Source organism: Sapientia aquatica, assembly GCF_004358105.1.
Taxonomy (GTDB): domain Bacteria; phylum Pseudomonadota; class Gammaproteobacteria; order Burkholderiales; family Burkholderiaceae_D; genus Solimicrobium; species Solimicrobium aquaticum.
The window spans coordinates 173014-230684 of record NZ_SMYL01000005.1 but is presented as its reverse complement, the minus strand read 5'-3'; the positions used below and the strand labels follow the sequence as shown (position 1 = coordinate 230684).

49 protein-coding genes (1 of these 49 running past the window's edge) are annotated in these 57671 nt (G+C 48.4%); 18 read left to right on the top strand and 31 right to left on the bottom strand.

What is annotated here, in order from left to right:
• On the bottom strand, positions 1 to 50 hold the 5' portion of the coding sequence (locus E2I14_RS11980) for an acyl-CoA dehydrogenase family protein (protein ID WP_133328927.1). Its footprint begins 1108 nt before the window's first position; the window shows 50 of its 1158 coding nt (coding positions 1-50); the start codon lies at positions 48 to 50; its stop codon lies beyond the left edge, outside the window.
• 333 nt (positions 51 to 383) lie between these two features.
• On the opposite strand from E2I14_RS11980, the gene E2I14_RS11975 reads away from it, so the two are divergent.
• Complete coding sequence (locus tag E2I14_RS11975) at positions 384 to 1160, top strand: SDR family NAD(P)-dependent oxidoreductase (RefSeq protein ID WP_133328766.1); 777 nt, start codon at positions 384 to 386, stop codon at positions 1158 to 1160.
• 100 nt (positions 1161 to 1260) lie between these two features.
• Here the strand turns inward: E2I14_RS11975 and E2I14_RS11970 are convergent, their stop codons facing one another.
• From E2I14_RS11970 to fadB, 6 genes are all read right to left on the bottom strand, one after another.
• Entirely contained in the window at positions 1261 to 1956 is a 696-nt protein-coding gene (locus E2I14_RS11970; protein WP_133328764.1) for a histidine phosphatase family protein, read from the bottom strand.
• Positions 1957 to 1961: 5 nt separating this feature from the next.
• Complete coding sequence (locus E2I14_RS11965) at positions 1962 to 3125, bottom strand: acyl-CoA dehydrogenase family protein (RefSeq protein WP_133328762.1); 1164 nt, start codon at positions 3123 to 3125, stop codon at positions 1962 to 1964.
• Between the two features lie 120 nt (positions 3126 to 3245).
• Positions 3246 to 4316 carry a phosphotransferase family protein gene (locus E2I14_RS11960; protein WP_133328760.1) on the bottom strand — a complete coding sequence of 357 codons (1071 nt, stop codon included), beginning with the start codon at positions 4314 to 4316 and terminating at the stop codon, positions 3246 to 3248.
• An 89-nt stretch (positions 4317 to 4405) separates the two neighbouring features.
• Positions 4406 to 5206, bottom strand: a complete 801-nt coding sequence (locus E2I14_RS11955; RefSeq protein WP_227544716.1) for an enoyl-CoA hydratase-related protein — start codon at positions 5204 to 5206, stop codon at positions 4406 to 4408.
• A 53-nt stretch (positions 5207 to 5259) separates the two neighbouring features.
• Positions 5260 to 6435: an acetyl-CoA C-acetyltransferase gene (locus E2I14_RS11950; protein WP_133328758.1), complete on the bottom strand. Its 1176-nt coding sequence runs from the start codon at positions 6433 to 6435 to the stop codon at positions 5260 to 5262.
• 141 nt (positions 6436 to 6576) lie between these two features.
• Positions 6577 to 8727: a fatty acid oxidation complex subunit alpha FadB gene (fadB, locus tag E2I14_RS11945; RefSeq protein ID WP_133328756.1), complete on the bottom strand. Its 2151-nt coding sequence runs from the start codon at positions 8725 to 8727 to the stop codon at positions 6577 to 6579.
• A gap of 437 nt (positions 8728 to 9164) precedes the next feature.
• Between fadB and E2I14_RS11940 the strand changes: the two genes are divergently transcribed.
• The 5 genes from E2I14_RS11940 (at position 9165) to E2I14_RS11920 (ending at position 15858) form a co-directional block, all read left to right on the top strand.
• Complete coding sequence (locus E2I14_RS11940) at positions 9165 to 11891, top strand: LuxR C-terminal-related transcriptional regulator (protein WP_133328754.1); 2727 nt, start codon at positions 9165 to 9167, stop codon at positions 11889 to 11891.
• A gap of 242 nt (positions 11892 to 12133) precedes the next feature.
• Positions 12134 to 13318, top strand: coding sequence for a CaiB/BaiF CoA transferase family protein (locus tag E2I14_RS11935; RefSeq protein ID WP_133328752.1), 1185 nt, complete (start codon positions 12134 to 12136; stop codon positions 13316 to 13318).
• Positions 13319 to 13377: 59 nt separating this feature from the next.
• Positions 13378 to 13890: a GMC family oxidoreductase N-terminal domain-containing protein gene (locus tag E2I14_RS19980; protein WP_206105631.1), complete on the top strand. Its 513-nt coding sequence runs from the start codon at positions 13378 to 13380 to the stop codon at positions 13888 to 13890.
• A gap of 297 nt (positions 13891 to 14187) precedes the next feature.
• Positions 14188 to 14484: a hypothetical protein gene (locus E2I14_RS11925; protein WP_133328750.1), complete on the top strand. Its 297-nt coding sequence runs from the start codon at positions 14188 to 14190 to the stop codon at positions 14482 to 14484.
• 30 nt (positions 14485 to 14514) lie between these two features.
• Positions 14515 to 15858 carry an amidase family protein gene (locus E2I14_RS11920; RefSeq protein ID WP_133328747.1) on the top strand — a complete coding sequence of 448 codons (1344 nt, stop codon included), beginning with the start codon at positions 14515 to 14517 and terminating at the stop codon, positions 15856 to 15858.
• A 70-nt stretch (positions 15859 to 15928) separates the two neighbouring features.
• On the opposite strand, the gene E2I14_RS11915 is transcribed toward E2I14_RS11920, so the two are convergent.
• The 8 genes from E2I14_RS11915 to E2I14_RS11880 all read right to left on the bottom strand — a co-directional run bounded on the left by E2I14_RS11915 (position 15929) and on the right by E2I14_RS11880 (position 27800).
• On the bottom strand, positions 15929 to 16669 hold the full coding sequence (locus E2I14_RS11915; RefSeq protein WP_133328745.1) for an OmpW/AlkL family protein: 741 nt from the start codon (positions 16667 to 16669) through the stop codon (positions 15929 to 15931).
• A gap of 164 nt (positions 16670 to 16833) precedes the next feature.
• A complete protein-coding gene (locus E2I14_RS11910) occupies positions 16834 to 17805 on the bottom strand; it encodes an NAD(P)H-dependent flavin oxidoreductase (protein ID WP_133328743.1) in 972 nt (323 codons plus the stop codon).
• Positions 17806 to 17821: 16 nt separating this feature from the next.
• Positions 17822 to 19987, bottom strand: a complete 2166-nt coding sequence (locus E2I14_RS11905) for a 3-hydroxyacyl-CoA dehydrogenase NAD-binding domain-containing protein (RefSeq protein ID WP_133328742.1) — start codon at positions 19985 to 19987, stop codon at positions 17822 to 17824.
• A 47-nt stretch (positions 19988 to 20034) separates the two neighbouring features.
• Positions 20035 to 21240: an acetyl-CoA C-acetyltransferase gene (locus E2I14_RS11900; protein ID WP_133328740.1), complete on the bottom strand. Its 1206-nt coding sequence runs from the start codon at positions 21238 to 21240 to the stop codon at positions 20035 to 20037.
• A 179-nt stretch (positions 21241 to 21419) separates the two neighbouring features.
• Positions 21420 to 23210 (bottom strand): acyl-CoA dehydrogenase C-terminal domain-containing protein, encoded by a 1791-nt coding sequence (locus tag E2I14_RS11895; RefSeq protein ID WP_133328738.1) that lies wholly within the window; start codon positions 23208 to 23210, stop codon positions 21420 to 21422.
• Positions 23211 to 23227: 17 nt separating this feature from the next.
• Positions 23228 to 24034, bottom strand: a complete 807-nt coding sequence (locus tag E2I14_RS11890; RefSeq protein ID WP_133328736.1) for an enoyl-CoA hydratase-related protein — start codon at positions 24032 to 24034, stop codon at positions 23228 to 23230.
• A gap of 454 nt (positions 24035 to 24488) precedes the next feature.
• Entirely contained in the window at positions 24489 to 26030 is a 1542-nt protein-coding gene (locus E2I14_RS11885) for an acetyl-CoA acetyltransferase (protein ID WP_133328734.1), read from the bottom strand.
• 213 nt (positions 26031 to 26243) lie between these two features.
• Complete coding sequence (locus tag E2I14_RS11880) at positions 26244 to 27800, bottom strand: long-chain-fatty-acid--CoA ligase (protein ID WP_133328732.1); 1557 nt, start codon at positions 27798 to 27800, stop codon at positions 26244 to 26246.
• A 337-nt stretch (positions 27801 to 28137) separates the two neighbouring features.
• On the opposite strand from E2I14_RS11880, the gene E2I14_RS11875 reads away from it, so the two are divergent.
• The 3 genes from E2I14_RS11875 to E2I14_RS11865 are packed head-to-tail and all read left to right on the top strand — an operon-like array spanning position 28138 to position 31033.
• A complete protein-coding gene (locus tag E2I14_RS11875) occupies positions 28138 to 28356 on the top strand; it encodes a hypothetical protein (RefSeq protein WP_133328730.1) in 219 nt (72 codons plus the stop codon).
• Positions 28357 to 28360: 4 nt separating this feature from the next.
• Positions 28361 to 30199: a diguanylate cyclase gene (locus E2I14_RS11870; RefSeq protein WP_133328728.1), complete on the top strand. Its 1839-nt coding sequence runs from the start codon at positions 28361 to 28363 to the stop codon at positions 30197 to 30199.
• Between the two features lie 18 nt (positions 30200 to 30217).
• The gene (locus E2I14_RS11865; RefSeq protein ID WP_206105630.1) at positions 30218 to 31033 is read left to right on the top strand and encodes an SAM-dependent methyltransferase; all 816 of its coding nucleotides are present in this window, start codon (positions 30218 to 30220) and stop codon (positions 31031 to 31033) included.
• A 132-nt stretch (positions 31034 to 31165) separates the two neighbouring features.
• Here the strand turns inward: E2I14_RS11865 and E2I14_RS11860 are convergent, their stop codons facing one another.
• Positions 31166 to 31945 carry a substrate-binding periplasmic protein gene (locus E2I14_RS11860; RefSeq protein ID WP_133328727.1) on the bottom strand — a complete coding sequence of 260 codons (780 nt, stop codon included), beginning with the start codon at positions 31943 to 31945 and terminating at the stop codon, positions 31166 to 31168.
• A gap of 654 nt (positions 31946 to 32599) precedes the next feature.
• Between E2I14_RS11860 and E2I14_RS11855 the strand changes: the two genes are divergently transcribed.
• From E2I14_RS11855 to E2I14_RS11820, 8 genes are all read left to right on the top strand, one after another.
• Positions 32600 to 34825, top strand: a complete 2226-nt coding sequence (locus E2I14_RS11855; protein WP_133328725.1) for a TonB-dependent receptor — start codon at positions 32600 to 32602, stop codon at positions 34823 to 34825.
• Positions 34826 to 34832: 7 nt separating this feature from the next.
• Positions 34833 to 35519, top strand: coding sequence for a Fe2+-dependent dioxygenase (locus E2I14_RS11850; RefSeq protein ID WP_133328723.1), 687 nt, complete (start codon positions 34833 to 34835; stop codon positions 35517 to 35519).
• Between the two features lie 196 nt (positions 35520 to 35715).
• Positions 35716 to 36102 (top strand): response regulator, encoded by a 387-nt coding sequence (locus E2I14_RS11845; protein ID WP_133328721.1) that lies wholly within the window; start codon positions 35716 to 35718, stop codon positions 36100 to 36102.
• Positions 36103 to 36133: 31 nt separating this feature from the next.
• Entirely contained in the window at positions 36134 to 36988 is an 855-nt protein-coding gene (locus E2I14_RS11840) for a Crp/Fnr family transcriptional regulator (protein ID WP_319945931.1), read from the top strand.
• 24 nt (positions 36989 to 37012) lie between these two features.
• Positions 37013 to 37846: a universal stress protein gene (locus E2I14_RS11835; protein WP_133328719.1), complete on the top strand. Its 834-nt coding sequence runs from the start codon at positions 37013 to 37015 to the stop codon at positions 37844 to 37846.
• A 126-nt stretch (positions 37847 to 37972) separates the two neighbouring features.
• Positions 37973 to 39862 (top strand): MASE3 domain-containing protein, encoded by a 1890-nt coding sequence (locus E2I14_RS11830; protein WP_133328717.1) that lies wholly within the window; start codon positions 37973 to 37975, stop codon positions 39860 to 39862.
• A gap of 92 nt (positions 39863 to 39954) precedes the next feature.
• On the top strand, positions 39955 to 40173 hold the full coding sequence (locus E2I14_RS11825) for a hypothetical protein (RefSeq protein WP_133328715.1): 219 nt from the start codon (positions 39955 to 39957) through the stop codon (positions 40171 to 40173).
• A gap of 10 nt (positions 40174 to 40183) precedes the next feature.
• Complete coding sequence (locus E2I14_RS11820; protein ID WP_133328713.1) at positions 40184 to 40591, top strand: GtrA family protein; 408 nt, start codon at positions 40184 to 40186, stop codon at positions 40589 to 40591.
• 73 nt (positions 40592 to 40664) lie between these two features.
• On the opposite strand, the gene E2I14_RS11815 is transcribed toward E2I14_RS11820, so the two are convergent.
• Positions 40665 to 41060: an acyl-CoA thioesterase gene (locus E2I14_RS11815; protein WP_133328917.1), complete on the bottom strand. Its 396-nt coding sequence runs from the start codon at positions 41058 to 41060 to the stop codon at positions 40665 to 40667.
• Positions 41061 to 41101: 41 nt separating this feature from the next.
• Entirely contained in the window at positions 41102 to 41878 is a 777-nt protein-coding gene (locus tag E2I14_RS11810) for an SDR family oxidoreductase (RefSeq protein ID WP_133328711.1), read from the bottom strand.
• Positions 41879 to 42218: 340 nt separating this feature from the next.
• On the opposite strand from E2I14_RS11810, the gene E2I14_RS11805 reads away from it, so the two are divergent.
• The gene (locus tag E2I14_RS11805) at positions 42219 to 43847 is read left to right on the top strand and encodes an electron transfer flavoprotein-ubiquinone oxidoreductase (protein ID WP_206105637.1); all 1629 of its coding nucleotides are present in this window, start codon (positions 42219 to 42221) and stop codon (positions 43845 to 43847) included.
• 102 nt (positions 43848 to 43949) lie between these two features.
• Here E2I14_RS11805 and E2I14_RS11800 read toward each other — a convergent pair whose 3' ends face one another.
• The 13 genes from E2I14_RS11800 to nuoE all read right to left on the bottom strand — a co-directional run bounded on the left by E2I14_RS11800 (position 43950) and on the right by nuoE (position 57631).
• Positions 43950 to 44702, bottom strand: coding sequence for an OmpW/AlkL family protein (locus tag E2I14_RS11800; protein WP_133328707.1), 753 nt, complete (start codon positions 44700 to 44702; stop codon positions 43950 to 43952).
• Between the two features lie 216 nt (positions 44703 to 44918).
• A complete protein-coding gene (locus tag E2I14_RS11795) occupies positions 44919 to 45488 on the bottom strand; it encodes an NUDIX domain-containing protein (protein ID WP_206105636.1) in 570 nt (189 codons plus the stop codon).
• 5 nt (positions 45489 to 45493) lie between these two features.
• A complete protein-coding gene (locus E2I14_RS11790; RefSeq protein WP_406675709.1) occupies positions 45494 to 45799 on the bottom strand; it encodes a DUF2818 family protein in 306 nt (101 codons plus the stop codon).
• Positions 45799 to 47280 carry an NADH-quinone oxidoreductase subunit NuoN gene (nuoN, locus tag E2I14_RS11785; protein WP_133328913.1) on the bottom strand — a complete coding sequence of 494 codons (1482 nt, stop codon included), beginning with the start codon at positions 47278 to 47280 and terminating at the stop codon, positions 45799 to 45801. Before nuoN ends, E2I14_RS11790 begins: the two co-directional genes overlap by 1 nt.
• A 55-nt stretch (positions 47281 to 47335) precedes the next feature.
• Positions 47336 to 48829: an NADH-quinone oxidoreductase subunit M gene (locus E2I14_RS11780; protein WP_133328704.1), complete on the bottom strand. Its 1494-nt coding sequence runs from the start codon at positions 48827 to 48829 to the stop codon at positions 47336 to 47338.
• 21 nt (positions 48830 to 48850) lie between these two features.
• The gene (gene nuoL, locus E2I14_RS11775; protein WP_133328702.1) at positions 48851 to 50905 is read right to left on the bottom strand and encodes an NADH-quinone oxidoreductase subunit L; all 2055 of its coding nucleotides are present in this window, start codon (positions 50903 to 50905) and stop codon (positions 48851 to 48853) included.
• A gap of 6 nt (positions 50906 to 50911) precedes the next feature.
• On the bottom strand, positions 50912 to 51217 hold the full coding sequence (gene nuoK / locus E2I14_RS11770) for an NADH-quinone oxidoreductase subunit NuoK (protein WP_206105635.1): 306 nt from the start codon (positions 51215 to 51217) through the stop codon (positions 50912 to 50914).
• Complete coding sequence (locus tag E2I14_RS11765; protein ID WP_133328698.1) at positions 51217 to 51855, bottom strand: NADH-quinone oxidoreductase subunit J; 639 nt, start codon at positions 51853 to 51855, stop codon at positions 51217 to 51219. Before E2I14_RS11765 ends, nuoK begins: the two co-directional genes overlap by 1 nt.
• Before the next feature lie 18 nt (positions 51856 to 51873).
• Positions 51874 to 52362: an NADH-quinone oxidoreductase subunit NuoI gene (gene nuoI / locus E2I14_RS11760; protein WP_133328696.1), complete on the bottom strand. Its 489-nt coding sequence runs from the start codon at positions 52360 to 52362 to the stop codon at positions 51874 to 51876.
• A 39-nt stretch (positions 52363 to 52401) separates the two neighbouring features.
• Positions 52402 to 53472 (bottom strand): NADH-quinone oxidoreductase subunit NuoH, encoded by a 1071-nt coding sequence (nuoH, locus tag E2I14_RS11755; protein WP_406675708.1) that lies wholly within the window; start codon positions 53470 to 53472, stop codon positions 52402 to 52404.
• Positions 53472 to 55793, bottom strand: a complete 2322-nt coding sequence (gene nuoG, locus E2I14_RS11750) for an NADH-quinone oxidoreductase subunit NuoG (RefSeq protein ID WP_133328694.1) — start codon at positions 55791 to 55793, stop codon at positions 53472 to 53474. Before nuoG ends, nuoH begins: the two co-directional genes overlap by 1 nt.
• Positions 55794 to 55817: 24 nt before the next feature.
• The gene (gene nuoF, locus E2I14_RS11745) at positions 55818 to 57113 is read right to left on the bottom strand and encodes an NADH-quinone oxidoreductase subunit NuoF (protein WP_133328692.1); all 1296 of its coding nucleotides are present in this window, start codon (positions 57111 to 57113) and stop codon (positions 55818 to 55820) included.
• Positions 57113 to 57631, bottom strand: a complete 519-nt coding sequence (nuoE, locus tag E2I14_RS11740; protein ID WP_133328690.1) for an NADH-quinone oxidoreductase subunit NuoE — start codon at positions 57629 to 57631, stop codon at positions 57113 to 57115. The genes nuoF and nuoE overlap by 1 nt, the downstream gene beginning before the upstream one ends.
• Between the last annotated feature and the right edge of the window lie 40 nt (positions 57632 to 57671).

The following is a 57671-nucleotide window of genomic DNA, read 5'->3' as shown; positions in this document are numbered from 1 at the left end:
CGAGTGCGTTCCTGTAAATCGCGTAATTCGGGAGAAAGGCTAAAATTCATATTGACCAAGTGAGAGTTGAACAAAGTTGCTATGGCTTTGCGTTGCCCTGAACGGCAGATTGGGTAATCCAATCTCAATCCAAAGTCGGCGATGCATACACGCAGCTGCGGCGCCGCACTTAAATTGATGAGCATCTATGATAAGCACCGACTTGACACATCGCATCGTCGATTAGGACGAATTAGGCTTGCTAGTGCGCCAATTTAGTCGCTCCAGATCACTAAAAGTGTAGGTAATTGTCTAGAAAATCCCAACGTCATTTCTGTCTAAAACGACGATCTAATAAAAATCCAATTAGCATGTAATAAGGGCCAATCAATCGGAGGCCTTTTATGACAGATCTAAACGCACTATTTCAACTTGAAGGTAAAAAAGCACTCATCACTGGTGCATCAAGCGGCTTGGGTGAGCACTTTGCACAAGTAATGGCGCAGCATGGCGTCCATGTAGTGCTAGCGGCACGTAACGTTTTCAAGTTGCACCAACTGGTTGAACACATCCGCAGCAACGGTGGACGTGCTCATGCAATTTCACTCGACATTACCAGCAGCGCCAGCGTACTCGAGTGCTTTGATCAGATTGATCAACTCGTTGGCACTGTAGATGTGTTGGTCAATAATGCTGGCCTTTCCAACACCAAGCCTGCGGTGCAACAAACGGAAGACGAATGGGATGCGATATTGCAAACCAACTTAAAGGGCACCTGGCTAATGGCGACCGAAGCAGCAAGACGTATGATCGCTGCAAATCGTCCAGGCAGCATCGTCAATATTGCTTCAATTTTGGGCCAAAGGGTGAGTGGCCATGTCGCGCCCTACTCCATCTCCAAAGCGGGCGTATTACAAGCCACAAAAGCACTAGCGCTCGAATTGGCGCGCTATGGGATTCGAGTCAACGCGCTCATGCCGGGTTACGTCGCTACCAATCTCAATCAAGACTTCCTCAACAGCGACGCAGGAGAAAAGCTGCGCGCTCGCATTCCAAGCAAGCGGTTTGGCGCAGCTGGCGATCTCGATGGCCCACTATTACTGCTTGCCTCCGAAGCAGGACGTCATATAACCGGCGCTTGTCTAGCCGTCGATGGCGGGCATCTAGTTAGCGCCCTTTAAGCAAGCCAATTGCGATTAAAATTTTGGGCAAAAAAAAGCGACAGCAAAAATCCGGCTTCTTGCCATCGCCAAACTAGGAAATTTATCTGAACGACATTTTTTAAATTAAGCTCACCGATGATTCCGGCAAGTGAGATGTATTGTTAAAACTAAGTAAGCTGCGACGCGTCGGCGAGAACACGATTTCGGTCCTTGAGCAATTTCGAATTACCGCCATAACGTCGGCCAATTGATCGTCACGCAAATTCAAAATCTGGCATACGCACGCGGCAATTACGCCTGCGGAGGTGACTGCAAGAATACGCGTGTGCGAAGGTTGATTAACAATTACTGACAACATCCAACCAGAGACTACAGTCACAAACTCAGTATTAGAGGGCGTTCCTAGCAAAACCACTCTACCGCGCGCCCATAAGTTGATCACTGATTCATACTGACGCATGCGTTGTTTAGCGACCGTTTTAGCCGATGACTGAGACGCGATACGTCCCCCTGCCAATTGTGCTTGGCGAGAAAAAATTTCTGCAGCACCAAAAATCTGATACGGCTCTGCAAATTCATCCAGGGCAGACTCTATCTCTAGCCCACTACTTAGGCTCAAACGTGACGAGACAACAGCAGCCGTTTGTTGATGCCGACGACGTGGACCATGAAGAATTTGATCAAATACAAGCTCACGATCCGCAAAAAATTGCGCGCTCGCTTGGGCTTGCTTGATTCCTAGTGGCGATAATTGATCGTAGTCATCCGCATCAAACGAGGCTTGGCCGTGACGCAATAAAGTCAGGACACTCATTTTGATTACGCCAATTTACGCTCGCCTAAGCCAAGGCTGCGACCAATGATTTCTTTCATGATTTCGCTGGTTCCACCAAAAATTCGCGACACTCGCCCATCGGTGTACATGCGACTGATCTGGTATTCTTCCATAAAGCCGGCACCCCCATGCAATTGCACACATTTGTCGAGCACCACACCTTGTAATTCAGTCGCCACCAATTTAGCTTCAGCTGCCACATCGGCAGTGAGCTTAGCGTCATTACCCAACATCACGCATTGATCAATAAAACATTGAACGGCATCAATTTGGGAACGCATCTCGGCCAACTGAAAGCGCGTATTTTGTAGCGTTCCAATCGGCCTACCAAAGGCTGTACGTTGCTGAACGAATTCCAACGTTAGGTCGAATGCAATTTGAGCCTCTGCAATTGCAGCAATCGCAATCTGCAAACGTTCCAAACCAAGAAAATCCGTCAAATAAGAAAAGCCTTTGGTTGGATCACCTAGCACATTTTCCTTGGGAACTTTCAACTGATCAAAAAATAGTTCCGAGGTGTCTTGCGCGTGCAATCCCATTTTTTTGAGCTTGCGCCCTCGTTCAAAGCCCTGCATGCCAGCTTCGATGATGAATAAACCGATACCATAAGGTTGATCTGGAACGGTGCGCGCTGCGACGACCACCACATCGGATTGGATTCCGTTAGAAATATATGTCTTCGAACCATTCAATAACCAATGATCGCCGTTGTCTTCGGCACGCGTACGCATACCAGCCAGATCGCTGCCAGCACCGGGCTCGGTCATGGCGATTGCTAAAATAGATTCACCCGTTGCAGCCGGAATTAAGTATTTTTTACGCTGCTCGGCGCTGCCTAATTGATTAATGTAGGGCGCCACTACCATCGAGTGCAAATTGAGATACAAAGAACTATCGCCAAAACGCGCATTTTCTTCGATCAAAATCTGCTCATAACGCAGATCATGCAATTCCAATCCACCCAACTCTTCATCGGCCCACATGAGCAAATAGCCTTGCTTACCAGCTTTGCGATACGCGTCGCGGTCACAGTATCCTTGCTCGCGCCAACGTCGCGCATTTGGCCCGATTTCATGTTGAAAAAATTTACGTGCCGAATCGCGAAATAATTCGTGATCCGAATCAAATATTGTCCGTGGTAATGCCATCGTATTTCCCCTATTTATGGTCGACTAGAGCAAGCGTCTTTGAAATTTTCACCCAATCCGGTTACAGGACATTATGCTAATCAAACCGAACTATGCTTAATGCCGCTATGGCTGACTGTGTCATTTGGATTGGCGTTGAATCAGTTCAACTGCGCGCCGCGCAAAGGCTATACTCTGCGCGCCCACTTCAGCGGCATTGTCGGATGATGCGATGCCAGCGCGGGCTCGGGCGGCTATACCTTCCAATATGACCGCAAAACGGAACATGGAAAACACCAAGTGAAAAATAGCGATACCTTGCCGGCGTCCGCTATGCGCCAAGTAGTGATCTAAGTAGTCATCTAGCGTTGGGATTCCTAACTCGACTAAATTTAAACCACGAATTCCATCAAATTCATTTGGCCGCATATGCCATGCCAAGCAGCTATAGGCAACATCGGCCAAGGGATGCCCTAAGGTAGAAAGTTCCCAATCTAGCACCGCAATCACGCGCGGCTCGGTCGGGTGAAACATTAAATTCCCCAGCCGAAAATCACCGTGATTAATACTTGTCTCGTCGCCTTCCGGAATATGTTTTGGCAGCCAATCAATTAAGCGATTGATGTCTTCATTGTCGCTGGTGCGGGACATTTGCCACTGACGTGTCCAACGCGAAATTTGTCGTGAAAAATATTCTCCCGGACGGCCAAAGCCCGCCAAACCAACGCTTGCCCAATCAACCTGATGCAATTGCGCCATCGTTTCTGCCATCGCCAAATAGATGGCGCGACGTTCTTCTTTGGGCAGTTCCGATAAGGCATATTTAGGAAAAACGCGTCCATTGAGCCGTTCCATGAGATAAAACGGCGTACCGATAATGCTTGTATCCTCGCAGTACAACAGCGTCTTAGGGACCGGAACCGCGCTCTTAGCTAAGGCATTTATGATCCGATATTCACGATCAATGGCATGTGCTGATGGCAGCAAATTAGCGCCCCTCGGTTGCTTACGAAGAACCACCGAACGGTTGTCGTAACTGACAAAAAAAGTCGGATTAGATTGACCGCCACCAATGCGTTCTAGTTGCATATTGCCCTGCAAATCAAGCAGCGCCTGTTTTAAGAAGCGATCTAAATGCCCGACCTCAAAGCCAGGATCAACATCCTGCACCACCGGCTTAGCGGGCGTTGTAGGGACAGGCGCATTCGTCATAGGGTATTTTTTAAAAGTTGATGAATAATGAATTTGATCGGTGAACCTAAACTCCAAAACTTCAAGCGCCAACGGGGCGAAACCTTATACTAAGAAAACACCGGTACACGTTTTTCTATAAAGGCTTGCACCCCCTGCGCGAACGATGGTAAATCGATTAATTCGCGTTGCCGCCCGCGCTCGTAATCGAGTTGCTTTGCTAGATTATTTTTGTCCGCCGCATCAAAAGCTCGGCGCGCCTCGATAACCCCGTGAACTGGCAAGGCGCCCAACTGATGCGCAATCGAGCGCGCTTTAGTCATCAGATCAGCATCGTCCACACACAGCCAAACCATACCCCACTGCGCGGCCTGCTCTGCCGGCAGGCGATGGCCTAACAAGGTGATCGCGGTAGCTCGAGCACGCCCAATTAAACGCGACAAGAACCAAGTAGATCCAAGGTCGGGGACTATCCCTAACCGTGGAATCGACGATAAGTAAAAATACGATGATCGCGCGGCCACAACGATATCAGCAGCTAACGCCAAACCAACACCGCCGCCGACAGCCGCGCCATTTAGTGCGCATACCACTGGAATGGGAAACTCGTGCAGTTCAAGAATCAGTGGATCGGACGTCATCAACATTGAATCGGCAATTTGATTGCCTAGACTACGCCCTTGGGGATCATCAGCGGCTGACTTTGCACTCAGATTAAAACCCGAACAAAATGCTTTACCACTGCCAGTAAGTATGACCGCGCGCACGGATTTTTTATTACGAATATCGGCTAACGCAGCGCGTAACTGGCACAGCGTGTCGGACGACAACGGATTGAGCTTAGTCGGGTTGTTCAAGATAACGATGGCAATATCGTCTTCATACTCACATAATACATTCATGGTAGTCATTTCATTCTCCTCATTCGATATTGCGCAAGTGGGTTAATTGCAAAGACCGTACTTCAAAGCCGCTCAATAATCGTCACGTTGGCTAGACCACCGCCTTCACACATGGTCTGCAAGCCGTATCGCTTGTTACGTTGTTTGAGAGCATAAATTAATGTCGTCATTAATTTAGTACCCGATGCGCCCAATGGGTGGCCTAATGAAATTGCTCCACCATGCACATTTAAGCGTTCTGGATCAGCGCCGGTGGCTTGCAACCATGCAAGCGGAACCGAGGCGAAGGCTTCGTTGACTTCAAACAAATCGATATCATTAATCGTTAATCCAGTCTTTCTTAGGGCTTGCTTGGTCGCTGGAATTGGAGCTTCCAACATAATGACTGGATCGTGACCAATCACCGACATATGGTGAATACGCGCTAACGGTTCTATGCCGAGCGCCTTTAGGCCTCGTTCGTTGACCACCATCACACCGGACGCGCCATCGCACATTTGGCTCGCGTTAGCAGCGCTGATACAACCACCTTGTTGGATTAACTTAACGCCACGGATACCTTCTAAAGTTCCATCAAAGCGAATTCCTTCATCAACTAAATGCAGTTGACCAGTTGGCCCGTCAACGGTGCGCACTTCGACCGCAATCGTCTCTTGGTTGAAAAAGCCACTTTGGGCTGCGGCGCCGGCGCGTTGGTGACTCAGGAACGCAAACTCATCGAGCTGGTCTTTAGAGAGTCCATAATTTTTAGCAATCATTTCCGCGCCAGTGAATTGACTAAATTCCACACCCGGATAACGTTGTTGCAGACTTGGACTGACGTAATAGCCAAAGCCATTTTTGTACGGCAGTTGATTTGGCAAGCCCATGGGCACGCGAGTCATGCTTTCAACACCGGCGGCAATAACGACATCCATCGTGCCCGACATCACGGCCTGCGCCGCGAAATGCAGAGCTTGTTGGGACGAACCGCATTGACGATCGACTGAAGTTCCTGGAACGGACTCCGGTAATTTAGATGCAAGAATAGCATTGCGTGCGATGTTACTCGCTTGCTCACCAACCTGACTAACGCATCCCATGATCACATCGTCAATTGTGGCCGGATCAATCTTGGTACGATCAACCAAGGCGTTTAAAATCTGCGCTCCCAAATCAGCTGGATGCCAACCTGATAAACGTCCACCTTTGCGTCCACCGGCAGTGCGCGCTGCGGCGACAATGTATGCTCCAGCCATTTTATTTTCCTTTCAATTCTTTGGATTTATTCTATTTTTATCGAACTCGTATCCTATCGTGCTCGGAATTCAATACACCAGTTTTGGCCTAAAACACGCCACCAAATTCTAGTTTCATGTGGTCATTCAAAAAATAGCGACTTAACTTTGGTAATAGCTCTGCGATTTGATTACCATTTTGCGCATACCCGAGGGGGCCTGATACGACGGACCCAAATACGCATACTTATCGCACATAGCAACAACCCTAGCCAAGCCAAGCCAGCTTGCATATTTCAGCGGACCACCTAAATATTGCGGAAAGCCCACGCCCAATTGCATCGCCATATCTAACTCGGCTGGGGTAGCTACGACGCCATCCTCCAAAGCTTGTGCAGCTTCGATAATCATCGGTAGCATCATACGCTCAACGATTTCATTTTCGCTAAACTCGCGCAATCCATTCGGCTGAATTGTCGCTAGCAACACTGCGGTTTCGGGAGAGACCGATTTTTTTGGCTTACCATTAGGATCGAGTTCGTACTGATAGAAACCTTTGCCGGCCTTTTGTCCTAAGCGACCATGCTGCACCATCAACTTCACTGCATTATTGACCAATGGCGTCATACGTTGAGGATAACCAGCAGAGATCATGTCACTTACATGACTGCCCGTATCCATGCCCACCACGTCTTGCAAATAAGCAGGTCCCATCGGCCAACCAAACTGCTCCATCACGCGGTCAACTTGTAGAAAATCTGCGCCATCGGCCACCAGCTTTAAAAAGCCGTTCACATAGGGTGTTAGGATTCGGTTCACCAAAAAGCCTGGACAATCCTTCACCACAATCGGCGTCTTGCCCATTGCCAGTACATAGCCGACCGCAGTTGAAACCGTGCTATTGCTGGTTCGAGATCCTTTGATCACTTCAACCAAAGCCATAACCGGAACCGGATTAAAGAAATGCATCCCGACAAAATTTTCTGGGCGCTCCATTACGGCGGCCAGATCGTCGATACGCAGACTAGACGTATTGGACGCAATCACTACATCGTCACGCACTGCTTTCTCTACTTCGAGTAACACACTCCGTTTGACATGGATATTTTCAACGACCGCTTCTATCACCACATCGACAGTTCTGAAATTGGCATAGTCAAGTTGCGGCGTAATTGTTGATAGGATATGGTCCGATTTTTCTTGCGCAAGGCGACCAGCTTTAACCTGCTTTGTAAGTTGCTTGCGCGCTTCAGAAGCACCCAAATCCAGTTGAGATTGCACTACATCTTTCAGTAATACCGGCGTGCCGCGCAAGGCACTGGCGTAGGCAATTCCACCGCCCATAATTCCCGCGCCCAGCACCGCTCCATGCTGTAGAGCGCGCGCATCTCTCTGGTGCCGTTGAAACATTTTTTTTAACGCTTGCTCGTTATGGTAGGTCTGAATCATCGAGCCAGCAGCTTGGGTTTTGGCGATCCTAGCAAACGCATCGCATTCCAGCAATTGTGCACCCGCACGATCTCTAACCGAGGCCAGCTCCATCGTCTCGATGGCAGCTAGGGCCGCCGGTTGATGCTTGGCCGTATTGCCCGCAAGCTTGAGCTTGGCGGGCGCAAAAATCGTACTGATTTCATTTATCGGTAACGCCAGTGGCTTCAATTTACGCTGTTGACGTTCGCGCCAGTTAATCTGACCGCTTGCTGCTTGCTCAAGTAATGCCAAGGCCTTCTCGCGCAGCGCTTCAGGCGTGCAAATTTCATCGACTACACCAGCCGCCTTGGCCGCCTCTGCCTTATTTAGCTTACCACTCGCGATCCAATCAATCGCTACCGCTGGTCCAGCGACTCGTGGCATACGCACCGTTCCACCAAAGCCTGGGAAGAGTCCCAATTTAACTTCCGGCAACCCAATTTGTGCTGTGCTGGACATCACGCGCAACGATGCTGACAAAGCCATCTCTAGTCCACCACCTAATGCCAATCCATTAATCGCCACCACGGTCGGTACATGCAGATCTTCAAAAGCTATAAATACGTCATTGGAACGCTTAATCTTGGCAGATAAATTATGCACATTGAGCCTGAACATTTCGGCAAATTCATTAATATCCGCGCCCACGATAAATGTTTCTTTAGCACTCGTAACGATCACGCCGCGCGCATCTTGTGCTGTTGAAATGAAAGTGATTGCCTCACGAAGCTCGTCCACTGTGCGCCGATCTAACTTGTTGATGGCAACACCAATCCGATCAAAGCAAAGCTCAATAAAACCATTATCCAGCGCAAAGACCTGTATCGTTGTACCCTTGAACACCTATGTGCCTCCTTGGATTTTTAAATAATTTTTGGCAGCAAATTTCCCCGACGATCAATGCTGTGATAAGCAACGATCATTGTTTAAAGTTTAGCCCGAGTTACCGTAATACACATCGTCGCAATGGACGACTTGAGGGCAAAGATAGACCACTAGTTTGGATGCAGTGAGGATGGGATGGCGACGCTAACGAGCGAGTTATGCTTATGTAATTGATCACCATAATTAAGCAAACATACACGAACATTGCAGAGTGCTTACTATGATTATTTATATTAAATATTTTTCGATAATTCAAACTAAACAATGCAGCATCAAGCGGCAAAACTCATCGCCACTTGTCCGAATATTTATTGATAATAAAATTAACGCATAGTAATATCCAGCAACTATTTTTCGCTAATTTAGCCTGTAACCACGCCGCATCAGTCCAACGCATGAACGCATCCAATACACTTTCTCCGGCGCTACTTGCGGCTAAATTAAATCCGATTTCAAGCGGTTCGTCGGAAGTAATTCGTGCAAGCATTGACGCCCTAATTTCCAGCTCTCAAGCTTCCAAGCTCATCGTCTTTCGCGCACCGACTGGATTCGGAAAAACCACGACCATGGCACAAATCCGCGCCAAATTTCAAACAAATGGAATTGATACCGCGTGGCTAAACTTGGATTCCGGCGACAACGACCCGTATCGATTCTTAAGCTGTTTAGCAACAGCCATTAATGGTATGGACGATGAAGTATCTGAAGATAAAAAGAGCAGTGCTGTAACGATGGGTTTTGCGCTCGGTGACACGACACTCAACATCATTAGTCAATTGGCTGCGCATGACGCGCCATTCGCTATTTTTTTAGATGACTTTGAACAAATTCGAGAATGGGCCGTCTTGGGCTTAGTGCGGGAAATCATCGAACGACTCCCACGTCGCGGACAAGTAGTCATTGGCACACGCGGATTGCCAGAAATAGGATTAGGAAAATTGCGCGCACGCGGACAACTAGTAGAAATTGATTCCACCCGCTTACGCTTCAATCTGACTGAAGCGACTGAGTTTTTTACGGAAAATCGCCAGATTGCCATTTCTTCTGAACACATCCACCAGCTACACCACAAAACCGAAGGCTGGATTGCGGCCTTATGGTTAGCGTCTGGCGGGTTGGAGCCGATAGAAACGCGAACAAATTTTATCCAACGATTTTCTGGCTCTAACCAAGCGGTGGCCCAATATTTAGCAGAAGATGTGCTGTCCAAACAGACTCAAGCGATTCGACACTTTTTAATTCGCACCAGCATCCTAGGTGAATTAAACCCATCTCTGTGCGCTGCGCTAGTCCCCGGAATAAACGCGGCAACTACCTTAAGCCAACTTGATGCCGCTAACCTTTTTGTTATCCCGATTGAAGGCGAACAAAAATCGTACCGCTATCACCGCCTGTTCGCAGACTTTTTGCGCGAGCAACTAGTACGAACAGCGCCACACGAATTGCCACGACTACATAGCGCAGCGTCAAAGTGGTACCAAACGCAGCAGCAACCAACGCCCGCAATTGAACACGCGCTGGACGGCGGAGATTTTGAGCAAGCGTTAGATTTACTGTCTCAACATAAGGAAGCCTATTTGGCGCATGGCCGCATGCGCTTGCTAGCACGTTGGTTAAAGGCGATCCCAGAAAAACTATTGAGCAACTATCCCATGTTATCCATGATTCATGTTTGGTCGCGCTGCTTTACGACCGGCCCCTGGGAGGCGATGGAGTTACTGGAGCGATCTGGCTGCCTCAATAATAATGACCCCGATATACAAGCCCATGTTTTAGCGCTACGGCCCCTGCTACTGGCGATGATGGATCGTTACGATGAGGCCTACACTGAGGGTGTAAAGAATCTAGCGTCCTTACCAACCACACAACCATTTGCTGACAGCGTTTTGTCCAATGCCATGGCCTATGTCTTTGCCGTTGTAGGACACCATCGCGATTCGCAAAATATTCTAGAAACGGCACGTCGCAACCAACAGTTCGACGATGGATCGTTTAATAAGATGTACACCGAATCGGTAGAGGGCGTAATTGATTTAATCGAAGGCCGATTCCGGCAAGCGAGTGCACGGTTTCGTATGGCAGTAAGTTCCGCAACTCCTGCCCCTAAAAATTACACCAATGGCAATGCCTGGGCTGGTGTGCTCTATGCCAGCAGTGTCTATGAGGTCAATAATTTGGAACAGGCTGAGCATCTGCTCAATATTTATGTGCCGTTAGCCAAAGATGTGGTCATGCCGGACCACATCATCATCGGCTACATCATGTTATCGCGCAGCGCCTTTGTGCGCGGTGACATTGATCACGGGTTTCAACTGTTAAGTGAATTAGAACAACTTGGACACCGTCGCCAAATTCCTCGGATTACGACCAGCGCCAAGTTAGAACGTGCTCGCGTACTCCTGTTACAAAATCACGCCCAAGCAGCCAAGCAAGAATTAGAACGCGCTAATGGCAATCTATTGTGCGAGCGATTGCAACAGATGCGTCTTTATTCCCATGACATTGAGTATCCCGCATTGGCCGATCTACGCTGGGAAATCCACTTCGGCGATAGTAAAAAAGCTTTATCGCAATTGGGTGTTGAAATCAGCGCTGCGAATCAGGCAGGACGCCAGCGGCGTGTACTCAAACTGCGCATCTTAGAAACTCTGGCACTACAAAAGAATGGCGATCGGCGCGCTGCATTAAGTGCGCTCACTGAGGTCTTAAACATCACCTGTGCAGAGGGCTATATCCGATTAATCTTAGATGAAGGTGCGCTCATGGGTATTCTAGTGCGACAATTCCAAGCATCCAACGTCATCACCGTGCCGGAATTAAAAAATCCAATTTTTGCAGAATACCTGCAGCGCCTCGTTGATGCCTTCGGTCCACCACCTATTAACGAAAGCGTAGCCGCCCCCTCCAAAACAAGGCATCAATTAATTGAAGCGCTCACCCAAAAGGAAGTACGTGTCTTGCTATTGCTGGCAGAAGGCTATTCTAATAACGCGATGGCTGAAAAATTATTTATCTCGGACAGCACCGTGCGAACCCATCTGCGCAATATCAATGCCAAACTAAACGCCCAAAGCCGCACCCAAGCGGTAGCAATTGCACGTCATCTTGGATTGATTCAATAAACCGCTGCTCAACAGCGCGCCCTATTACTATCCTATCAATGCGCCCTTAATTGTTGACTCTGACTTAAGGATGCATGAAGTTCGTCGTAAGTCCACCTCAGCCAAAATCGTCTTAATAGACGATTGTCCAGCATCCCTGCTCGCCTTACTCTAACGCCAACAATGCTGACAAAACGCTTCTTTCAGAGGCCGATTGAAATCCACATTGCACGCCACGAGTGTGCTTCACATAACGAATAACAATGGACAAAAACAATAAAACTATGCTCGAAGGCATTCGTATTGCCGACATGAGCAACGTCATCTTTGGCCCTTACTGCACCCAAATATTGAGCGACCTCGGAGCAGAGGTTATTAAAGTAGAAGCATCCGAGGGTGACTCTGTTCGCCTCATCGGCACACCAGCAAAGACTCCATTTATGGGACCGGTGCACATGCGTGTTAATCGCGGCAAGCGATCGGTTGCGTGGAATTTAAAATCCGAGTTTGGGCAAACGGCGATCCGACGTTTGCTCGCCACTAGCGATGTCTTCATTCATAACACACGCAGTGAAGCAGCAAATCGACTCGGTTTAGACTACGAAACCGTGCGCGCGATTCGACCCGACATTATTTATGTGCACTGCACCGGATTTGACACCCGCGGCCCCTACGCTGGACTACAAGCCTATGACGACATTATTCAGTCAGCCTCTGGCATGGCGTCATTACTGCCACGTGTTGATGGCAACCCACAGCCACGCTTTTTCCCGATGGCTGTAGCGGACAAAGTTTCTGGATTACATGGCGTGTATGCCGTCCTAGCAGCCATCATCCACCGCTTACGCACTGGCGAAGGTCAACGAGTTGAAGTCCCGATGTTTGAAGTAATGGCCAGCTTTAATTTAACTGAGCATTTATGTGACTTAAGCTTTGTGCCTCCAACTGGTCCCTCCGGATACACCCGCCAATTAGATCCAGTGCGCCAACCGCTCAAAACAAAGGATGGTTATATCAGCATTGCACCCTACCTCGACGATCGTTGGGTCCGCTTTTTTGTGGTCGCAGGTCATCAAGAGGTTTTGCAGGACGAGCGTCTAATTGATGCGGCCGCAAGGCGAAAAAATACCGATTTAATGTACCAATTATTGGCGCAAATTGCACAAGAAAAAACGACTAAACAATGGCTGCAACTACTCAAAGTCGCCAACATTCCTGCGATGCACATCAACAGTTTAGAAGACTTATTAAAAGACCCGCAGCTCAAGGCGACGGGTTTATTTCAAGAGCGCGTTCATCCGACAGAAGGTAACTACATCGAAGTTAATTCACCGGTACGATTTTCCCGTCAAACAAAAACGGAATCACGTCACGCACCTACGATCGGTGAACACTCCGAAGAAGTCGAACTTGAATTAGGCTTAGCAAATCTAGCAACCGATAGCTAAATCGCCCAGCACGCGCAAATTAGGCGACCTCAATGTGACCAAACTAACCGGAGCGGCAAATGAAACTGCAACAGTTTGACTATGTAATCGTTGGTGGTGGCTCGACCGGATGTTTATTAGCCAGTCGCCTCAGTGAACCGCCCAGCGTCCGTGTTGGCCTGCTTGAAGCAAGCGAGCCAGACGATTCAAACTTTATTAAGTTGACTCAAAAAAAAGGCCAACACTGCCATGCTGAGCTTGCCTCGATCCGCGCCAATTTGCACCGTACCACTTTAACTGCGATTAGTCATACGCTAATTACTGCGATTGAATTTGCCAGTTTGGACATCGCCAGTATCACCGTCAAGCAGGACGGCCAATTACCTCAATTACGAGCAAAAAAGGAAGTCATCGTGTCCTCCGGCACGTATTTTTCGTTACAACTGAGTGCAATGTCCATCGGCAAAACGCTAAGTCAGCCAAACAATAATTCAAACGCTAACGCAGCACTAATATTGTCGCCGAGCCTAACAAGCTCCAAACCGGAGCATACCTCGACTGGACTCAACCAAGTTGATGCACTCAACTGTTAGCGGACTGAATCAAGTCCTTGAGGAGAAGCGAACAGTAAGATTAATTCGAATTGGATTTTGCGGCGCGGTTGAACTCGAGATGAATCCAATGACACGATTCCACTCAGCGCGTTGCTATTGAATTGCGGTGCGATCGTACTGCTAACCAGCAATCAAGTGACAAGGAAATACCAGTATCCATTTTTTTCGCAAGATCAATCTGCTTACACTCACGGCAGATTATTCAGTTGTACCTAGTGAGGAAATAAGTCCATCCACTGGACAAAATTAATAATCGAAAAATCGGAGAAACAAAACATGAAAAAAGTTGCACTAGTATTGGTTTTAGCCCTCAGTGGTAGTTTCACCCATGCACAAAGTAGCGCCGAACTAAAAGGTTGGTATTTATCCAGCGTCATTCCAGTGGGCTCATTGATCTATAGCATGGCCTACGGTCAACAAACCGTTAGCAATATTGTGGCCAGCGCCAAGACCGCAGTTGGTGTTTCATACTGGCTTTCAAAACTCACTAGCGTATATGCAAATTATGCCTATGACAGCAAAATAGCCAATATGAAAGATGCGTTTGAGATAGGCATCAGCCGCGCATTTTAATACTGACCAACTTTTTCAGCGAGATACAGAATGAAAGAAAACCTTCCTTTAAGCGCCACTGAAATGGTAGCCGCTCTCAATTCAGGCAAAGTCAGCGCGTTAGAACTGTGTGACGATGCTATTGCTCGAATCGACGATGACGTCGAATTGAATGCCGTAGTCGTCAAAGATTTTGATCGAGCGCGTGAGCAGGCAAAGTTAGCCGATCAGGCAATCCGGCGCAAGGAGCGCAAGCCATTATTAGGCGTTCCGATGACGGTTAAGGAGTCCTTTAACGTTGCTGGACTTCCGACCTCTTGGGGACTGACAACCTACGCCAACAATATTGCGCAAGAGGATGCCGTGGCGGTGACTCGGCTAAAAAGTGCTGGGGCAATTATTTTGGGTAAAACCAACGTCGCACAGGCGTTGGGCGACTTTGAGAGCAATAACCCAGTGTACGGACGCACTGTTAATCCAATCGATCGCAGCCGCACGCCGGGCGGTTCATCGGGCGGCTCGGCGGCAGCATTAGCCGCCGGTTTGGTCCCATTGGAACTCGGTTCCGACATAGGTGGTTCCATCCGCGCTCCAGCCCATTTTTGCGGCGTCATGGGACACAAATCAACTTATGGCTTAATCCCTATACGTGGACATGAACTATCCAATTTCGCCGTCGCGCCAGATCCGCTTGCCGTGATTGGGCCAATGGCGCGTAGCGCCGAAGATTTACAGCTCGCTTTGAACGTTTTGGCGGGTCCGGACGACTGGCAGCAATCAGCCTATCGCTTGGAATTACGCCCAGCGAAACTGTCAAACCCGCAGGGTTTGCGTGTGCTAGTGGTAAAAGATCATCCCATTATTCCAACCAGTGCTGAAGTAGCACATGCTGTCGATGTAGCGGCCGAACGCTTACGTCTGCAAGGTGCTTTAATCAGCGAAAATACCACCCTAGTGCCCGACCTCAAAGCCATCCATGGTAACTATGTCGCCATCCTGCGAACCATAATTAGCCGTGGTATGCCTGTAGCCGAAGCGCCGCTCACAGCACATCAGTGGATGACACTAATGGATCGGCGATTATATTGGCAGCAACAATGGAAAGTCCTGTTTGACAGCGTTGACGTGATCATCGCCCCAGCGTTTAGCCGCAGCGCATTTGCGCATCTATCGGCGCCCAATATGGCCTCAACCCAAATTGAGATAGATGGACAATTGAGTATGTATCGTGACCAATTAGCATGGTCAGGCTTAGCAACCTTGGTAGGGCTACCCGCTACGGTTGCGCCAGTCTGTAAAAATGAACAAGGTCTACCGCTTGGCGTGCAAGTAATCGGACCGCTGTTCGATGATGCCAGCACAATTAAAGTAGCTGGTTGGATTGCTAACTCGTAGACTTAATTTCCCTTAGCAGCACTTGATCGCGCTGCTAAGGGTTAATTTAATTCAGCCATTCTTAGGAAACTTAGAAGCAATAAGCAAGATTCAAATATGTACTGATTGGCCTGATCTTATCGTCCCCCGTCGTTACGATAACGACTTTGTTTGCAGTGGTAACGGTCGTCGTGGCCGTCTCTTTTAATGGGATATAGCTCAACGATAAGCCCAAAGACCAGTGAGAATCTAAGGCGTAGTTGAGTCCTGCAAGAAAGGCTGGATTCCAAGAACTAGAAACCGAGAGGGTTCCACTACTACCTGGTCCCCCCACACTTTCCACAAAGGCGTTATTAGTCAGCTTACTATGCACAAAGCGGGTGTAGTTGATCCCCATGCCAAGATAGGGGCGCAGTGACACCTTTGAATCCCAAAAATGATAACGCGCAAACAGGGTTGGTGCCATGGGAGTTGCTTGCCCAATAACGCCAAATGGCGCTAGTTTGCCCTCGCCTTTGGTTTTGAGCGGACTGGGAATACCTCCGACCGACTCAATCGAAAAGTTATCAGTAAAAAAATGGGCTAAATTGATTCCGCCCGTATCACCATTTTGCACAGCCGAGCCAGTTCCGGCTAGAACCATATTTTGCGGCTTGCCAGCGACGCTTTCTAATATCGACGGGGAAGATCGATTTTGCGGCATGATGTGTATCCAGCCCAAGCTGAGCACATTGTCGCCGGCGCTTTGAGCTTGCGCAACCCAACTTGCGCTGGACAAAACCAGTGCTGCTCCGACCCGGTTTGCTCGTTGTTTCATTGTTTGCATTTTCATGCTGTCTCCTTTTGGTACTACTTTGAAAAGCCACTCGTTGGTGGAAATTCTTCTTTGGTCTATGCCAATTCTATAAATAATGCGTTTGATAACATCGTGCAAACCAACTGCCAGTGGCAATTCTGGCGAGGCTTGCTAGGCTTTAAATTTAGATAAAAAAGTGATTAACTAAAGTATGTTGTTGCCTTCGCTAAATATTGTTTTGCGTCTGCGACAATCCGCTCAATCAGATCAGCACAGCTTGGAATATCGTCGATCAAACCAATCACTTGGCCCGCCGTGATCACACCATCCTGCACTGAGCCGCTGGCCAACGCAGCACGGCCGCGAACTCCAGCGACCAGAGAGCGAATCTCCTCAAACTGGCAACCACCGGGGCGACTTTCCATTTTCACGACCTCATCGGAGATGGCGTTTTTAAAGACCCGAGCGGTGTTGTGCATGGTCCTAAAAATCAATCGCGTATCGCGCTCGGTAGCCGCCACCAAAGCTTGCTTGATGTTTTGATGAATCGGTGCTTCTTGGGTGACGCAAAAGCGCGTTCCCATATTGATCCCTTCTGCCCCCAAGGCCAGCGCCGCCGCAAAGCCTCGACCATCGCCGATTCCGCCTGACGCAATCACTGGAATTTGCAATGCACGCACGGCCGCCGGAATTAGAATGAGACCCGGCACATCGTCTTCGCCGGGATGCCCGGCGCACTCAAATCCATCGATCGAAACCGCATCAACCCCATTGCGTTCGGCTGATAATGCATGACGCACGGTTGTGCATTTATGGATTATTTTGATGTCGTTTTGATGGAATAAGGTGATGAATTCCTTGGGGCTATTACCCGCGGTTTCGACCACGTTGACGTGGCCTTCAATGATCGCTGCCACGTATTCAGCGTATGGCGGTGGGTTGATAGTGGGCAGGATAGTCAAATTGACGCCGAATGGTTTATCGGTCATCGCGTGCATGCGAGCAATTTCTTGGCGCAAATCTTCCGGAGTTGGTTGAGTGAGCGCCGTCAACACGCCCAAGCCTCCGGCATTCGATACCGCCGATGCAAGTTCAGCTAGCCCTACCCACTGCATTCCACCTTGAATGATGGGATAGCGAATTCTTAATAATTCGGTGACACGGTTTTTCATTTCGTACTTTCTACTTTCATGGATGGACACTGGCTTTGGAATAAAACTGCTCGCCGTGTTCGGCTCGCGCTCTAAGCCACGCAGACGGGCGATAGCGCTCGCCATATTGATTAGCAAAGTGTTCGCAGCGCGCTACAAAAAGGCGAATTCCTACGCTGTCGATTAAGGACAACGTGCCGCCAGTCCACGCTGGATAGCCCAATCCAAGCACTGCGCCCAAATCGGCATCCGCGGCATCATTGATTACGCCCTCTTCCATGCAGCGCGCGGCTTCTAAGGCTTGCAGGTACAGCAAACGATGTTGTACTTCGCTGAGCTCGGGTTGTAATTGTTTGAGGGGATACAGCTCGGATAAGCCACTCCATAAGCGTTTTTTGCCGTCGACTGGAAAGTCATAAAAGCCGCCGCCTGTTTTACGACCTAAGCGTCCTAATTGGTAGAACCGATTAATCACCTCGTGCGCGTGACGACGTTGGAATTTCTCCGGTAGCTGGTCCGCTTGGGATTGATCCAAGATCCGCTTTTGCAAATCGATCGAAACTTCGTCCGTCACGGCTAACGGTCCAACCGCGAAACCAGCGCTTCGGGCGGCATTTTCGATTAAGGCAGGCTGAATGCCTTCGGCCAGCATTGCCATACCTTCGTCGATATAGCTACAAAAAATTCGGCTAGTGTAAAAGCTTGGGCTATCGTGGACGATAATTGGGGTCTTTTTGAGCTGAGCTACAAAATCCAAGGCGGCCGCAATCGTGGCTTGCGAAGTTTGCTGCCCAATGATCACTTCAACCAAAGGCATGCGCTCCACCGGCGAGAAGAAATGCAAGCCAATAAATTGTTGCGGTTGACTCCACTGCTGCGCTAAACCGGTGATAGGTAAGGTTGAGGTATTGCTGGCAAAAACCCCCTCTGAACTAAGGATGCCTGCCACTTTCTCCATAACGCTGGACTTAATTGCACGGTCCTCAAATACCGCCTCGACGATTAATTGGCTTTCGGCCAGTTGGGAAAAATCTGTTGTTGCAAGAATGCGAGCCAAAATCACTTCGGCCTGCTGCGCCGATATACGTCCTGCTAGGACCGATTTATCCAAGATTTTTTTCGAATACGACCAGCCTTTGTTAGCCTGCTCAATAGTGCTATCCAATAGCACTACATTGATCCCCGCAAGCGCGGCGACGTGCGCGATGCCGGCACCCATTAGGCCCGCACCTAGAACTCCGAGGCGCGTCACTTGGCGCTTTTCAACGTCTTGTGGACGGCGCACCAATTTATCTGCTGCGCCTTTATTGATAAACATCGTGCGCATCAAATTACGCGCCACCACGCCACAGGCCAAACTGCCGAAATATTTGGCTTCAATCTTGAGTGCCAAGTCAAAAGGTAGTTGCGTACCTTCATACACACAGGAAAGAATTGCTAAGGGCGCTGGATAATTATCTTGGCTAGCCTGACGCACGCTGGCTAATCCGGTGCCAAAACTAGTCACCGAATGATTGGCCATCGCTCCTGCACCGCCTGGGATACGGAAACCTGTTGAATCCCAAGGTTGGTGTGCGTCGGGGTGTGTCAAGACCCACTGGCGGGCGGTCTCGACGAGCTTGTCGGCTGGAGCTAAGGTATCGACTAGTTGGTAAGCCAAGGCTTCCCGCGCGCTAAGGTGCTGCCCCGACAAAAGTAAGGGCAAAGCGCGTTCAATTCCAATTAAGCGCGGCAAACGTTGCGTGCCGCCAGCGCTGGGCAACAAACCAAGCTGCACATCCGGCAAACCAATACGCACCGCATCGTCATCGACCAATACCCGATAATGGCAAGCCAAACAAAATTCATAACCACCGCCTAGCGCCAAACCATTAATTGCCGCGGCAACTGGTTTGCCACACAATTCGAGCTGACGAAACACCTGCGCCCCGGAGGCAGCTCGCTGGGCTGCTGCTTGCGCTGTCATCCCTTTATCGTGCCACTGAACGATGTCCGTTAAATCGGCACCGACAATAAAGCTGCCCACTTTACCGGACGTGATAACGGCTCCTTTGATGATTGAATCAGTGCTAATGCGATGCACCACAACCCGCAGTTGCTCCAACAATTCAGGCACAAATGCATTGAATTCACGTCCAAGTACATCAATGGTAATTAGAGCGACGCCATCGGCATCGACCTCAAGTATGATCGTCTCTGTCATAGTAAAACTTAGGAATTAGGATTTAAAACAAAGTAGGCGCTAGAACGCTATATCCGCTCGATAATGACCGCCGTAGCCTGACCAGTCGCTGCACATAAGGTAATTAAGGCGGTGCGTAGATCACGTCGCTCCAACTCGTCCAACACCGTGCCAAGCAGAATCACGCCAGTTGCACCCAGCGGATGGCCGAGCGCAATTGCACCGCCATTGACGTTAATTTTGTCGCGCGGAATATTAAAGTGGCGCATGTAGCGCATCGGGACGACAGCGAAAGCTTCGTTGACTTCAAATAAATCAATATCGCGAATGCTCATTTTCGCGTGGGCCAGCACTTTGTATGTAACTGGAATTGGCCCACCTAAACTTAGCAGCGGCTCTGTCGCACACGAAGCTACTGCAACGATACGAGCGCGAGGCAGTAAGTCATTGCTCTTGCCAAAACTCTCACTACCCAACAACACCGCACTTGCTCCGTCTACGATACCGCTTGAAGTTCCGTTGGTATGCACATGTTGCACACTTTCTAAATGCGGATAGCGCTGTAGTAGGATCGAATCAAAACCGGCTTCACCCAGCGCCGCAAAAGCAGGCTTTAGTTTGCTCAGATCGGCCATCGAAATACTTGGCCGCAGTGCTTCGTCTTGGTACAGCAATATGTCTCCCAAGACATCGCGCACCGGGACGAGCGACTGGTCGAAATAGCCCCTGATTTGGGCCACCGCAGCGCGCTGCTGACTTTCAAGCGCATAGGCATCGATTTGTTGACGAGTAAAACCATCCAAGGTCGCCATTAAATCAGCAGCCACGCCATTGGGAATATAGGGAAAGTGCCGGCCAACCTGTGGATCACTGTAACTGGCGCCACCGTCCGATCCTATCGTCACACGCGACATCGATTCCACCCCGCCACCTATCGCGGCCTGCACTTGACCAGACACAATCATGGCGTGGCACAGCTTTACAGTATCGAGTGCGGAAGTACAAAAGCGGTTGAGCTGAAAGCCCGTGACGCTATCGCCATAACCAGCACAAAGCAGAGCAGAACGGGTAATATCGGCGCCTTGCTCTGACACCGGCATCACCACTCCCAAGCCAACGTCTTCAATGGCGGTTGGGTCAAAATGATTGCGATCTTTTAATGCGGCTAGCACTTGGCTGACTAAGTGCACCGGAGTGATTTCGTGTATCGCCCCGTCGGAGCGACCTTTGCCGCGCGGTGTGCGGACGTGATCGTAAATATATGCTGCTTTCATTGATTCCCTTTTTGAGGCGTAGCCCTCCATTTACGCGGAGTCGCTTGCGAAAGAATTAGATCGACATTGCTTGATCGCGTTAGTAAGAAAAGCCTTGGTTGGGGACCACTGTAGCGGGCGACTCACCACACGACATCGTCGAAAACGACGTTTGCCCAGCGCACTGTTGTAATTTTGCGCTACAGAAACCAGCTCGTTTCTTCCAACTGATCTAGCACAGCGGTGCCAGCTTGCACGGACTGAAAGCGGTAAGCCACTTCGGGTAATAGCTTGGCAAAGTAAAAGCGCGTTGTAGCCAATTTGGCGCCATAAAACGGATCGTGAAATGCAATTTTAGCGCCCGCCACAGCAGCAGCTCGTGCGAACAAATAGGCGAAGACCACGTGACCAAGAATGCGCAAATAATCGTTGGCCGCGGCACCAATTTCATCAGGATTATTGTCCGCCGCCTGCGTCAACTGCTCCGTCAATTGCAGTAATTGTTGCGGCAAATTGATTAGCGGACTCAAAAACTCACGCATCGCTAAATTAGTCCAGTGATCAGCCACAAAATCACTAATAAGTTGCAGCAATGCGCCAAGTTTCTCTCCGCCATCGGCCAATACCTTACGTCCCAATAAGTCCTGTGCTTGGATACCATTGGTACCTTCATAAATTTGCTGAACCCGCGCATCCCGCACAAATTGCTCAACACCGCAGTCAACCATATAGCCGTGCCCACCATAAACTTGTACGGTCAAGTCGGCAACACTGGAGGCATTCTCGGAGCTAAAAGCTTTGGCAACTGGTGTCAGCAATGTCACCAAATCAGCTGCTTGACGGCGTGCAATTGGATCAGGGTGCGCCGCTTCAATATCTAACTGTAACGAAAGCCAATAGACCAACATCCGCGCACCCTCGGTCCACGCCTTTTGCGTCAATAACATGCGCCGCACGTCCGCATGGACCATGATCGGGTCAGCCGCTTGATCAGGAAATTTCGCCCCCCGCACTGAACGCATTTGCAAGCGTTCGCGCGCGTAGTCCACCGCGTTTTGATGGGCCTGCTGTGACACGCCAACCGCCTGAATTCCGACACCAAGACGTGCTTCGTTCATCATCAAGAACAGATTCATTACGCCGCGACCTTCTTCGCCCACGAGCCAGCCGGACGCCCCGTCAAAATTCATTGCGCAAGTAGCGCTGCCGCGCAAACCGGTTTTATGTTCGAGCGAAGTTGCAGTCACGTTATTAAGAGGTTTCAACGATCCGTCGGCATTGGGGACAAATTTAGGGACCAGAAATAATGAAATTCCTTTGCTACCAACGGGTGCACCGGGCAAGCGCGCCAACACCAAATGCACGATGTTTTGCGCTAAATCATGATCGCCACCCGAGATAAATATTTTGGAACCTGTGATTCGAAACGAGCCATCATTTTGTGGCACAGCTTGCGAACGAATTAATCCCAAATCAGAACCGCAGTGCGACTCCGTCAAACACATAGTGGCAGTCCACTGTCCATTGACGAGGTACGGTAAATAAATTGCCTTGAGTTCGGACGAGCCGTACCGATGTATACATTTGTACGCGCCATGAGCAATTCCCACAAACATGCACCAACTTAAATTAGCCGCCTGAAATAGTTCAAACAAGGCATTGGTCACAACGCTGGGAAAGTGCTGTCCACCGTATTGTTCCGAGGCGGATAAGGTCGGCCAACCGGCTTCGACAAAGCGTTGGTAAGCGGCTGGAAATCCATCCGGTGTTTTTACCTTGCCATCAATAATGCTGCAACCCTGCGCGTCGCCGATACCATTTAACGGCGCCAAAACTTCTTTAGCAAAACGGCCAGCGGCATCAATGGTTTGATTAATCGTCTCAACATCCACGTCAGTAAAGGCCGGCAGCTGTGCCAGAGTTTGTTTAATGTTGAGCAATTCGTATAGGACAAATTCCATGTCGCGTTGAGGAATAACGTAAGTAGGCATCGCAGCAGAATCCTTAATTAAGCGCCAGTCCAACTCGGAGCACGTTTTTCAAGGAAGGCGCGCGGGCCTTCGATAAAATCGTCGCTCGCAATTACTTTGTTCCAACTATTTGAGCTGAGCTGCTTAAGTTCAGACTCCGATAAATCATAGGTTTGACGCGCAATGCTTAAGCTCTCGCAGACTGCAATCGGTGCGTTATTCACAATCGCTTGTGCTAACGCCAGCGTTTCATATAACAAGAATTCTGCTCCCACCACGCGATTAACCAGCCCGAAGTGCTCCGCACGTTGGGCAGTTAATGGTGCACCTGTCGCGATCAATTCCAGCGCGATAGCCCGCGGCAATTGGCGCGGCAAACGCATCACGCCACCGGCAATCGCCACTAAACCGCGCGACACTTCAGGCAAACAAAAACTCGCTGAGTCCGACGCCACGACCAAATCGCAGGCCAAGGCAAGCTCAAATCCACCACCGATTGCCTTACCATTCACGGCGGCAATCCACGGTTTGGAACGCTTTGCGAACACAAAACCAGCAAAGCCGCCGTTCTCTGTACTTAAACTTGATCCCTTGCCCGATGCGAGCTCTTTCAAGTCAGCTCCTGCACAAAACACACCAGCGCCAGCGCCGGTGAGTATCACCGCTCTGATCTGTGGATCATTTTCTGTTGCCCGCACAATACTGTCCAAGGCCTGTGCGACCGCTCCATTAATGGCATTGCGTGCTTGGGCGCGGTTGAGTGTAACCAGTGCAATGTGGTTATCAATACGTTCAAATAAAACAGCAGCATCGAAGCTTGCGGCTGGGGTTGATTCTGCAATCATTGAATATCCTATCGGTGTCATTTATGTTCTCGCTAGTGCCGCTTCATGAACGTCTAATTAACAGCACAAATTGGTCGGATCGAATTGAATCGATATCTTTTCGAATCTAGCGCGTGCTGCCATAGGATTGGAGGGTGCGAAAGCGACAGAATAGATCCAGGTCAAGGCGCATACTGCGACGCATGGCTGCGCTGTTAGCAGCGCAGCCATGCGCCCATTAAGCCCCTTTCCCTGCGGATTCACACCAAAACACTTGCTGGGCAGCGTTGAACCACTTGTTGTGGCACCAACCCCAACAGCGCTCCGATGTAGCAGAAGTTTCTTGGTGCCTGCAGCACGCCTGCGCAACGAACTTAGCTTGCAAGGGAAGCTTTCTTAGCGACCAAAGTTTCTTTCGCCCTGCCAGCCCACGATTTGGATTGACCACACCTCCCAAATCCTATGTCAACACGCCCTAGTTCCTCACCCTCCAATGCAATAGTCCGTCGCCACCATCAACTACGTCGCCAGCGCTACCCACTGGCGCATTATTTAAATTAGTCAAATAGGCGATACTGGCTTCGTCACTAGCTGGAATCCGCGCCATCAACCGTTCTCCATTGGGTGTCAATCCAATTGCGGTGCCAAATTCTGGCTTACCGTCACGGCCATAAACGATGGTGAAAGTTTCTAAGGTTGCCACACCATGATATGAGTAAACTAACGGCGGCACCGGTCCGCAGAGCTCGTCGGCGATGTTTTGCACACTATATTGATTAGTCAGTAAATCAGTATCCGGCAAGCTTGAGGACAGCACTAAGGCGTGGTGTTTGGTCACGAATTCGCCCTGCCCGTACAACAACGCCAGATTATTGGCTTGATTATTGGCTTGATTATTGGCTTGAGCGCGCAGTGAACGCACCAAGCCAGCGGCCGCGTGCGTCATGTAGTTATTGAGTGGTGCACCAAAAAAGCTCAAACCACCGGTAGAAGTCATTTGCGCACTAACGGGCAAGCCTAAAGTGCGACGCGCCATTTTCGGCACGACTGGGAAGCAGCTATACAACTCCAACATGGAAAAATCCTGAACGTGTCCGCCAACCAATTCCAATGCTGCTCTCAATACTGCATCTTGAGCATGCGAATGACGGAATTGATCGCGCTTGAGATAATCACGTGGTTCTTTGGCAGCAGCGCCACCGACGATGTAGATCAATTTACTAGGAGCAATTCCTTGGGCAATTGCGTATCCCAAACTAGTCACCAACACGGCCGCTCCCATATTGACCATGGGATTTGCGACCATGTATTTGGTATAGGGCCAAGCAATTAAACGATTATTGGGCGCGACAGTGGCGATCTCACTGGGCGAGTACTCTTTGTTAATCCACGAATACGGATTGTTGGCCGCTACGCTGGAATAGCGCGACCATAATTCGGCTGATTCGCGTAATGCTTGTCCTTGCGTTTGTCCCCAGTCAGCTTGACTGGCGTTTTCATAAAACGGGTACACATTGACCGGGCTCACCATGCCATGTTTGACGGCTAATTCATCCACAATATCGGCGCCGCGCATCAATTTGGCTTGCGGATCACGCACGGACCAAGGCAAATCAATGCCCGCTTTAGCTGCTGTATTGACCGTGTAATTGGATTCAGCACCAACGATGGCGGCCACTTTGCTCTCGCCACGCGCAATGCGCAAGGCCGCCTCGTGAATAAAGCGCAGCGGACTCTCGCCGCCGGCGTCGCCATATAAGCGCCGCTGCGGATCAATACCAAGGCGCTCGCTAAGTAAAGATGGCACATCGTGATAAGGCCATGAATATTCGGACACCACATCCAACGAATCAACGCCAGCGAGTAGCTCTGCACCGGCGTCCGATTGAGCACGACGTAGGGCTTCGGCCATTAATTCGACCGGCTCCATCCCTTGACTAATTTCATGCAACCGATCGGTGATTTCACCAACACCAACGATGACCGGAATATTGAAAGGCTTAAGCACCGAATTCATCTCCTGACTCCTTTTTTATAAATGCATATTTAGCCGCGCTCGCGTTCAAGCACTCAGACAAGGAAGTGTAAATTTGGAAGCCTAGCAGTCGCATCGTCGGAACCGACGTTTCCGCTGCTTGAATAATGCTTTAGATAACGTGGTTGACACCGATGTATCTAGAGACTGGGGCGCCAATCCAGCGCAGCGCCCCAGATGAAGTGAATTCGTAGACTACCCAACCTTGCGGGATCGGCCTTGCCAGTGTGGATCGCGCAATTCGTATTTCAATATTTTTCCTGCTGCGGAGATTGGCAAGGCTGAACGGTATTCGATACTGCTCGGGCACTTGTAGCCGGCAATGATTTTTCTACAATGGGTAATAATCGCTTGATCGTTGATCGTTTGACCGTCGCGCAATACCACTACCGCGTGCACCCGCTCGCCCCATTTGTCGTCCGGCACACCGACGACTGCACACTGCGAAATTTGCGGTAATGTTAAAATCGCGTTTTCTACTTCAGCCGAATACACGTTCTCGCCACCGGTGACGATCATGTCTTTGAGCCGATCAACTACGTATAAAAAACCATCAGCGTCGATGTATCCTGCGTCGCCGGTGTGCATCCAGCCGTTACGCAACGCTTTGGCCGTTTGCTTTGGCTTGTTCCAATATCCCATCATCCGCATCGGGCCGCGGGCAATAATTTCGCCGAAGCTACCGCTTGCGACCTCCTCACCAACCTCATTCACGACTTTGATCTCTGCGTTGGGTATAGGACGTCCGGCTGCACCCAACTTGCCCTGCTTTTGTCCATCCACCGTGTGGTACCAAGAAGGCAACACCGCAACCACTGGCGAGAGCTCGGTCATACCGTACACCTGAGCAAAATCGGTACGAGGAAATTGTGTAATTGCACGATTTAATAAATTGCTGTCGATCGGTGCGGCACCATAAAAGATCTGAATCAAACTCGACGTGTCGTACTTAGCAAAATCAGAATCTTCTATTAGCATCTTGATCATCGTCGGAACTAGAAAGCACTCCGTCACCTCCTCTTTCTCAATCATGGCTAGTACCGCTTTGGATGAAAAAGATGGCAGAACAATCGCCGTCGACAATCGGGTTATTAGTTGAATCAATACCGCAATTCCACCAACATGAAATAGCGGAACCGTCAGTAAGCCAGTGACCATTTTGCCACTTTGGAATACCTCAATCGCACTCAACGCATCTGAGCATAAATTAGCGTGACTGAGCATCACACCCTTAGGCTGACCTGTTGTCCCGCCGGTATATAAAATAGCGGCTAAGTCTTGTTCATTTACATTAGCATCCGGCACAGCTGGCGCGTCCTGCATCAACGTAGTGAAACTGAGCATCCCTTCTGGGCAAGCGGCCTCACCGATATAAATCACGGTTTGTAACGAACTCGATAAAGTACGCAAGGGCTCAATCAAATGTTTAAAGGTGTCGTCAACGAGTAATACCGCCGTGGTGCAATCGTCGAGTGAATAAGCAATTTCGTTGACGGTCCAGCGAATATTGACCGGATTAATCACCGCCCCCGCCCAAAAGCAGCCATATAAATACTCAAGGTAATAATCCGAATTCAAACTCAAGATAGCGACCCGCGCCCCACGCTTAACAGCCACTCCTTGCAACAGCCCGGCAAAGCGTGCGACGCGCTCCACAAATTGAGTATAGGTTTGCCGACGTTTACGAAATACGGTCGCCGTTTGATGAGGTCGCTCCCGCAATCCATGATGCAGTGCTTGAGTAAGATTCATGCTATCTCCGCTTTTCATTGTTCTTATAGTCGTTGCTCTGGCTTGATTTCACAGGCACCAACCATGGACATCCATCGTACGAACAATTGCGCGGCCAGACCTCGTCCGAAAAGACGATTTAGCCAATGTTGGCCTCGACAAAATCAACCTAAATCCAAACCAATCGATTTACGAGCACCCAGAGCCTAAATACATTCACGACCAGCGATGAAAACGATGACAATTTAATGACTTGTTGCAAATTATCGCCAAACGGTAAAACAATTGGTTACAACTGTGTCGAAATGACATAATATACTTGCTCCCAATCAACTTTACCTTTTGGAATCTTTTAACAATGTCTAAATTACTCGACTACTTGAATCACCTTGATCAAAACGCCGATGGTATCGCTGCACATACTCAAGACCCGCATCAAGCGATGGACAATTTTGGTTTATCAGATGACGAGAAGCAAGCCATGCTCTCTGGTGATCACAAGCAAGTGGCCCAGGCCATTGGCATTAGCGCAGCAGAAATGCCAATGATCACAGTGCCGCAGTTCATCAATCACTAAGTCTGTGGCAACTAAGTCCTCACGAGATAGAGCACTTCTACAATTTTTTGTAGTCGTGGTGTTTCTATTTTTCGCTGGGGGCTTTCTGTCAATTGTGCGCGCATCGGAAAGTGACGAAGTCGAAAAATCACTCAAACACGTTCAGCAAATTTCGACCAGCAATCAGCAACTAGCAAGCAAGGAACTAGAGGAATTGCAGGCGCAGCAAGACAAGTTTACCCCCGCACAACTTCTGCACTTTCGCTTAATAAAAGCTTCACTGTTAGCTTTATTTGGTAAGCACCAAGAAAATATTTCATTTATTAATGGCTTTTTAAACTCCGAAGATGAAGCCAATACCAAGTCTAAATTTCTTTACCAACTGACTATTTCCTACCTCGCTCTGGGCGAATATGAGTCAGCACTGAATACCATGAATCAAGGCATAGCAATTTTGCCTAAGGTCACCGATGCTATTGCACAAATCGACACATTACAGAGCGCAATAGATCTGCACAACTCAATCCACGCCTACCAAGAATCCCTGGAATACGCTCAGCGAATGTTTGATATACAAGGATCAAAACTCGATATATCTGCTGCAAAATGTATCGCTAGTGCAGATCGGGCTGACATATATGTGATGCTTAAGCAGAGCTCCGTTGCTAACGATCATATTAAAACTGCGATAGAGGCTTGCGACGCCATTAACTGGCATTATATTTCTCTGATAGTTGAATCGATCGGCGCTATCGATTTAATCGAAAATCATCACTACCAAAATGGAATTGATGCCGGATTAACCGCGTTGAAAGCGTTTCCTGAGTCAATTCTAAATACCAAGGATGCCACAAGGTTGGAGGAGAGCCTCGCTACTGCATACCTCCATAGAGGAAAATTAGAGGAAGCTGAACACTTTGCGTTGATGGCATATAAAACTGCCGATTCTCAGAAACTAGCTCAGCAAACTGAAAAATCCTTAGAAACCCTTGCACTGATTAAACGCGCCCAGGGTCAGTATGCCAGCGCGCTTGACTATGCCGAAAAAGCGATCGAGAAAAAGAATGCGTTACTGGACGAGGAACTACAAAAAAATATTGCCTACCAACGGGTAAAATTTAACGTTCAAGATCAGTCGAATCAAGTCACCATGCTTGAACGTCAAAATAAAATCCTAGCAATTGAAAAGCAATTAGAGAAAAAGAATAGCGAAAATCTGACACTGATTATTGCATTGGCCTTCATCGTTTCCGCAGCACTTGGATTGTATGTGTGGAAAGTCACTCTGCAAAAAAATGTCTTCCGAATCAAGACGCAAATCGATGCCTTAACGCGCATCAGCACACGCGATCACTTCCTGTCGTGTACCGAGGAAATCGTTGAAGCGCACAACCAATTTGTCAGCTTAATCTTGTTCGACATGGATTTCTTTAAACGCATTAACGATAACCATGGTCACGCCGTTGGCGACTGGGTTTTGCTGGCGGTCTGCCAAACGGTCAGCACGCAATTGCGTAGCGGTGATTTATTTGGTCGTCTGGGTGGGGAAGAATTTGCGATTTGCTTGCCCGATACGGATGTCACTACCGCATGGCAAATCGCCCAGCGCTGCCGTGCCGCGATTGAAAAAATTAATACCGAGCCCTCGGGCGTGCAATTCCCACTTAGCGCAAGCTTTGGCATTGCCTACTTAGGTCTCAACGATGATCGTAACTTCCCCGCTTTATTAGAAGCAGCCGATAAAGCGCTCTACCAAGCAAAAGCCGAAGGCCGTAATTGTGTTGTCGTCTCTAAATCAATGGGCTTACCAGAGACCCCAACGCCTACAACCAAGGCAAACGAATCCAGTTCTATCGCAGCATAAATTTTAAAAGAAACCAAAATGACCGAGAAAAAAATAGGCAAATTAGTGTGCGTCGGCACGGGCTTGCGCATGGCAGGACAATTAACACCGTTATCTAAGAGCTATATTGAATCGTTTGATGTCGTATTTGCGGCGGTTCCGAATATGTTCACCCGTGAATGGCTTAAAGGCGTCGCCAAGAACTACGTGTGCATTCTCGATCATTACGACGACGCCCAACTCGACGGTAAAAATCGACGCGATACCTATCGCCGCATGGCTGACACGATTTTGGCAGAAGTCCGCGCTGGAAAAAAAGTCTGCGCTGCGTTTTATGGACACCCCGGCATCTTCGCCTGCATCTCGCACATGGCCATTAAAGATGCACGCGCTGAAGGATTTGAAGCGCACATGGAACCAGGCATCTCGGCATTGGATTGTTTGGTTGCTGATCTGGGCATTGATCCGGGCAACAACGGCATGATTTCGATGGAAGCCACACAGTTTATGATTTTTGAGCGCGTCATCGACCCGTCCGCCCTGTTTGTGGTGTGGCAAATCGGGATTGCTGGTGACTTGACCTTAAAACGTTACGACACCGAGCCAGCGCATTTACAGATCATCGTTAATAAATTAGCGCGCACCTATTCGCTCGACCATGAGGTGATTTTGTACGAAGCAGCGACCCACGCGCTAGAGCAAACACGAGCTGAAAAAATTCGTTTGGGTGATTTGCCCAGTGCCAGTTTGAAGCAGCACACCACGTTAGTTATTCCAGCGGCGCAAAGTATGCAATACGACGAAGACATCATGCACCAACTAAAAGAATTGGAACGCTTACGCGCTGCGGCGTGAAGTCCCTGCCCTGTTTTATGCGGAATAATTAACGCTGACTAAGGCGTGATTCGGAAATAGAAAACGGCGTACATTGAGTTGTACGCCGTTTTTTTTCGTGCCATGTTAAGGATAAATTCACCCGCGAGTAATTTAAGGCTTGTAGGGAATCGCACCAAGGCCAGTCTTCCAGATTTCGGCAGCTTTGCCGGATTTAATCAAGCCTTCTAGCGCGTGATTAATTTGTTCTAGCAGCTTGGCATTTTTGCCCTTGGCGGTAATCACATAGCGCGATGGAGCCACCGCCCACGGTGCGTTCGAGTGAGCAATTTCGGGTTCGCTCAAAATATCTTTACCAAACATTTTAAAACTGGCGATGATTTCCAGCTCCTCAACAAAATAATCACAACGCTTAGCGCGCAGTTTTCGAATCATGGAATCGTAACCCGCCCCTAAATCAAGTTGGGCTGCACTCAAACCATAGTGTTCATAACTAGAACCGTAATTACCGCAACCTTTATAGCGTTTGAGTTCATTCAAACTGGCTGCCGTTACTAGGTTGGAGCTCAAATAAAAAATTTGTGGTGTGAGCGTGTTGTAGTGGATTGAATAATCAAACGTCTTGGCGCGCTCTTGATCGTAATAAGCGCCCATCGCAAAATCGATATTGCCGTTTTGGACTTCGTTTAAGCAGCGCTTCCACGGCAAATCGGCAGTAACAATCACTTCTTTGCCCAGCACATTAAACACCGCTCGCATCATATCGACCGAGATACCGGTGACCGCAGACAACTCTGGATGTTGCGCTAGGGTGGCGGGCGTGATCCATTCACTTGGATTGGGATCGCCGCAAATTTTGGTAGGCGTGGCGGTTTGCGCGTGCAGGGCTTGCACCAGAAAGAACAACAAGCAGGGTAAAAATCGTTTGAGCATTTCAATAATTTCTTTGCATTTTGTTTCCAGCAAAACATATTAACGTTAATTTACAAAATTTGCTGGCGAACAATACTTTATGTTTCAAATTATTTGCCAAACTACATCGCGGTAATGATTTATGGCGGGAGTTCGACCTTATTTTTCTCGGGCTTTGTGTGCAGTTGATAGTTCGCAGAGATACTCGCCATTGGGCTCGGATTAAGAAGACTTTCCAATTTAAACGCGCGCTCACTGCACTAAACACGACGCACTTTGAACGGCACATCGCTACATTTGTCGCGCTTGCAATTCTCGTTGAGGCCGTTTGGTGGCGGTTTATCAATTTATTATTGGTTTAGCGCTGGCCGTAATTCAAGATTTATCTGAAATTAATTCACAATTAGATGACTTCGATGTCACTTCACATCCCTCGAAAAGTAACCAAACTCGCTTTTATTACGGCTTTATTCGCCTATCTTCCGACTATTACCGTAACTTCAAGCACGATACGCTGGGCTCAATAGTCGATTTAGTTGTCAAGACCAAACTATTATTCGGCACAAAAATTAAATAAATTCTCTAAAATTAAATAGGAATGATTCGCATTTAGATTATAATTCAGTTCGTTTTAGTAAGATTCAATCAATCATATTCACTCAGGAGAAATTAGTAATGATTCGCCGCACCCCGATCGCCGCCGCGCTGTTTGCGCTAACAACTAGCCCTGCAATAGTCCACGCTGACCCAGTACCTGCGCCCGCACCTGCTCCATTAGCGTCGCCCGCACCAGTTCATCAAGTCGATATTGACGGCACCAAGAATAACTTCGCACCCGGTAACATCAACGTAGGCAAATTACACGCTGAGTTGCGCGATATTCCCCAGTCAGTCACGGTGGTCAATAAAGAGCTGATGGAATCGCAAGGTGCTAATTCTCTGGCTGAGGCCTTGCGTAATGTGTCCGGCATCACCTTGGGCGCTGCCGAGGGTGGGCAGATCGGGAACAACATCAACTTAAACGGCTTTTCGGCGCGCACCGACATTTATTTAGATGGCTTTAGAGATCGCGGTCAGTATTACCGCGATACGTTTTCACTCGACGCGGTGGAAGTGCTAATGGGGCCTTCTTCGATGTTATTCGGACGCGGCTCAACCGGCGGCGTGATTAATCAAGTCAGCAAAAAGCCAGTCACTAAAGATTTCACCGAACTCCAAGGTTCGGTCAGCACCAACGGCCAAGTGCGCGGCACCTTCGATAAAAATACACCGCTGTCCGAAACGTCGGCTGTGCGCATTATGGGGATGGCGCAAGGCGGCGATGCCACCACACGTGATTTGAGCAATCAACGCGACGCAGGGATTGCCCCGTCAATCAAATGGGGCATGAACACACCAACCGAAATTACCCTATCCGCCCTGCTGCAAAAAAATCACGACGAACCCGATTGGGGCGTGCTACCGCTCAATGGCAAACCAGTGCAAGTTGATCGCAATGCGGCTTACGGCTTGGATAGCGACCGCACTATTTCCACCATCGCCAACCTCAATAACACCATCGAACACAAGTTGACACCAACGGTTACCCTGCGTAATCAGGTGCAATTCAATTCGGTAAAAACTGATGCAGTCGAAACCGCCCCATTATCAATTGGCACCGTCAGCGCAGCGGGCTTTACAGCGTTGCCTGCAAGCGGGGCTGGTAATCTACCGTTATCGAGTTTGAGTGTGCGACGTCAAAGTCGTGATCGTGAGATTAGCGATTATTCGATCTTCAATCAAAGCGAAATCATCGCCAAAGTAACTGCCGGACAATTCACTCATGACTTAATCGGCGGCATTGAAGTCGGTCACGATGGTTACGACAATCAAGGCCACTACCGCCAAGGCAATTGCAACGGCGTGCCACTCAATAAACCAGGATCAACGACCGGCGTAGTCGATTGCCTCTCGCTCACCGATCCAACTCACACCAGCACGGCGACAAGCGTTAAACGCTTTACCGGTAATCGCGCGGGCGGTTCCGCTAATACGGTAGCGGCTTATCTCAACGATACGTGGACCATTTCGCCTAACTTTAAATTAACCGGCGGCTTGCGCTATGACCGCTTTGTGGCCAGCATTAGTAACTCGATCAATAAAGTGAATACGCCGGGCAGCACTGCCTTAGCTGGTGCGGACCAAACCGTTGGCTTTACCAGTGTGCGTTTGGGCGGAATCTGGCAGCCTGATCGGGCGCAATCGTATTATGTGTCGTATGGCACTTCATTCAATCCGTCGCTGGAGCAATTAACCGGTACAGCCGGCCAACAAAATCTCGATCCGGAGAAAAATCACTCGTATGAACTCGGTGGTAAATGGGAATTAGCCGACAACAAACTCGATGCTTCCGCTGCGGTGTTTCAAATCACCAAAGAAAACGCCCGTAACCAAATTAGCCCCGGCGTGTATGATTTGGTCGGCAAAGTCCGCGTTGATGGTTTTAGAACGGGTCTGAGTGGGCGGGTGAACAAGCAATTGCAATTATCGGCCAACTACACCTACCTTGATGCTAGGGTGATTTCTGCAGTAGATGGAACCAACGGCTTACGCACCACAAACACTCCGCAAAACAGTTTCACCGGCTGGCTGACTTATGAGTTGACTCCACGGTGGGAAGTCGGCGGCGGACCGGTCTATATGTCGGAACGCTTTGCTAATTCTGCCAATACAGTGCGGGTCGGCGGATTTACTCGCTGGGATGCAACGGTGGCGTATAACAAGCAAAACTACACCGTGCGGTTAAATTTATTTAATTTAACCGACAAGATGTACTACGATAATTTAATCCCATCCGATGGCGGTCGCGCGGTTCCGGGCACCGGACGCTCCGCTATGTTGTCATTGACTTATCGCATGTAGGAAAACTATGCTCATTCACATCCCCAACGCGCTCAATTTGGAGCAACTAAACGCGGTACAAACGCTGTTAGCGCAACATCCTGAGGCGTGGGTGGATGGGCGTGCGACCGCGGGCTATCAAGGCGCGCCGGTGAAGTTTAATCAGCAATGCGATGAAAAGTCCGAGATCACGCATCAGTGTCAGCGCATCGTGTTATCGGCCTTGGAGCGCAATCCCTTATTCATCAGCGCAGCGCTGCCCAATGTCGTTTATCCGCCAATGTTTAATCGTTATAGCGAAGGTATGACTTTTGGCGCGCATGTGGATGGCAGCGTAAGAATTCATCCGCATACCGGACAAAAATTACGTACCGATATTTCCGCCACCTTATTCTTAGCCGAGCCAAGCGACTACGATGGCGGCGAATTACAAATCAACGACACCTATGGGATGCACAGCGCTAAGTTCAACGCGGGTGATATGGTGCTCTACCCATCCACGAGCTTGCATCAAGTCACGCCGGTAACCAGAGGCACGCGTGTGGCTTGTTTTTTTTGGATTCAAAGTTTGGTCAGAGACGATGCGCAACGCGCCATCTTGTTTGACATGGATAACGCGATTCAGCAGCTCAACCAAACTAATGCGGACGAAAACGCACGCCGCACTTTAGTCGGTTGTTATCACAACGTACTGCGCCAATGGGCTCAAACCTAAGGCGCGCTTAGCTCAAACTCCCTCGCAAGATCCCTTCCCAATCAGCGCAACCTGCTTGCGCTGGCGCAAGCTCGCCTGTAGGAAATCTCCTACACGGCTGTCCAATTTCCGACATTGTGAATCAGCCAACGCTGATTTCTTATCTGACGCAAATGCCAGATACTGCTCGCATGAAAACAGAACCGCAAGCAAGACTATGAATGTATGCATCGTTGAAGACTCCGTCCATATTCAAGAACGTTTAAAAAATATGATCGAGCAATTTCCTGAAATCCACGTCAGCAGTATTGCAGGCGACTTGGCAACGGCAACGCGGTTAATTTTAAAAAACAATGAATACGTGGAAGACACGGAAGAAGTACAAGCGGTGATTTTAGATACACAGCTACCAGACGGAAACAGCTTGGGATTATTAAAAACAATTAAAGCATCCATCCCAACAATCAAGGTAGTCGTATTTAGCAATCACGCCGATGAAGAATGCAGAAAATTAGCAATGCGCGCCGGAGCAGATAGTTTTTTAGACAAATCGACCGACAGCGATCAACTTATCCCTTTATTACAACTTTGGCTACATAACTAGTATGGCTCACAACCAAGAAAGAGAGATCCTCATGTTACAAGAATCTACCTTAGAACGCCCAGTCGCTCACATGATGCAAAAAGAGTCCGCTCCAATTTGCACCAACTGGACATCGCAAAATAAATTGTGGTCTAACCTAGCCGAAGTCGCCGAATTCTTACACGTGCCGATGCCACAAGCATTGCAGCGCGAAAACGTATTGTTCCAACATATGCACTTTAAAGCGGGCCAACGGATTCATACATTGGGTCAAAATTTTGATTCGCTGTACTTGGTTAATTCCGGCTTTATCAAAACGATTTTGTTTGATGAGTTCGGTACCGAACAAGTGCTCAGTTTCCCAATGAAGGGCGACGTTTTGGGCATGGATAGTATTCACTGCGCCCATCACAGTTCCGAGGCGATTGCTTTATCGGACTGCGACATTATTTTGCTCCCATACAAAACCATCGCGACCTTAAGCCACAGCTACGATCAACTCGGCCAAGCCATCTTTGGTTTGATGAGCAAGGAATTAGCCCGTCAACAAACACGTTTAAGCATTCATGGCTCGGCCAGCGCCGAAGCCCGCGTTGCGAAATTCTTGCTGTCTTTGTCGGAACGTTTCTTCTTATTAGGCTATTCCAAATCGACCTTCAATTTACGCATGACACGCAATGATATCGGGAGCTACCTCGGTTTAACCTTGGAAACCGTGAGCCGCACTCTGTCCGCGCTCAATGAATTAGGTTTAATATCGGTCAGCCAACGTCATATTTGCATCAATGACGCGGAAGCGTTAAGAAATTTGCGCAAGTTGCCATCCAACAAACTGAAAGCCAAAATCTCAGAATGCTTTCAAAGCTCGACCATCTCCGCATGGGGCATGGCACCGGCACTGAATTAAGTCGATTTGTCACAGGGAGTTACCATGTCCTATAAAACAATTTTGGTGCACATTGATGACACCTCGCGTTCGCCTTATCGCATCCAACTCGCCGCCGAACTGGCGATTAAGTTGGATGCCCATTTAGTCGGGATTGCCGATACTGGCGTGTCGCGCTTTATCTACCAAGACGGCAATATCAATGGCGTTGATCCCAGCCTATTAAGCCACCTCGAATATCTGCGCGAGCGAGCCAATCAAAATGTGACGGACTTTAAGAAACAGGTCGAGCAAATCGGTGTCGATTCCTTCGATGGCGCGGTGACCCAAGACGACGCCGTTGGCGGGATAGGTTTAAGAGCACGTTATTGTGATTTAGTGGTCGTTGGACAGACCAATCCAGAAGAATCATCTCCTGCGGTGATGGATGATTTTCCGGAATACATGATCTTAAATTCTGGCCGTCCAGTTTTGATTATTCCGTACGCAGGCGAATTTCATCATATCGGCAAACGCCCACTAATCGCTTGGGACGGCAGCCGCGCTGCCACCCGCGCTATAACGGACGCCATTCCTTTACTGAAAAAATCTGACTTGGTGCATGTCGCCATTATTAATCCCAAAAACGATGTGCACGGCGAACAACCCGGTGCTGACATTGCGGCCTACTTAGCGCGCCACGGCATCCGCTTAGAAGTCTCCGTACATCGCACCAAGCTCGACATTGGCAACGCCTTATTGTCGCTGTCGGCCGATTTGAATTCCGATTTAATTGTGATGGGTGGTTACGGACATTCCCGCTTTAAAGAAATGATTATGGGCGGCGCAACACGTACTATTTTAGAGAGCATGACTATTCCTGTGTTCATGTCGCACTAGCCTAACGGCTTTTCCCCCATCCAATCAACGAAGTGCGTGGTGCTTTAAACAGGGTGTTTTGACGAAAACATCCTGTTTTTTCTTGGAATCAACTAAAATTGATTCTTTTCCCACCAATTCAGCCAGATGAAGCTCCCACGAGAATTAGTCATCGCGCGCCGCAGCGTGTTTGCTCTATTTGCCTTCCTACTACTATCCCTAGTTTTTAATACGCATCTGCCCGCTTTGGGCGAACTCAAACCAGTGCCATTTCGGTTTTTAATCGAACTCGTTTGCGTGGTGTTATTTTTTTCCATTTTTATCGTGAGCTGGAACGCCTACAGTATTCACCGGCAATCGCGCTCGGTGGTGTTGGCGATTGGTTTTTTATGCGTGGCGATTTTCAGTTTCTTCAACATTACCAGCGCCATCCCCAGTTTTACGTCAAGCAGTTACCAACAAGCCACGCTGCTATTTAGCTTTTTATGGCGCATTACTGCTGCGATCATTTTGTTACTGGTCGCCATTGAGCGGCTCTCAAGCGATTTGTCTAAACGGCATTCACGCTGGGTGCTGGAAGCCTCGCTGTGCGGCGTTGCTCTAGTCAGTTTTTTAGTATTTGTCTATTTCGACAAAATCCCGCCGCTAGACCAAGTCAATACCTGGTCTTACGCCGTGAGGCAAGGATTGGAAGGTTTGCTGATCGCATTGTTCTTGGTCTCTGGGGCGATTTTCTATTACCAAACCAAGATCGCCCAAGCCCATGCAGATCGGGTCGAGAAATCGTTCTTGTTTGCAGCCTGCACAGTTTTGGCGATGTCGGAATTTTGCCTATCCAATTTTCACCAAACCAATGAGTTGCTCATCACGATCGGCCAACTGTATAAATTTATTGCAGCCTTAAGCCTGTATTTCAGCATCGTCACAGTAAGTATCCGCGTGCCGTTCAACCAACTTACGGTAGCACGCTTAGAAGTTCAAAAAAACCGCAGTCGCTTAACTGGCATCATCCAAACCGCCACCGATGGCATCATCACCATCGATTCACAACATCGAATCGTGCTGGTTAATGCCGCAGCCGAAGGTTTTTTTGGCTACGAGCCTGAGCAAATGATAGGGATGAATTTGAATCAATGTATTCCCATGCATCATCGCAAAGGCCATGCGCAACATGTCGATCAATTTGGTAAAACCGGCGTATCGATTCGCCAAATGGGGATAAAAAGTGCGGATTTTTCGGTTACTGGCTTGAAGAAAAATGGCCAAGAATTTCCGATTGAGGCATCGATTTCCAGCTTGGTCGAAGACGGGGAACGCTTTTACACGGTCATATTTAGAGACATTACTGATCGCAAGCTCGCCAAAGAAAAAATGGATCAGTATCACCAAGAGTTAAGCAATTTATCCCAATCGCTACAAACTGTGCGCGAAGAGGAACGCAAGCATATCGCGCGCGAATTGCACGATGATTTAGGCCAATTACTGGCGGCCCTGCGCATGGATTTAACCGTTTTAGAAAAGCGCATCCCCGACAATCCAGCCGCCCAGCCTATTTTCCAGAGCATGGATAAGTTGTTGTTGAATTCAATTTCTACGCTACGTCGAATAGCTACCGATTTACGACCACGCGCTTTGGACGAAGGTGGATTATTTTTTGCACTGCTTTCATTGCAAAAAGAGTTTAATCAACGCCACCAGATCGAATGCGAACTTAGCGCAGTTGAAGGTGAATTGATTCTGAATGATCAAATCAGCACCACGATTTATCGCGTCATTCAAGAGTCGCTCACCAACGTCGTGCGCCACGCACAAGCGACCAAGGTGCAAATCTGTTTGAGTCAAGCAGAAGGTCAAGTGCATTTTAAAATTCAAGATAACGGACGTGGAATTGCACAGGAAGATTTCCGCAAGCGCCAATCGTTTGGCTTGGTCGGCATGCGCGAGCGAGTGCGGGCTTTACAGGGCGAACTAACGATTACGGGCGATGAACATGGGACGAGTATTGAAGTATCGATACCGACTGAACCGACTAAATAAAGGTCCGATTTTTTAGCGCTTTTCGCATCAGGCAATCGTACTCAATTTGCAAGCAAATACCACGTAACCACAACCCATTTGGAGAACTTATCATGCGCCAAGTTTTACTGACTTCCACTTTATTACTCTTAGCATTCGGCTTAAGCGCCTGCGGCAAAACCGACAAAAAACAAGAGGAAGAAAAACCCGCGTTTGTTATCGCTGGGCCAGCACGTGATACGCTGCAAAAATCCAAAGAATTAGAAAAGCAAATGCAAATCGACGCGGAAAATCAGCGCAAAGTCATCGAAGCACAAACCAATCAAAAATAACATCAACCCTATGCAATTAAGTCCCAAATTAACCGCCCTATTCCACCAGTTTTTGCGTTTTGCCGCTGTCGGCTTATCCGGCACCTTGGTGCAATATGCCTGCCTATGGATAGGCGTGAACTACTTCCTAATGAACGCAGCAATCGCCTCGGCCATTGGGTATATTTTGGGTTCGGTAGTCAATTACGTGTTGAATTACTTCTTCACTTTTGGCAGCCAAAAATCGCACAAAGAAGCCGCCACCAAGTACTTTTCTCTGCTGGGTGTTGGTTGGTGTATTAACTTTGGCTTGATGATTTTATTCCACGATTATTGGAACTGGTATTTGTGGCTAGCTCAAATCGTCACCACCGGAATTGGCTTAATCTGGAATTTTTCAGGCAGTAAATGGTGGGCGTTTAAACATAAGGCGCACTAAATTTATCCCAATAAAAAACGCACTTGCCGCCATCAAGCGCCAAGTGCGTTTTTTACGAGCTGCTGATTTAAATCTACTTAAACTGCGCCAGAACCGACTCAGGAAGCGGGACGGATTTTTCTAAAATTGAATCCACCCAAACGACTTTTCCTTTGCCTTGGGCGCACAAGATTTTTTGCTCACCTAAGCGAAAAATCTCATAGTGCGTCTCGAAACTAGAACGGCCCGGCGTGGCAATATACATCGCGACTTCGATTTGATCGGGATATTTCAGCGAGCGCAAAAAGTCGCATTGCGCGTTCACCAAAACAGGAGCAACCGTGGCTGGCTGACTTAAGTCCATAAACGACGCCATCCACTCAATCCGCGCTTGCTCCATATAGCGAAAATAAACTGTGTTGTTGACATGACCAAACGCATCCATATCGCCCCAACGTACCGGCATTACGCTGGTGTGAACCAACTTCATTTCAGGCTGAGCAACTTCTTTATTGATTGAACTCGTTACACTCATTGCACGCTCAACCCGTCGTCGGCACTGACAATAGCACCATTCAAGAAGCGCGATTCTTCTGACGCCAGCAACAGTAACAAACCGTCTAAATCTTCCGGCGTTCCGACACGGTTGCGCGGCAATAAGCTCATTAGTTTTTTACCGGCTTCGCTATCGAAATAACTTTGATTAATTTCGGTAGAAATATAGCCCGGGCAAATCGCATTGGTATTGATTCCATATTTACCCCATTCAACGGCCATCGCTTTGGTCATTTGAATCACAGCGGCTTTACTGACGCAGTAAATTCCGATTTGCGGCAAAACGCGCATGCCTGCAACAGAGGCGATATTGACGATGCGATGTTGCTTCTTAGGATCGCCCTTAGCGCGCGCCACCATGCGTTTCGCTGTTTCTTGTGCGACGAAAAATGCACCGCGTTGATTAGTGTCCATTACGTAGGCGTAATCATCGGGCGTAACATCGAGCAAGCGCTGCGTGGTCGAAACGCCGGCATTATTAATCAAAATGTCGATCGGGCCGGCTTCGGTTTCCGCGTGGGCGATGGCCGATTTGATGCTGGCATAATCGGTCACATCCAGTTCCACCATGTGCGCTGCGCCGCCTTCGGCTTCGATCTCGGCGCGCAATTCTTTTAAACGGTCAATCCGGCGAGCAGCCAACACAACTTGTGCACCAGCTTGCGCTAATACTTTCGCAAAGCGCGCACCCAAACCGCTCGATGCGCCTGTAACCAATGCAATTTTTCCCTCAAAATTGACTTCTATTCCCATTACCGTCTCCAAAAATAATAAATATCAACCGACCGATGCGATTGCACGCTGCAAAAAATGAATATCAAAAAAAGATTATGCCGCATGATGCCATAACTGTTGCAATTTCAACCGAAGAACTTATGATGAAAACTGAACTAAACCAGTCATTTAATGCATATTGCGGGGCACTCTGAGATAATTTAACGCTTTCGAATAAGCCCTACCTTGCCCATTTTACCGCTTCCCTATATGATTCCGAAAAGAAATTAGCACGACCGTACTAAATTTATCCTAAATCACACCAGAGAACTCCTTTATGACTACCAACCTGCTTGAAGAATTTGGCCCGCGCGACACCATGGAATACGACGTTGTCGTCGTTGGCGGCGGCCCAGCTGGCTTATCCGCGGCAATTAAACTCAAACAATTAGCGCAAGCTCAAGGCAAAGAAGTTTCCGTGTGCGTTTTAGAAAAAGGCGGCGAATTAGGCGCGCACATTTTGTCCGGCGCAGTCATGGATCCAATTGCGATCACTGAACTCTTCCCCAACTGGAAAGAACTCGGCGCGCCGCTCAACACACCAGTAACGGAAGACCGTTTCTTAATGCTTACCGAGAGCAGCTCGTACCAAACGCCAAACTGGATGTTGGCCGATTGCTTCCAAAACCACGGCAATTACGTCATTTCGCTGGCTAATGTGGTGCGTTGGCTGGGGCAGCAAGCGGAAGTCTTGGGTGTGGAAATTTTCCCTGGTTTCCCAGCGGCAGAAATTCTGTATAACGACGATGGTTCCGTCAAAGGTGTTGCAACCGGCAATATGGGCGTCAGCCACGATGGCACGCCAAGCGCCGCGTTCCAGCTAGGGATGGAACTGCATGCCAAATACACGCTGTTTGCCGAAGGCGCACGCGGACATTTGGGTAAACAGTTGATGCAAAAATTCAATTTGAACGCCGAATGCGATCCGCAAACTTACGGTATCGGTATCAAAGAATTATGGGAAATCGATCCCGCTAAACATCAACCCGGTTTGGTTGTGCACACGGCGGGTTGGCCATTGGATTCCGACACCTACGGCGGCTCATTCTTATATCACTTAGAGAACAATCAAGTTGCGGTCGGCTTGGTAGTTGGTTTGAGCTACGCCAATCCGTATTTGTCTCCGTACGAAGAATTCCAGCGCTACAAAACCCATCCATCGATCAAGACCTTTTTTGAGGGCGGCAAACGTATCTCCTACGGCGCGCGCGCTATTACTGCGGGTGGATTGCAATCGTTGCCTAAGCTGACTTTCCCGGGCGGCGCATTAATTGGCTGTGATGCAGGTTTCTTAAACATGAGCCGCATCAAAGGCAGCCACGCCGCCATGAAGAGCGGCATGTTAGTCGCCGAGTCCATCTTCGCTGCGCTAGCTGAAAACCGCTCCGGCGACGAATTAACTAGCTACACCGCCGCATTCAAAGATTCTTGGCTGCATAAAGAATTGCATAAAGCACGCAACGTAAAACCGTGGTTAGCCAAAGGCTTATATTTGGGTGCGTTGATGGTTGGAGTGGACCAGATTGTTTTCAAAGGTAAAGCGCCGTGGACGTTGCGTCACCAGCATGCCGATCATGAATGCCTTCGCCCTGCTTCCGAATTTGAACCGATCGTTTATCCGAAGCCAGATGGCAAGCTGACCTTTGATCGCCTGTCGTCGGTATTTATTTCCAACACCAATCACGCTGAAGACCAGCCAATTCATCTGACCTTAAAAAATCCAGATGTGCCCGTTGGAATTAACCTGGCGCAATATGCCGGACCAGAAGCACGTTACTGCCCTGCTGGCGTGTATGAGTTTGTTAAAACGGATGAAGGTAAGGACAGATTGCAAATCAACGCGCAGAACTGCGTGCATTGCAAAACATGTGATATTAAAGACCCGACACAAAATATCGTATGGGTCACGCCTGAAGGCGGTGGTGGGCCGAATTACCCGAACATGTAACTCGGATTCATCTGAAATAGAAAAAAGCCGCTAATTTTTGATTAGCGGCTTTTTTTTCTTTTCGACGCCAAGCTAAATCAGCTTGGCGTTAAAACCTTCAGCTTAGAAGCGGTAGCCGACTGACAAGTAAGTCACGATAGGATTCAATGTCAATGTGGTTGTGCTTGTTACGTTGCCGATGTTTGAAGAAGTCGTCAAATCAGCAGTTGTTTTTAAACGAACGTAAGAAACGGAAAGACCAGCGTACCAATCTTTATTGATTGCATACGATGCGCCCACGTTAAATACTGAACCCCATGAGCTTTCCAAGTTTGCCGAAGTGCCACCAGCAACTACTTTACCACCACTGAGCAAGCCCAAAGTACCGGCAACAGTATTTTGGAAATTTGATGTCAACGACACGCCAGTGTAGCTAACACGAGTTACGCCCAAGCCAACATATGGACGGAAAGCAGTGTGAGCATCACCAAAGTAGTACTTACCCAACAAAGCTGGCGCTAATTGTTTAGCTTCGCCGATTTGACCAACTGACGACAACGATCCGGTGCCATACAATTTGTATGTTGGCGGAACACCCAAATCCAAGGATGCTACCCAGTTGTCGGTGATAAAACGTGACACAGCAAAACCTAATGTATTGGTTTTGTCGACACTAGCGCCAGTGCCAGTCAAAGTACGTGCCAATGGAGCAGGACCAGTAATCTGTAATGGTGTGCTTGAATCTTGTGGTGCAATGTTTGCCCAGCCTGCGCTAACGATAGTGTCGCCAGCAGATTGAGCAAATGCAGCTGAAGTTGAAGCAGCTAATACAGTCAAAGCAGCCAGTTTAGTGACGGATGAAATTGTGAATTGCATGGGGTTCTCCAAAAAATTGTTTTTATAGCGCTGTAACAGCAAAAGATTTTGCTCGGACTACTTACCGAATTAAAATCAACAAGAGTGTTAAATTTTTAGAACGGTAATTGAGCAAACGGGTTGCATTCTAACTGTTCTCAAAGTAACAAAGTTAGAATGTTTGTTCGATTCAGACAAAGTGTGGAAGTTGCACGAATAAAACTTGATTAGTTTGGATTAGTTTGATGGCGTTGCAGGACTCCAGAGTCCCGATTGGATTTTTTCTAACCAGAAAGCACCGATCACTGTTTTGACATCGGTGATTTTTCCAGTTCTAACCAACTCGCAGACATCGGTTAATGGCGCACGAAACACTTCTAAAAATTCGCCCTCGTCCAATTTCTGTTGCCCAGCGTGCAGACCGCGCGCCAAGTAGATTTCAAGGTGTTCGTCAGCATACGCAATCGCGTTATGAATGGTACAAACGAACTCCCACGAATCTGCAGAATAGCCAGTTTCTTCAAGTAACTCACGCTTTGCGCAAGCTAGTGGATCTTCATTGGGATCAATTTTACCGGCGGGGAATTCGATGAAAACTTGGTTTAATGGATACCGATACTGGCGTTCCAATAAAACCGTTCCATCGTCAAAGACAGGAAGAATAACAACCGCACCAGGGTGACGAATATACTCGCGCTGAGTCAAACTGCCATCAGGAAGAGTGACTTGATCGCGCTGCACTTTGAGGAAGTGGCCGTCAAAGACCAAGTCGCCGGAAACGAAAGTTTCGGTTAAATGTTTGTCGATATCATTCATTGGCGACGCAGATATTGATACACAAAACCGGGGAAAGCGAAAACAATAAACAAGCAAACTGTGATCGCGAAAAACTCCCAAGTCTGGGTAAATACGTTCCCGATATTTGCTTCCAGTAGATATGCCACGCCACCGAGCACACAATAAAACACCGCCAACTCAACTAGGCGGAGCCAAAAGGATTTTTTAGAACTGGAATTTTTCAAGCGGATCAGCGCAAACAAGCGCTGATTCAAAAACGGAATATTGGCACCGATCAGTGCCAATATAATCAAACTCCAAACTGCGTACGGCAGTTGCATTAAGACGCCAAAGTTTTGGTAATCGCCACCAAGCAAGCATTCATCAGCGATTCTGGTACGACACCAAGTGCAATCACGGCTAAGCCATTTAAGCTCAGCACCAAACGTATGTCGGCTCCAGCAACAATCTTGTTGTCATCTGCAGGCTCATCAAACCACATTACTTTAACCACGCGTAAGTAATAGAACGCACCGATTAGCGAGAACAATACGGCCACCACTGCCAACCAAACCTGCCCTGTGCCCAACACTGCTTGTAATACAGAAAACTTAGCGTAGAAACCCATCAATGGAGGAATACCAGCCAATGAGAACATCAACATCAACATGACCAGCGCGAACCACGGGCTGCGTTTACTCAAACCTTTTAAGTCGTCGATTTGCTCAGCTTCGAAACCGTTACGGGATAACAGCAAAATCATACCGAACGTGCCCAGCGTTGTAATGACGTAAGTAATAACGTAGAACATGGACGATGCATAAGCACTCGCGGCCAGATTTAAATCGACGTGCCCATTAGATACGCCAGAAACAAAGCCCAACAACATGAAACCCATGTGCGAGATGGTCGAGTAGGCCAACATCCGTTTCAAGTTGGTTTGTGCCAACGCCACGATGTTACCACCTGCCATCGACAAGACCGATAACACGATCAACATCTGTTGCCAATCTACCGCGTGTGTGAACAGACCTTCCACCAACAATCTAAAGCAGATCGCGAATGCCGCCAACTTTGGCGCCGCGCCCAACAACAACGTTACGGCTGTTGGTGAACCTTGATATACGTCCGGTACCCACATATGGAACGGTGCTGCGCCTAATTTAAATGCAAGGCCTGAAACAATGAACACGATAGCGAAAACCAAAATCGTTTTATTGGCAGTAACCGAGGAACTGATGCGAGCAATCTCCGACAAATCCAGCGTTCCAGTTGCGCCATACAGCATTGAAATTCCGTACAGCAGGAAACCCGATGCCAAAGCGCCTAGCACAAAATATTTCATCGCCGCTTCTGTTGAACCAACATTATTTCTGCGTAAGGCGACCAAGCCATACAGTGCCAACGACATCAATTCCAAGCCGAGATAGATAATCAGGACGTTATTACCTGAGATCATCACCATCTGCCCAAGCAAAGAAAACAGCGCTAACACATAAAATTCGCCACCTAATTCACCGCCCAAAATTCCACGATCGGTGCTGTACTGACGGCTATATACCAGAGTCATGCCCACCGCCAAATACGAAAACAGCTTCAGCATGTTAGACATTGGATCTGACAAGAACATATTGTTGAAGGTGTATTCGGAAGTACCAGAACCCAAATCAGACATTGTGAGCAAAGCAGTAACGACTAATGCAAACAAAGACAAATAATGGGTTACCACACGTTTTGAATCAGACAAAAACATGTCAATTAGCAGGATCGCAGCGATCGCTAACAATAAGAAAATTTCAGGATATGCCGGTGTAAAATTCATCATTTTTTTGCCTGTATGGCCTTAAATATCAAGGCGAATTAATTTGCCTTGTAAATTAAAAAGCGTTTATTTTAGTTTTTGCTACATGCGCTAACAAGTCGGTCACACTAGTCTGCATGGCTGCGGTAAATGGTTCTGGATATAAACCCATCGCCAACACGGCAATTGCCAACACCGCCAACATCAAGAATTCACGCGAACTCAGATCAACCAATTCCTTAACATGTTGGTGAACCACAGCACCAAACACGACACGCTTGACCATCCACAACGAATACGCCGCGCCGAAGATCAATGCTGTTGCAGCTAACAAGCCGATCCAGAAATTAAATTTAACCGCACCAATAATCACCATGAACTCACCGACGAATCCGGAGGTTGCCGGCAATCCGCAATTGGCCATCGAGAATAATACAAAGAAAGCTGCAAACTTAGGCATCGTGTTGACTACTCCTCCGTAGTCCACGATTTGACGGGAGTGGACGCGGTCATACAATACACCGATGCAAAGGAACATCGCGCCAGAGACAAATCCGTGCGAAATCATTTGCACTAAGCCACCTTGAACCGACATGTCGTTAAACATAAAGAATCCAAGTGTCACAAAACCCATGTGAGCAATTGAGGAATATGCCACCAACTTTTTCATATCGGTCTGTACCAACGCTACCAAACCAATATAAATAACGGCGATCAGCGAAAGCGTGATGATGAAGCCGGACAGATAGTGACTTGCGTCGGGCGCGATCGGCAACGAAAAACGTAGGAAACCGTAAGCACCTAATTTCAGCATAATCGCGGCCAATACGACTGAACCACCAGTAGGCGCTTCGACGTGCGCGTCTGGCAACCATGTATGCACCGGCCACATTGGCACCTTGACCGCGAAAGCGGCTAAGAACGCCAAGAAGATCAAGATTTGTTGATGCAACGTCAGAGGCAACTGATGCCAATCCAAAATACTAAAACTGCCCGACAACGAGTACAAATAAATGATGGCAACCAATGTCAACAACGAACCCATCAATGTGTACAAGAAGAACTTGAACGAAGCATAAACGCGGTTAGCGCCGCCCCAAATACCGATAATGATGTACATCGGAATTAAGGTCGCTTCAAAAAACACATAAAACAGCAATCCGTCTAAGGCGCAGAATACGCCGATCATCAAGCCAGACAAAATCAGGAATGAGCCCATGTATTGAGCAACGCGCTTTTCAATGACCACCCAGCCAGCGACCACAACAATGATCGAGATGAATGCAGTCAAGATGACTAACCACAAAGAAATACCGTCGATACCGAGGAAATAATTAACATTGAAACGCGCGATCCAACTAGCGTGCTCGACAAACTGCATTCCATGGGCAGCGTTATCAAATCCACTGATCAAAGGAAGCGTGACAAGGAAACTGGCGACAGCGCCAATTAACGAAATGATTCGAACTAAACCTGGATTTTCATCATTACCGACAGCGATAACAAATATCCCGAAAGCGATCGGAAGCCAGATCGCGAGACTTAATAAAATGGAAGTTGACTGCATCATGGTTATATTCTTATCGTCTGCTTATTTAGTAAATGGGCTTGGCATGAAATAAATCAGGAATCCCAACACGCCAAGGATCATGACAAAGGCATAGTTATAGATATAACCGGTCTGGATCGTACGTAAGATTTTTGATGACCAACCAACTAACTTGGCGCTGCCATTGACGATTAAGCCGTCAATCAACCCTTTGTCACCAACATTCCATAATCCACCGCCCAACAGTCTTGCGCCACCAGCAAAGACTACTTCGTTGAATTTATCTAAGTAGTATTTATTGTCTAGCAAAGTGTAAATCGCGCTGAAATTCTTCTTGATCGCGGTTGGGATTTCCGGTTTCACCATATAAAACACGTAGGATGTTGCAACCCCAGCTAACGCCAACCAGAACGGCAACGACGTAAATGCATGCAACGCCATTCCAACTGCCCCGCCAACGTGGTGGAACTCTTCACTCAACTCTTGCATCGCTTCGTGATGCGAGCTCACAAAAATAACGTCTTTAAAGAATGTTCCGTGCAACATTGGTTCAATAGTGAAGTAACCAATCAAAACTGAAGGTATCGCCAACAATACTAGCGGCAGCCAGATCACTAATGGTGATTCATGCGGCTTTTGGCCTGGAGCCAAACCGTGATGTTCGTCATGATCCGCGTGGGCATCGTGGTGATCATCGTGGTGGTCATGTGCATGACCAAAATTCTCTTTGCCGTGGAACACCAGGAAATACATACGGAATGAGTAAAAGGCCGTCACGAAAACACCCGCCAGCACCGCAAATTGAGCGAAACCTGAACCAACCAAATGGCTAGTCATGACCGCATCAATAATGCTGTCCTTAGAATAAAAGCCTGAGAAGAATGGTGTACCAATCAATGCCAGCGAACCAGCTAAGGAAGTGAGCCAAGTAATCGGCATGTATTTGCGCAAGCCGCCCATGTTACGAATATCTTGGTCATGGTGCATCCCGATGATTACCGATCCCGCGCCTAAGAATAACAACGCTTTGAAGAACGCATGCGTCATCAGGTGGAATACCGCAACCGAGTATGCAGAAGCACCTAAAGCAACGGTCATGTAACCTAATTGCGACAAGGTCGAATACGCAACGACGCGTTTAATATCGTTTTGAATAATTCCCAAGAATCCCATGAACAACGCTGTAATCGCCCCGATGATCATGATGAATGACAGAGCTGTATCCGATAATTCAAATAGCGGGGACATGCGCGCCACCATGAAAATACCAGCGGTCACCATCGTCGCAGCGTGAATCAAGGCCGAAATCGGAGTTGGGCCTTCCATCGAATCTGGCAACCAAACGTGTAAAGGGAATTGGGCTGATTTACCCATAGCGCCGATAAATAAACAGATACAAGCCACGGTGACTAACATCCAGCTGGTGCCAGGCAACACGCCGTTGAGCAATACGTCTTTGCTTGCAAATACCTCTTGGTAATTCATCGTGTTGGTGTACGCAACGATCAAACCGATACCAAGAATAAAACCAAAGTCACCAACTCGATTGACCAAAAATGCCTTCATGTTGGCAAAAATAGCAGTTGGCTTGGTGTACCAGAATCCAATCAACAAATAAGAAACCAAGCCAACGGCTTCCCATCCGAAGAACAGTTGCAAAAAGTTGTTGCTCATCACGAGCATTAACATCGAAAACGTGAACAAGGAAATATAAGCAAAGAAACGGTTATAGCCTTCGTCCTCTTCCATGTAGCCGATTGTGTAAATATGCACCATCAGCGACACAAAAGTGACGACGCACATCATCATGGCCGACAAGCTATCGATTTGGAAACCAACTTCCAGTTTCAAACCAGCGACATTCATCCAATGGTAAATGGTGCCGTTGAAGCTCGCTCCATCGAGTACCGCAAGCAATGTGTACACAGAAATGATTAACGCAACTAGCACGCCAAGAATGGTCGCGCCTGTTGAAATTTTCCGACCAACTATGTTCCCTAAGAATTTAGTCCCTAACAGACCTGCAATCGCAGCACCTGCCAGTGGCGCCAACGGCACCGCTAAAAGTAATTGTGGGTTAATCTGCCCTACCGTCATAATTTTCTATCCTTTGAGCGTATCTAGGTCTTCAACATTGATCGTGTCCATATTGCGGAACATCACCACCAAGATTGCCAAACCGATTGCCGATTCAGCTGCTGCGACTGTCAAAATGAAGAACACAAAAACTTGCCCGCCTGCGTCGCCCAAGTAATGAGAGAAAGCGATGAAATTCATATTCACCGCCAACAACATGAGTTCAATTGCCATTAATAAAACGATGATATTTTTGCGATTGAGGAAAATACCAATCACGGAAATAGCAAACAAGATTGCGCCAAGTACGAGGAAATGAGTCAGCGTGAGTATCATTTACCCTCCTGGCTAGTAGTGTTAGTTGGAGCTGCAGTGCGATTCGATTCGGCTTGCATTTTGACGATACGAACACGGTCTTTGCTGTTCACTTTTACCGCCAAAGCTGGATCAAAATGTTTCGTATCTTTGCGTTTGCGTAATGTCAACGCAACGGCTGCGATAATGCCGAGCAAAAGGATTGCAGCAGCAACTTCAAACGCATAGGTGTAATGAGTAAAAATTAACAGCCCGAGTGACTTGGTATTGCCGATGCTATCGGGTTTGACTGGTGACGTGACTATCGGAGTCCAGAAGCCGCGCAAGATCACCATGGACATTTCTAGAACAATGACCACACCAACCGTTGCCGCCAACGGAAAGTTACTCCAGAAACCCTCGCGGATTTTATCGATATTAATATCCAACATCATCACAACGAAAAGGAACAACACCATCACAGCCCCGACATAAACCAAGACCAAAACAATGGCTAAAAACTCTGCTTGGAGCAACATCCAAAGAGCGGCCGCATTAAAGAAAGACAACACCAAATAAAGTGCTGCATGCACAGGATTACGTGCAGTAACGACGCGGAACGCAGCACATATTAATATGGCTGAGAATACGTAAAATAGGACTGAAGTAAATTCCATTATTCGGACACTTATAGGTTAGCGGTAAGCTGCGTCTTTAGCGCGAGCAGCAGCGATTTCAGGTTCGTATTTATTTCCCACTGCTAGCAACATCTCTTTGGTGAAATACAAGTCGCCGCGCTTTTCACCGTGATACTCAAACACATGAGTTTCAACGATTGAATCTACTGGGCACGACTCTTCGCAGAATCCACAGAAAATGCACTTGGTCAGATCAATATCGTAACGAGTGGTGCGGCGACTTCCGTCTGCACGCTGTTCGGACTCGATCGTGATTGCCATCGCTGGGCAGACTGCTTCACATAATTTACATGCGATGCAGCGCTCTTCCCCATTCGGATAACTGCGCAAGGCATGCAAGCCGCGAAAACGTGGCGACATTGGTGTTTTTTCTTCTGGGAATTGCACGGTAATTTTGCGTGCAAACATATATCTGCCTGTTAAGGCCATTCCCTTGATTAACTCTCTTAGCATTAAGCTAGAGAAAAAGTCTTTAATCGCGTGCATCTTAGCTTCCAATCACTTTAGGGTAGTAGTAGCGACCACTCATTTCCATATATTCCAAGGCGTTTGCATCCAAGCCGCGACGATCACTAAATAAACGAGTGTCAGTGGAATAAATACCTTCCAACCTAAACGCATAATTTGATCGAAACGATAGCGTGGGAAGGATGCACGCGCCCAAATAAACATGGAAACAACCACAAATGTCTTAATACCGAGCCAGATCCAACCTGGAATCCATGACAGAATGCTCAACGGTGCGGCCCAACCGCCCAAGAACATCAAGGAAGCCATCGCGGAAATCAAAATCATATTGGCGTACTCTGCCAAGAAGAACATCGCGAACGACATACCTGAATATTCAACCATGTGACCCGCAACGATTTCAGACTCCCCCTCAACCACGTCGAATGGGTGGCGGTTTGTCTCAGCAATACCAGAAATCACATAGACCACGAACATCGGCAGCAATGGCAACCAATTCCACGACAGGAAATTCAATCCCAAATCAAAGAAACGTCCTTTGCTTTGGGTCATCACGATGTCAGTGAGATTTAAACTACCCGATACCATCAACACAATTACCAGTACAAAACCCATGGCAATCTCGTAGGAAACCATTTGAGCTGAAGCACGCATCGCGCCCAAGAATGCATATTTGGAGTTGGAGGCCCAACCAGCAATGATGACTCCATACACTTCCATCGATGTGATCGCCATCAACAGCAACAAACCCGCATTAACGTTGGCCAACACGACTTCTGGTCCAAACGGAATCACCGCCCAAGCGGCTAAAGCTGGCATGATAGTCATGATCGGAGCGATGACGAATAAGGCTTTATTCGCCCGAGCCGGAACAACGATTTCTTTTAAGAGCAACTTTAAGGCATCGGCAATCGGCTGCAACAAGCCTGCAGGACCAACACGGTTTGGTCCTAAACGAACGTGCATCCACCCGATCATTTTGCGTTCCCACAAAGTGAGATAAGCCACTAAACCCATCACAGGCAAAGTGATGCACACGATTTTGATCAAGGTCCAAACTGTCAACCAGATATTTGGCCACCACGCGCCCAACAATCCGGTTCCAAAAGCGTTAATACTGTCCATCATTACGCACGCTCCACAGTCAGAGTTCCAAACATGCCACTTAGTGCTGAAGTTGCAGGATGTCCGGCAGCTACTTTGATTACGCCAGCGGCCAAGCCTTTATCACTCGATACGGGCAACAACACACTATTACCTGCCTGAGTAACTTTAACGATATCGCCATTGACCAAGCCTAACTCAGCCATCACATCAGGTGTCACCCAAGCGCGCGGTGGTTTTGCATCGGCAGTTTCCTGCAAAGCGGCTGAATTACGTGCCAATACGTCAGCGCTGTAAATTCCAACGTTAGCGATTCGCTGTAAACCGGTGGCCGCAGCAGGAGCGATTGATTCTGGATTCAATGCAGCGGAAATTTTGTTATTCAAACTTGCCGACAGGTCAGTTTTGCCTTGCAACAGTTCATCGCGAACTGCCTCGGAGGTGTCATAGTCAAAACCGCTCAGACCCAGTAAATTACCCAGCACTCGCAGCACCTTCCACGCAGGACGTGTATCACCAAGTGGCTTTACCGCGCCGTTAAAACTCTGTGCACGCCCTTCGCAGTTTACGAATGTGCCGGATGTTTCAGTAAATGGCGCGATAGGCAATAACACATCAGCGTAGTCGTGGGTTGGTTTAAATGCCGACAAGGCGATTACCATTTCCGCTTGCTCCAAAGCTGGGCGAGCGTCAGCGGCGCAATCGAGAACCGGATCGGCGTTCAACAACACATAAGCCTTACGTGCTTGGCTCAACATTTGTGTTGCGCTCAAGCCGTCTTTGGTTGGCAGTGCATTAGCCAAGTAGCCGCCTACAGTATTAGCTGCTTCGGTTAAATAACCCAACTTAGCACCAGTTTGCTCGGCAATCCACTGCGCTGCGGAATGCAGTTGAGACGCTTGCGCATGGTAGGTAACAGCATTGCCGAGGACAATCGCATTTTTTTCGCCCGACAACAAATCATTGGCAACGGCACGAGCAGCATCTGAGATTGACGCCGCTTTAATTGGAGCCGATAAACCTTTCGCTTCTGCAACCACCGCCATAATTTCAACCAACGCCGATAGCCATGCCGCAGGTGCGTAAATCATCTTATTAGCGATTGGCATGAGCAAATCGTCGTCGCTGGCATGCAGAATCGATACCTTGCTACCGACTTTTACGGACTGACGTAGACGCGCTGCCAACAACGGGTGGTCTTTGCGCAAGAACGAGCCGACTACCAGCACATTATGTAGCTCACCAAATTCAGTGATCGACATGCCAAGCCAAGGCTTGAAACCGGCATTTACTGTTGCATCTGTTGCACGCAAGCGGAAGTCAATATTCTCGCTGCCGAGCCCACGAACAACTTTTTGTAGCAACGTTAATTCTTCAAGCGTGGAATGCGCTGTGGCTAACGCACCAATTGCAGAAGCCCCATGCTCGTGTTTGATATTTTTCAAACCATGAGCAACATATTCCAGCGCCGTTTGCCAATCAGTTTCCTGCCATTGGCCGCCCTGCTTGATCATAGGCTTGGTTAAGCGTTGATCGCTGTTTAACGCCTCGTAGGAAAAACGATCTTTGTCGCTAATCCAGCACTCGTTGACCGCTTCGTTTTCCAGCGGCAAAACGCGCATGACTTTATTATTCTTAACCTGTACGACTAAATTACTACCCAAACCATCGTGCGGACTGACCGATTTGCGACGTGACAATTCCCAAGTGCGTGCAGAATAGCGGAATGGTTTGGACGTCAGCGCTCCGACCGGGCAGATGTCAATCATGTTGCCAGACAATTCGGAGTCAATTGTTTTACCAACGAAGGTAGTGATCTCAGCGTGCTCGCCGCGACCTAACATACCCAATTCCATGACGCCGGCGATCTCTTGGCCGAAACGCACGCAACGTGTGCAGTGGATGCAACGGCTCATCTCTTCCATCGAAATCAATGGGCCAGCGTTTTTATGGAAAACAACGCGTTTTTCTTCTTCGTAGCGTGAAGATGATTTACCGTAGCCAACAGCCAAATCCTGCAATTGGCATTCACCGCCTTGATCGCAGATTGGGCAATCCAGTGGATGATTGATAAGTAAAAACTCCATGACTTCTTTTTGAGCTTTTACTGCTTTATCGCTCTTGGAGCGAACAATCATTCCAGCAGTAACTGGTGTGGCGCAGGCAGGCAAAGGTTTTGGTGCTTTCTCAACCTCAACCAAACACATACGGCAGCTGGCCGCGATCGATAATTTTTTGTGATAGCAAAAGTGCGGAATGTAGGTTCCGAGCTTATTGGCAGCATCCATTACCATGCTGCCCGGTGGCACTTCTACTTTCTTGCCGTCGATTTCTATTTCAACCATGGTGTTCTCTGGCCTATTTTTAGCCTAAAGGTAAGCGGGTACCAAGCAATGTTTATGCTCGATGTGATATTCAAACTCTGAACGGAAATTCTTAATCATTGCGCGTACCGGCATCGCCGCGGCGTCGCCCAACGCGCAAATTGTGCGGCCTTGAATACCGTCGGAAATGCTATTTAACATATCCAAATCATCGGCACGCCCTTGACCGTGTTCGATACGATGCACCATGCGATACAGCCAGCCTGTGCCCTCACGGCAGGGTGTACATTGACCGCAGGATTCTTCGTAATAGAAATAGGATAAGCGCAGTAATGACTTGACCATGCAGCGCGTTTCGTCCATGACGATAACAGCGCCAGAACCCAACATCGAACCGGCCTTGGCGATCGAATCGTAATCCATGTCGGTTGCCATCATTACATCGCCAGTCAATACCGGCATCGACGAACCACCAGGGATAACCGCTTTGATTTTTTTACCGTCGCGCATTCCACCCGCCAACTCCAGCAGCGTTGCAAATGGCGTTCCGAGCGGGACTTCATAGTTACCTGGCTTCGCTACGTCACCTGACATCGAGAAAATCTTAGTGCCGCCGTTGTTTGGCTTACCTAGTGCTGCGTAGGCTTCGCCGCCCAAATTCATCACGAATGGAACTGCCGCAAAAGTCTCGGTGTTATTGATCGTCGTTGGCTTACCGTACAAACCAAAGCTGGCTGGGAAAGGTGGTTTGAAGCGTGGCTGACCCTTTTTGCCTTCCAACGATTCAAGCAACGCCGTTTCTTCACCGCAGATGTAAGCACCGTAGCCGTGAAACGCGTGCAATTGGAAACTAAAACTCGTTCCCAAAATGTTATCGCCCAACATACCGCCAGCGCGCGCTTGCTCTAATGCCTCTTCAAAACGGTCGTAATCAGCAAAGATCTCGCCGTGAATGTAGTTGTAGCCAACGGTAATTCCCATCGCGTATGCACCGATGGCCATACCTTCGATCAAAGCATGCGGGTTATAACGAATGATGTCGCGGTCTTTGAATGTACCCGGCTCGCCCTCATCAGTGTTGCAGACTAAATATTTTTGACCTGGAAATTGGCGTGGCATGAAGCTCCACTTCAACCCAGTCGGGAAACCCGCACCGCCACGACCACGTAACGAGGAAGCTTTTAACTCTGCGATAACTTGTTCTGGAGTAATGCCTTCGGTCAGGATACGCTTCAACGCGCTGTAACCGCCGCGCTTAACGTAATCATCAAAGCCCCAATTCTGTCCATCCAAGCCAGCCAAAATTAATGGCTTGATATGTCTTGTATGCAAACTAGTCATTAGCGACTGCCTCCATTCGCTGTTGCATCAGAAGGCGCAACATTTTTTAACTCATCGACCAACGCGTCAATCTTTTGATTAGACATAAAGCTGCACATGCGCTTGTTATTGACCAACATGACTGGCGCATCGCCGCAAGCACCCATGCATTCCCCCTCGATCAAGGTGAATTTATGATCTGCCGTCGTTTCTTTGTAATCAATGCCCAACTTTTGTTTTAAATGATGAGCGGCACGCTCGCCACCAGACAAGGCACAAGGCAAGTTGGTACAAACGGAAATCTTAAATTGACCGACTGGGCTGGTGTTGTACATGTTGTAGAACGTGGCTACTTCTTGCACAGCCACGGCCGGCATGCGCAAATAATCGGCTACCTCTTGCATGACTTCTGGCGATAACCAACTAGTTTGGTCTTGAGCGATAGCCAGCGCCGCCATGACAGCAGACTGCCTTTGCTCATCCGGAAACTTCGCAATTTCCCGATCGATTTTTTTGTATGTTTGCTCAGATAACAGCATAAATTTAACCTTAAATATCAACCACTATATGCAACCAATT

Excerpts from the sequence above, each read along its gene's own strand:
- E2I14_RS11975 (WP_133328766.1), top strand. The coding sequence starts at position 384 with ATGACAGATCTAAACGCACTATTTCAACTTGAAGGTAAAAAAGCACTC.
- E2I14_RS11970 (WP_133328764.1), bottom strand. The coding sequence starts at position 1,956 with ATGAGTGTCCTGACTTTATTGCGTCACGGCCAAGCCTCGTTTGATGCG.
- E2I14_RS11965 (WP_133328762.1), bottom strand. The coding sequence starts at position 3,125 with ATGGCATTACCACGGACAATATTTGATTCGGATCACGAATTATTTCGC.
- E2I14_RS11960 (WP_133328760.1), bottom strand. The coding sequence starts at position 4,316 with ATGACGAATGCGCCTGTCCCTACAACGCCCGCTAAGCCGGTGGTGCAG.
- E2I14_RS11955 (WP_227544716.1), bottom strand. The coding sequence starts at position 5,206 with ATGACTACCATGAATGTATTATGTGAGTATGAAGACGATATTGCCATC.
- E2I14_RS11950 (WP_133328758.1), bottom strand. The coding sequence starts at position 6,435 with ATGGCTGGAGCATACATTGTCGCCGCAGCGCGCACTGCCGGTGGACGC.
- E2I14_RS11940 (WP_133328754.1), top strand. The coding sequence starts at position 9,165 with ATGAACGCATCCAATACACTTTCTCCGGCGCTACTTGCGGCTAAATTA.
- E2I14_RS11935 (WP_133328752.1), top strand. The coding sequence starts at position 12,134 with ATGGACAAAAACAATAAAACTATGCTCGAAGGCATTCGTATTGCCGAC.
- E2I14_RS19980 (WP_206105631.1), top strand. The coding sequence starts at position 13,378 with ATGAAACTGCAACAGTTTGACTATGTAATCGTTGGTGGTGGCTCGACC.
- E2I14_RS11925 (WP_133328750.1), top strand. The coding sequence starts at position 14,188 with ATGAAAAAAGTTGCACTAGTATTGGTTTTAGCCCTCAGTGGTAGTTTC.
- E2I14_RS11920 (WP_133328747.1), top strand. The coding sequence starts at position 14,515 with ATGAAAGAAAACCTTCCTTTAAGCGCCACTGAAATGGTAGCCGCTCTC.
- E2I14_RS11915 (WP_133328745.1), bottom strand. The coding sequence starts at position 16,669 with ATGAAAATGCAAACAATGAAACAACGAGCAAACCGGGTCGGAGCAGCA.
- E2I14_RS11910 (WP_133328743.1), bottom strand. The coding sequence starts at position 17,805 with ATGAAAAACCGTGTCACCGAATTATTAAGAATTCGCTATCCCATCATT.
- E2I14_RS11905 (WP_133328742.1), bottom strand. The coding sequence starts at position 19,987 with ATGACAGAGACGATCATACTTGAGGTCGATGCCGATGGCGTCGCTCTA.
- E2I14_RS11900 (WP_133328740.1), bottom strand. The coding sequence starts at position 21,240 with ATGAAAGCAGCATATATTTACGATCACGTCCGCACACCGCGCGGCAAA.
- E2I14_RS11895 (WP_133328738.1), bottom strand. The coding sequence starts at position 23,210 with ATGCCTACTTACGTTATTCCTCAACGCGACATGGAATTTGTCCTATAC.
- E2I14_RS11890 (WP_133328736.1), bottom strand. The coding sequence starts at position 24,034 with ATGATTGCAGAATCAACCCCAGCCGCAAGCTTCGATGCTGCTGTTTTA.
- E2I14_RS11885 (WP_133328734.1), bottom strand. The coding sequence starts at position 26,030 with ATGAATTCGGTGCTTAAGCCTTTCAATATTCCGGTCATCGTTGGTGTT.
- E2I14_RS11880 (WP_133328732.1), bottom strand. The coding sequence starts at position 27,800 with ATGAATCTTACTCAAGCACTGCATCATGGATTGCGGGAGCGACCTCAT.
- E2I14_RS11875 (WP_133328730.1), top strand. The coding sequence starts at position 28,138 with ATGTCTAAATTACTCGACTACTTGAATCACCTTGATCAAAACGCCGAT.
- E2I14_RS11865 (WP_206105630.1), top strand. The coding sequence starts at position 30,218 with ATGACCGAGAAAAAAATAGGCAAATTAGTGTGCGTCGGCACGGGCTTG.
- E2I14_RS11860 (WP_133328727.1), bottom strand. The coding sequence starts at position 31,945 with ATGCTCAAACGATTTTTACCCTGCTTGTTGTTCTTTCTGGTGCAAGCC.
- E2I14_RS11855 (WP_133328725.1), top strand. The coding sequence starts at position 32,600 with ATGATTCGCCGCACCCCGATCGCCGCCGCGCTGTTTGCGCTAACAACT.
- E2I14_RS11850 (WP_133328723.1), top strand. The coding sequence starts at position 34,833 with ATGCTCATTCACATCCCCAACGCGCTCAATTTGGAGCAACTAAACGCG.
- E2I14_RS11845 (WP_133328721.1), top strand. The coding sequence starts at position 35,716 with ATGAATGTATGCATCGTTGAAGACTCCGTCCATATTCAAGAACGTTTA.
- E2I14_RS11840 (WP_319945931.1), top strand. The coding sequence starts at position 36,134 with ATGTTACAAGAATCTACCTTAGAACGCCCAGTCGCTCACATGATGCAA.
- E2I14_RS11835 (WP_133328719.1), top strand. The coding sequence starts at position 37,013 with ATGTCCTATAAAACAATTTTGGTGCACATTGATGACACCTCGCGTTCG.
- E2I14_RS11830 (WP_133328717.1), top strand. The coding sequence starts at position 37,973 with ATGAAGCTCCCACGAGAATTAGTCATCGCGCGCCGCAGCGTGTTTGCT.
- E2I14_RS11825 (WP_133328715.1), top strand. The coding sequence starts at position 39,955 with ATGCGCCAAGTTTTACTGACTTCCACTTTATTACTCTTAGCATTCGGC.
- E2I14_RS11820 (WP_133328713.1), top strand. The coding sequence starts at position 40,184 with ATGCAATTAAGTCCCAAATTAACCGCCCTATTCCACCAGTTTTTGCGT.
- E2I14_RS11815 (WP_133328917.1), bottom strand. The coding sequence starts at position 41,060 with ATGAAGTTGGTTCACACCAGCGTAATGCCGGTACGTTGGGGCGATATG.
- E2I14_RS11810 (WP_133328711.1), bottom strand. The coding sequence starts at position 41,878 with ATGGGAATAGAAGTCAATTTTGAGGGAAAAATTGCATTGGTTACAGGC.
- E2I14_RS11805 (WP_206105637.1), top strand. The coding sequence starts at position 42,219 with ATGGAATACGACGTTGTCGTCGTTGGCGGCGGCCCAGCTGGCTTATCC.
- E2I14_RS11800 (WP_133328707.1), bottom strand. The coding sequence starts at position 44,702 with ATGCAATTCACAATTTCATCCGTCACTAAACTGGCTGCTTTGACTGTA.
- E2I14_RS11790 (WP_406675709.1), bottom strand. The coding sequence starts at position 45,799 with ATGCAACTGCCGTACGCAGTTTGGAGTTTGATTATATTGGCACTGATC.
- nuoN (WP_133328913.1), bottom strand. The coding sequence starts at position 47,280 with ATGAATTTTACACCGGCATATCCTGAAATTTTCTTATTGTTAGCGATC.
- E2I14_RS11780 (WP_133328704.1), bottom strand. The coding sequence starts at position 48,829 with ATGATGCAGTCAACTTCCATTTTATTAAGTCTCGCGATCTGGCTTCCG.
- nuoL (WP_133328702.1), bottom strand. The coding sequence starts at position 50,905 with ATGACGGTAGGGCAGATTAACCCACAATTACTTTTAGCGGTGCCGTTG.
- E2I14_RS11765 (WP_133328698.1), bottom strand. The coding sequence starts at position 51,855 with ATGGAATTTACTTCAGTCCTATTTTACGTATTCTCAGCCATATTAATA.
- nuoI (WP_133328696.1), bottom strand. The coding sequence starts at position 52,362 with ATGCACGCGATTAAAGACTTTTTCTCTAGCTTAATGCTAAGAGAGTTA.
- nuoH (WP_406675708.1), bottom strand. The coding sequence starts at position 53,472 with ATGATGGACAGTATTAACGCTTTTGGAACCGGATTGTTGGGCGCGTGG.
- nuoG (WP_133328694.1), bottom strand. The coding sequence starts at position 55,793 with ATGGTTGAAATAGAAATCGACGGCAAGAAAGTAGAAGTGCCACCGGGC.
- nuoF (WP_133328692.1), bottom strand. The coding sequence starts at position 57,113 with ATGACTAGTTTGCATACAAGACATATCAAGCCATTAATTTTGGCTGGC.
- nuoE (WP_133328690.1), bottom strand. The coding sequence starts at position 57,631 with ATGCTGTTATCTGAGCAAACATACAAAAAAATCGATCGGGAAATTGCG.